This is a genomic window from Bradyrhizobium sp. JR4.1 (genome assembly GCF_040548605.1).
GTDB classification, from domain to species: domain Bacteria; phylum Pseudomonadota; class Alphaproteobacteria; order Rhizobiales; family Xanthobacteraceae; genus Bradyrhizobium; species Bradyrhizobium canariense.
Genome location: NZ_JBEPRY010000018.1, coordinates 57672 through 113767 on the forward strand (window position 1 = coordinate 57672; position 56096 = coordinate 113767).

The 56096-nt window shown below is 63.9% G+C and carries 55 protein-coding genes and 1 pseudogene (2 of these 56 cut by a window edge); 36 read left to right on the forward strand and 20 right to left on the reverse strand.

Going from position 1 to position 56096, the window contains the following annotated elements; all coding sequences use genetic code 11:
- The 3 genes in view from ABIB90_RS28795 to ABIB90_RS28805 are tightly spaced (at most 23 nt apart) and all read left to right on the forward strand, a layout consistent with a single transcriptional unit that may run on beyond the window.
- Positions 1 to 764: the final stretch of an amylo-alpha-1,6-glucosidase gene (locus tag ABIB90_RS28795; RefSeq protein ID WP_007594034.1), read on the forward strand. It extends 1441 nt beyond the left edge of the window; 764 of the gene's 2205 nt are visible here — the last part of the coding sequence; its start codon lies off the left edge, out of view; it ends in the stop codon at positions 762 to 764.
- Between the two features lie 22 nt (positions 765 to 786).
- Complete coding sequence (locus tag ABIB90_RS28800; protein ID WP_219682761.1) at positions 787 to 1308, forward strand: PRC-barrel domain-containing protein; 522 nt, start codon at positions 787 to 789, stop codon at positions 1306 to 1308.
- A 23-nt stretch (positions 1309 to 1331) separates the two neighbouring features.
- The gene (locus tag ABIB90_RS28805) at positions 1332 to 2645 is read left to right on the forward strand and encodes an MFS transporter (RefSeq protein WP_219682760.1); all 1314 of its coding nucleotides are present in this window, start codon (positions 1332 to 1334) and stop codon (positions 2643 to 2645) included.
- Positions 2646 to 2684: 39 nt separating this feature from the next.
- Here ABIB90_RS28805 and ABIB90_RS28810 read toward each other — a convergent pair whose 3' ends face one another.
- From ABIB90_RS28810 to fixL, 4 genes are all read right to left on the reverse strand, one after another.
- Positions 2685 to 3383: a helix-turn-helix domain-containing protein gene (locus ABIB90_RS28810; RefSeq protein ID WP_063996604.1), complete on the reverse strand. Its 699-nt coding sequence runs from the start codon at positions 3381 to 3383 to the stop codon at positions 2685 to 2687.
- Between the two features lie 103 nt (positions 3384 to 3486).
- A complete protein-coding gene (locus ABIB90_RS28815) occupies positions 3487 to 3909 on the reverse strand; it encodes a response regulator (protein WP_035993149.1) in 423 nt (140 codons plus the stop codon).
- Between the two features lie 58 nt (positions 3910 to 3967).
- Positions 3968 to 4585: a response regulator FixJ gene (fixJ, locus tag ABIB90_RS28820; RefSeq protein WP_007594024.1), complete on the reverse strand. Its 618-nt coding sequence runs from the start codon at positions 4583 to 4585 to the stop codon at positions 3968 to 3970.
- A 3-nt stretch (positions 4586 to 4588) separates the two neighbouring features.
- A complete protein-coding gene (fixL, locus tag ABIB90_RS28825) occupies positions 4589 to 6106 on the reverse strand; it encodes a sensor protein FixL (RefSeq protein WP_354201792.1) in 1518 nt (505 codons plus the stop codon).
- Positions 6107 to 6311: 205 nt separating this feature from the next.
- Here fixL and ABIB90_RS28830 point away from each other — a divergent pair.
- From ABIB90_RS28830 to ccoS, 10 genes and pseudogenes are all read left to right on the forward strand, one after another.
- Positions 6312 to 7141, forward strand: a pseudogene (locus ABIB90_RS28830) (universal stress protein).
- Between the two features lie 38 nt (positions 7142 to 7179).
- A complete protein-coding gene (locus tag ABIB90_RS28835; protein ID WP_007594019.1) occupies positions 7180 to 7605 on the forward strand; it encodes a CBS domain-containing protein in 426 nt (141 codons plus the stop codon).
- A 344-nt stretch (positions 7606 to 7949) separates the two neighbouring features.
- On the forward strand, positions 7950 to 9599 hold the full coding sequence (gene ccoN, locus ABIB90_RS28840) for a cytochrome-c oxidase, cbb3-type subunit I (RefSeq protein WP_354201793.1): 1650 nt from the start codon (positions 7950 to 7952) through the stop codon (positions 9597 to 9599).
- Positions 9600 to 9609: 10 nt separating this feature from the next.
- A complete protein-coding gene (gene ccoO / locus ABIB90_RS28845) occupies positions 9610 to 10344 on the forward strand; it encodes a cytochrome-c oxidase, cbb3-type subunit II (protein ID WP_354201794.1) in 735 nt (244 codons plus the stop codon).
- 13 nt (positions 10345 to 10357) lie between these two features.
- Positions 10358 to 10522, forward strand: coding sequence for a CcoQ/FixQ family Cbb3-type cytochrome c oxidase assembly chaperone (locus tag ABIB90_RS28850; RefSeq protein WP_007594016.1), 165 nt, complete (start codon positions 10358 to 10360; stop codon positions 10520 to 10522).
- Between the two features lie 6 nt (positions 10523 to 10528).
- On the forward strand, positions 10529 to 11404 hold the full coding sequence (gene ccoP / locus ABIB90_RS28855) for a cytochrome-c oxidase, cbb3-type subunit III (RefSeq protein ID WP_354201795.1): 876 nt from the start codon (positions 10529 to 10531) through the stop codon (positions 11402 to 11404).
- A gap of 111 nt (positions 11405 to 11515) precedes the next feature.
- Complete coding sequence (gene ccoG, locus ABIB90_RS28860) at positions 11516 to 12982, forward strand: cytochrome c oxidase accessory protein CcoG (protein ID WP_354163220.1); 1467 nt, start codon at positions 11516 to 11518, stop codon at positions 12980 to 12982.
- Positions 12983 to 12997: 15 nt separating this feature from the next.
- Positions 12998 to 13483: a FixH family protein gene (locus ABIB90_RS28865; protein WP_354127773.1), complete on the forward strand. Its 486-nt coding sequence runs from the start codon at positions 12998 to 13000 to the stop codon at positions 13481 to 13483.
- 11 nt (positions 13484 to 13494) lie between these two features.
- Entirely contained in the window at positions 13495 to 15687 is a 2193-nt protein-coding gene (locus tag ABIB90_RS28870) for a cation-translocating P-type ATPase (RefSeq protein WP_354201796.1), read from the forward strand.
- On the forward strand, positions 15687 to 15854 hold the full coding sequence (ccoS, locus tag ABIB90_RS28875) for a cbb3-type cytochrome oxidase assembly protein CcoS (protein WP_007594007.1): 168 nt from the start codon (positions 15687 to 15689) through the stop codon (positions 15852 to 15854). The genes ABIB90_RS28870 and ccoS overlap by 1 nt, the downstream gene beginning before the upstream one ends.
- Here ccoS and ABIB90_RS28880 read toward each other — a convergent pair.
- Together ABIB90_RS28880 and ABIB90_RS28885 are read right to left on the reverse strand one after the other, a co-directional pair.
- Positions 15851 to 17053 carry an MFS transporter gene (locus tag ABIB90_RS28880; protein WP_354201797.1) on the reverse strand — a complete coding sequence of 401 codons (1203 nt, stop codon included), beginning with the start codon at positions 17051 to 17053 and terminating at the stop codon, positions 15851 to 15853. The genes ccoS and ABIB90_RS28880 overlap by 4 nt on opposite strands.
- Before the next feature lie 100 nt (positions 17054 to 17153).
- Positions 17154 to 17636 carry a cupin domain-containing protein gene (locus ABIB90_RS28885; protein WP_007594004.1) on the reverse strand — a complete coding sequence of 161 codons (483 nt, stop codon included), beginning with the start codon at positions 17634 to 17636 and terminating at the stop codon, positions 17154 to 17156.
- A gap of 242 nt (positions 17637 to 17878) precedes the next feature.
- Between ABIB90_RS28885 and ABIB90_RS28890 the strand changes: the two genes are divergently transcribed.
- Together ABIB90_RS28890 and ABIB90_RS28895 are read left to right on the forward strand one after the other, a co-directional pair.
- Positions 17879 to 18163, forward strand: coding sequence for a hypothetical protein (locus ABIB90_RS28890; protein ID WP_007594003.1), 285 nt, complete (start codon positions 17879 to 17881; stop codon positions 18161 to 18163).
- 80 nt (positions 18164 to 18243) lie between these two features.
- The gene (locus tag ABIB90_RS28895; protein WP_354163206.1) at positions 18244 to 18960 is read left to right on the forward strand and encodes a peroxiredoxin-like family protein; all 717 of its coding nucleotides are present in this window, start codon (positions 18244 to 18246) and stop codon (positions 18958 to 18960) included.
- A 24-nt stretch (positions 18961 to 18984) separates the two neighbouring features.
- Here the strand turns inward: ABIB90_RS28895 and ABIB90_RS28900 are convergent, their stop codons facing one another.
- Positions 18985 to 19872 (reverse strand): LysR family transcriptional regulator, encoded by an 888-nt coding sequence (locus ABIB90_RS28900; protein WP_354163203.1) that lies wholly within the window; start codon positions 19870 to 19872, stop codon positions 18985 to 18987.
- Positions 19873 to 20044: 172 nt separating this feature from the next.
- On the opposite strand from ABIB90_RS28900, the gene ABIB90_RS28905 reads away from it, so the two are divergent.
- The 3 genes from ABIB90_RS28905 (at position 20045) to ABIB90_RS28915 (ending at position 23120) form a co-directional block, all read left to right on the forward strand.
- Positions 20045 to 20860, forward strand: a complete 816-nt coding sequence (locus ABIB90_RS28905; protein WP_354163356.1) for a 3-hydroxybutyrate dehydrogenase — start codon at positions 20045 to 20047, stop codon at positions 20858 to 20860.
- A 69-nt stretch (positions 20861 to 20929) separates the two neighbouring features.
- Entirely contained in the window at positions 20930 to 22075 is a 1146-nt protein-coding gene (locus tag ABIB90_RS28910) for a patatin-like phospholipase family protein (RefSeq protein ID WP_219682750.1), read from the forward strand.
- 94 nt (positions 22076 to 22169) lie between these two features.
- Positions 22170 to 23120 (forward strand): oxygenase MpaB family protein, encoded by a 951-nt coding sequence (locus ABIB90_RS28915; protein WP_354163200.1) that lies wholly within the window; start codon positions 22170 to 22172, stop codon positions 23118 to 23120.
- Between the two features lie 143 nt (positions 23121 to 23263).
- On the opposite strand, the gene glgA is transcribed toward ABIB90_RS28915, so the two are convergent.
- Entirely contained in the window at positions 23264 to 24679 is a 1416-nt protein-coding gene (glgA, locus tag ABIB90_RS28920) for a glycogen synthase GlgA (protein ID WP_219682748.1), read from the reverse strand.
- 195 nt (positions 24680 to 24874) lie between these two features.
- Here glgA and ABIB90_RS28925 point away from each other — a divergent pair, with 195 nt between their 5' ends.
- The 3 genes from ABIB90_RS28925 to ABIB90_RS28935 all read left to right on the forward strand — a co-directional run bounded on the left by ABIB90_RS28925 (position 24875) and on the right by ABIB90_RS28935 (position 28520).
- Positions 24875 to 26071: a CaiB/BaiF CoA transferase family protein gene (locus tag ABIB90_RS28925; RefSeq protein ID WP_354163197.1), complete on the forward strand. Its 1197-nt coding sequence runs from the start codon at positions 24875 to 24877 to the stop codon at positions 26069 to 26071.
- 171 nt (positions 26072 to 26242) lie between these two features.
- Entirely contained in the window at positions 26243 to 27310 is a 1068-nt protein-coding gene (locus ABIB90_RS28930) for an alcohol dehydrogenase (protein ID WP_018457117.1), read from the forward strand.
- A 130-nt stretch (positions 27311 to 27440) separates the two neighbouring features.
- Complete coding sequence (locus tag ABIB90_RS28935) at positions 27441 to 28520, forward strand: isocitrate/isopropylmalate dehydrogenase family protein (protein WP_354201798.1); 1080 nt, start codon at positions 27441 to 27443, stop codon at positions 28518 to 28520.
- A 28-nt stretch (positions 28521 to 28548) separates the two neighbouring features.
- On the opposite strand, the gene ABIB90_RS28940 is transcribed toward ABIB90_RS28935, so the two are convergent.
- The 5 genes from ABIB90_RS28940 to ABIB90_RS28960 form a co-directional block, all read right to left on the reverse strand.
- Positions 28549 to 28830: a hypothetical protein gene (locus ABIB90_RS28940; RefSeq protein ID WP_007593987.1), complete on the reverse strand. Its 282-nt coding sequence runs from the start codon at positions 28828 to 28830 to the stop codon at positions 28549 to 28551.
- A gap of 188 nt (positions 28831 to 29018) precedes the next feature.
- Positions 29019 to 29840, reverse strand: a complete 822-nt coding sequence (locus tag ABIB90_RS28945; RefSeq protein ID WP_354201799.1) for an enoyl-CoA hydratase — start codon at positions 29838 to 29840, stop codon at positions 29019 to 29021.
- Positions 29841 to 29951: 111 nt separating this feature from the next.
- On the reverse strand, positions 29952 to 31301 hold the full coding sequence (locus ABIB90_RS28950; protein WP_354201800.1) for a L,D-transpeptidase family protein: 1350 nt from the start codon (positions 31299 to 31301) through the stop codon (positions 29952 to 29954).
- Between the two features lie 374 nt (positions 31302 to 31675).
- Positions 31676 to 32047 (reverse strand): helix-turn-helix domain-containing protein, encoded by a 372-nt coding sequence (locus ABIB90_RS28955; RefSeq protein WP_026233304.1) that lies wholly within the window; start codon positions 32045 to 32047, stop codon positions 31676 to 31678.
- Positions 32048 to 32076: 29 nt separating this feature from the next.
- Positions 32077 to 33123, reverse strand: a complete 1047-nt coding sequence (locus tag ABIB90_RS28960; protein ID WP_007593980.1) for a LysR family transcriptional regulator — start codon at positions 33121 to 33123, stop codon at positions 32077 to 32079.
- A 490-nt stretch (positions 33124 to 33613) separates the two neighbouring features.
- Between ABIB90_RS28960 and ABIB90_RS28965 the strand changes: the two genes are divergently transcribed.
- Together ABIB90_RS28965 and ABIB90_RS28970 are read left to right on the forward strand one after the other, a co-directional pair.
- Positions 33614 to 33880, forward strand: a complete 267-nt coding sequence (locus ABIB90_RS28965; protein ID WP_007593979.1) for a hypothetical protein — start codon at positions 33614 to 33616, stop codon at positions 33878 to 33880.
- Positions 33881 to 34086: 206 nt separating this feature from the next.
- The gene (locus ABIB90_RS28970) at positions 34087 to 34818 is read left to right on the forward strand and encodes a cytochrome c biogenesis CcdA family protein (protein ID WP_007593977.1); all 732 of its coding nucleotides are present in this window, start codon (positions 34087 to 34089) and stop codon (positions 34816 to 34818) included.
- Here ABIB90_RS28970 and ABIB90_RS28975 read toward each other — a convergent pair.
- The 3 genes from ABIB90_RS28975 to ABIB90_RS28985 form a co-directional block, all read right to left on the reverse strand.
- Positions 34815 to 35951: a mandelate racemase/muconate lactonizing enzyme family protein gene (locus ABIB90_RS28975; protein ID WP_354201801.1), complete on the reverse strand. Its 1137-nt coding sequence runs from the start codon at positions 35949 to 35951 to the stop codon at positions 34815 to 34817. The genes ABIB90_RS28970 and ABIB90_RS28975 overlap by 4 nt on opposite strands.
- A gap of 13 nt (positions 35952 to 35964) precedes the next feature.
- The gene (locus tag ABIB90_RS28980) at positions 35965 to 37422 is read right to left on the reverse strand and encodes a sensor histidine kinase (RefSeq protein ID WP_354201837.1); all 1458 of its coding nucleotides are present in this window, start codon (positions 37420 to 37422) and stop codon (positions 35965 to 35967) included.
- 342 nt (positions 37423 to 37764) lie between these two features.
- Positions 37765 to 38109 carry a DUF1236 domain-containing protein gene (locus ABIB90_RS28985; protein ID WP_007593970.1) on the reverse strand — a complete coding sequence of 115 codons (345 nt, stop codon included), beginning with the start codon at positions 38107 to 38109 and terminating at the stop codon, positions 37765 to 37767.
- Between the two features lie 138 nt (positions 38110 to 38247).
- Here ABIB90_RS28985 and ABIB90_RS28990 point away from each other — a divergent pair, with 138 nt between their 5' ends.
- The 4 genes from ABIB90_RS28990 (at position 38248) to ABIB90_RS29005 (ending at position 41754) form a co-directional block, all read left to right on the forward strand.
- On the forward strand, positions 38248 to 38481 hold the full coding sequence (locus tag ABIB90_RS28990; protein WP_219682739.1) for a hypothetical protein: 234 nt from the start codon (positions 38248 to 38250) through the stop codon (positions 38479 to 38481).
- 359 nt (positions 38482 to 38840) lie between these two features.
- Positions 38841 to 39839, forward strand: a complete 999-nt coding sequence (locus ABIB90_RS28995) for a TRAP transporter substrate-binding protein (RefSeq protein WP_354201802.1) — start codon at positions 38841 to 38843, stop codon at positions 39837 to 39839.
- Between the two features lie 83 nt (positions 39840 to 39922).
- Positions 39923 to 40438, forward strand: a complete 516-nt coding sequence (locus ABIB90_RS29000; protein WP_354163172.1) for a TRAP transporter small permease — start codon at positions 39923 to 39925, stop codon at positions 40436 to 40438.
- Positions 40435 to 41754, forward strand: coding sequence for a TRAP transporter large permease (locus ABIB90_RS29005; protein WP_354201803.1), 1320 nt, complete (start codon positions 40435 to 40437; stop codon positions 41752 to 41754). The genes ABIB90_RS29000 and ABIB90_RS29005 overlap by 4 nt, the downstream gene beginning before the upstream one ends.
- 48 nt (positions 41755 to 41802) lie before the next feature.
- Here ABIB90_RS29005 and ABIB90_RS29010 read toward each other — a convergent pair whose 3' ends face one another.
- Positions 41803 to 43077: a serine hydrolase domain-containing protein gene (locus ABIB90_RS29010; RefSeq protein WP_354201804.1), complete on the reverse strand. Its 1275-nt coding sequence runs from the start codon at positions 43075 to 43077 to the stop codon at positions 41803 to 41805.
- Positions 43078 to 43248: 171 nt separating this feature from the next.
- Between ABIB90_RS29010 and ABIB90_RS29015 the strand changes: the two genes are divergently transcribed.
- Positions 43249 to 44166 carry an intradiol ring-cleavage dioxygenase gene (locus ABIB90_RS29015; RefSeq protein WP_354201805.1) on the forward strand — a complete coding sequence of 306 codons (918 nt, stop codon included), beginning with the start codon at positions 43249 to 43251 and terminating at the stop codon, positions 44164 to 44166.
- Positions 44167 to 44197: 31 nt separating this feature from the next.
- Here ABIB90_RS29015 and ABIB90_RS29020 read toward each other — a convergent pair whose 3' ends face one another.
- Positions 44198 to 45091, reverse strand: a complete 894-nt coding sequence (locus tag ABIB90_RS29020) for a LysR family transcriptional regulator (RefSeq protein ID WP_354201838.1) — start codon at positions 45089 to 45091, stop codon at positions 44198 to 44200.
- 103 nt (positions 45092 to 45194) lie between these two features.
- Between ABIB90_RS29020 and ABIB90_RS29025 the strand changes: the two genes are divergently transcribed.
- Together ABIB90_RS29025 and ABIB90_RS29030 are read left to right on the forward strand one after the other, a co-directional pair.
- Positions 45195 to 46064, forward strand: coding sequence for an SDR family oxidoreductase (locus ABIB90_RS29025; RefSeq protein ID WP_354201806.1), 870 nt, complete (start codon positions 45195 to 45197; stop codon positions 46062 to 46064).
- Positions 46065 to 46106: 42 nt separating this feature from the next.
- Positions 46107 to 46781 carry an NAD(P)-dependent oxidoreductase gene (locus ABIB90_RS29030; RefSeq protein WP_354201808.1) on the forward strand — a complete coding sequence of 225 codons (675 nt, stop codon included), beginning with the start codon at positions 46107 to 46109 and terminating at the stop codon, positions 46779 to 46781.
- A 24-nt stretch (positions 46782 to 46805) separates the two neighbouring features.
- Here the strand turns inward: ABIB90_RS29030 and ABIB90_RS29035 are convergent, their stop codons facing one another.
- Entirely contained in the window at positions 46806 to 48542 is a 1737-nt protein-coding gene (locus ABIB90_RS29035) for a bifunctional protein-serine/threonine kinase/phosphatase (RefSeq protein WP_354201839.1), read from the reverse strand.
- 61 nt (positions 48543 to 48603) lie between these two features.
- Positions 48604 to 49443, reverse strand: coding sequence for a formate/nitrite transporter family protein (locus tag ABIB90_RS29040; protein WP_354163151.1), 840 nt, complete (start codon positions 49441 to 49443; stop codon positions 48604 to 48606).
- Positions 49444 to 50113: 670 nt separating this feature from the next.
- On the opposite strand from ABIB90_RS29040, the gene ABIB90_RS29045 reads away from it, so the two are divergent.
- The 6 genes from ABIB90_RS29045 to ABIB90_RS29070 form a co-directional block, all read left to right on the forward strand.
- Positions 50114 to 51433, forward strand: coding sequence for a CmpA/NrtA family ABC transporter substrate-binding protein (locus tag ABIB90_RS29045; protein WP_354201810.1), 1320 nt, complete (start codon positions 50114 to 50116; stop codon positions 51431 to 51433).
- Between the two features lie 60 nt (positions 51434 to 51493).
- Positions 51494 to 52390 carry a nitrate ABC transporter permease gene (gene ntrB, locus ABIB90_RS29050; RefSeq protein WP_007593954.1) on the forward strand — a complete coding sequence of 299 codons (897 nt, stop codon included), beginning with the start codon at positions 51494 to 51496 and terminating at the stop codon, positions 52388 to 52390.
- Between the two features lie 11 nt (positions 52391 to 52401).
- Positions 52402 to 53196 carry an ABC transporter ATP-binding protein gene (locus ABIB90_RS29055; RefSeq protein ID WP_007593952.1) on the forward strand — a complete coding sequence of 265 codons (795 nt, stop codon included), beginning with the start codon at positions 52402 to 52404 and terminating at the stop codon, positions 53194 to 53196.
- Between the two features lie 338 nt (positions 53197 to 53534).
- On the forward strand, positions 53535 to 54926 hold the full coding sequence (locus tag ABIB90_RS29060) for an MFS transporter (RefSeq protein ID WP_354163145.1): 1392 nt from the start codon (positions 53535 to 53537) through the stop codon (positions 54924 to 54926).
- Between the two features lie 119 nt (positions 54927 to 55045).
- The gene (locus ABIB90_RS29065) at positions 55046 to 55474 is read left to right on the forward strand and encodes a globin family protein (RefSeq protein ID WP_354201811.1); all 429 of its coding nucleotides are present in this window, start codon (positions 55046 to 55048) and stop codon (positions 55472 to 55474) included.
- Positions 55475 to 55484: 10 nt separating this feature from the next.
- A protein-coding gene (locus tag ABIB90_RS29070; RefSeq protein WP_354201812.1) for an NAD(P)/FAD-dependent oxidoreductase crosses the window boundary here: on the forward strand, positions 55485 to 56096 show its 5' portion. It continues 606 nt past the right edge of the window; only the first 612 of its 1218 coding nucleotides appear in the window; it begins with the start codon at positions 55485 to 55487; its stop codon lies beyond the right edge, outside the window.

The window sequence follows — 56096 nt, forward strand, 5'->3', positions numbered from 1 at the left end:
GCGCGCTCCGGCTCGGCAAGCCTGATCTCGCCAGGAAGCTCGAGGCCGAAGCCAAGGCGCTGGCCGAGCGCTTCGAGACCGCGTTCTGGTGCGAGGAGCTCGGCACCTATGCGCTTGCGCTCGACGGCAAGAAGCGGCCCTGCAAGGTGCGGACCTCGAACGCCGGCCAGATCCTGTTCAGCGGCATGATCCGCGAGGACCGCGCGCGGCTCGTCGCCGCCGATTTGATGCGGCCGCATTTCTTCTCGGGCTGGGGCATCCGCACCGTCGCTGTCGGCGAGGTGCGATACAACCCGATGTCCTATCATGACGGGTCGATCTGGCCGCACGACAATGCGCTGATCGCGCTCGGGCTCGCGCGCTACGGGCTCAAGCATTCGGTCGCGCATGTCTTCAAGGGACTGTTCGACGCCGCGACCTACATGGACCTGCGCCGCTTGCCCGAATTGTTCTGCGGCTTCCGGCGCGAAAAGCGGCGCGGCCCTACGCTCTATCCGGTCGCCTGCGCGCCGCAGGCCTGGGCCAGCGCAACGGCGTTCACGCTATTGGAGGCGGCGCTGGGCATCGAGTTCGACGTTGCGCGCGGCGAGATCCGGCTGCGCAATCCGCATCTGCCGGCGTTTCTGCACGAGGTGATCTTGCGCGATCTGCGCCTGGGCGAATCCAGCGTGGACCTGCGCGTCAGCCGCCATGGCGACGACGTGGCGCTGGAAGTGTTGCGCACGCGTGGCCAGATCCAGGTCTCGATCGTGCTGGCGCGCTAGCGGCGCGCCGGGAGGAGGGTGCATGCGTACCGCCGGATGGTTGGCCCTGGGCGTCGTGATCGTCTGCGGGATGACGCTCGCCGTGTCACGTGCCGCGGAGGAGTCGCCCGCACCCGCGACTGAAGCGAATGCACCGCCGACGGCGCAGCCGCCGGCGTCATCGGTCCCCGTCACGCCCAAGAATGCCGCGCCACCACCGTCGGTCACGATCATCGGCGCGAGCGATGCGCACGGTGTGCTTGGCCGTGACGTGCTCAGCGCGGCAAACGAGGACATGGGCCGCATCGTCGACGTCATCGTCGATCGGAGCGGGCACGTGCGCGCCGCCGTGATCGATTTCGGCGGCTTCCTCGGCGTCGGCAGCCGCAAGATCGTGGTGGACTGGAACGCGATGCGGTTCGGCAAGATCGTCAACAAGAAGGACAGCATCACGCTGGAATTGACCAAGGCACAGGTCGCAGCCGCGCCGGAATACAAGGAGGACACGCCGATGGTGGTGCTCGGCGCGTCCGGCAGCCTGCAGCCGCTGCAAGCTGTTCAGTGAGGCGCGGGGAGGGATGGCCGCCGGTGCTGTTGTCGAGGAAGCCGAATCATGCGGATCGCGAGGGCCGCGTTGAGCAGGACAACGTTTCCACGCCGTCGCCTGCCGGCATTCCGGCGCCGTCGCGCCAGAGCCTGCGCGGCCTCGACTGGTTCATCTTCTTCCTCGCCGACGTGCAGACCGGATTCGGGCCGTTCATCGCGGTCTATTTGACGACCCAGAAATGGACCCAGGTCGAGATCGGCCTCGTGCTGTCGATCGGCGGCATCGTTGCCCTGATCGGCCAGATGCCGGGCGGCGCCATCATCGATGCCGCGAAATCCGAGCGGCTGGTCGCAGGCCTCGCCATCGCTACCATCGGCTGCTGCGCGCTCGCCTATGCGGCGATGCCGATCTTCCCCGTGGTGGTGGCTGCGGCCACCTTGCACGCCGCCGCGAGCTGCGTGCTCGGACCGGCGATCGCGGCGATCAGTCTCGGTCTGGTCGGCCCGCTCGCGATCGGCGAGCGTCTCGGCCGCAACGCGCGCTTTGCCTCGCTTGGCAACGGCGTTGCGGCCGCGGTGATGGGAACGGCCGGCTATCTGCTGTCGAGCCGCTCGGTGTTCCTGGTCACCTTCCTGCTCGCAATCCCCACCTTGATCGCCCTCTCTCGCATCCGCGAGCACGAGGTCGACATCGCACGCTGTCACGGCGAGATGCCGCGCGAGGCGGAGGATCGCGGCGACACCAATATCTGGCACTTGATCCGGCAGCGGCCGCTCATTGTCTTCGCGCTCAGCGTGCTCTTGTTGCAGCTCGCGAACGCCTCGATGATGCCGCTGATGGCAAGCGCGGTGACGGCGCGATCGAGCGAGTGGGCGACGGTGCTCGTCGCGTTTTGCATCGTCGTGCCGCAGGCGATCGTGGCGCTGCTGTCGCCGAGCGTAGGGCGCAAGGCGCAAGCATGGGGCCGCAGGCCGCTGCTGCTGATCGGATTCGCGGCGCTGACGATTCGCGGTCTGCTGTTCGCGACCGTGCGCGATCCGTATCTGCTGGTGCTGGTGCAGGTGTTCGACGGCCTCACCGCGGCGGTGTTCGCGGTGATGATCCCGTTGATCGTGGCCGACGTCGCCTTCGGCAGCGGCCATTTCAACCTCGCGCAGGGCATCGTCGGCACGGCGATGGGCATCGGCGCGTCGATGAGCACCGCGCTTGGCGGCTATGTCAGCGATAAATTCGGCAATGCCATGGCGTTCACCGGATTGTCCGGCGTCGCGGCGACGGGACTTCTGCTTATTCTGCTTGTGATGCCGGAGACGCGGCGCAAGGGCATGATCGCAGCAAAAGAAATGGCCGGCTGAACCAATTCAGCCGGCCATGAGCGGGTGGGAGAGGGGAGATCAGGCGTCGAGATTGTGCAGGCGTGCGCGGTTGCGCAACACGATCTGGCGGGCGCCGGAGAAGCCGAGAATGCCTTGGGCGTGAAGCTGTGACAGCGCGCGCGAGACGGTCTCGAGCGTGAGACCGAGATAGTCGCCGATGTCGCGGCGGCACATCGGCAGCGCCATCATGCCGGCAACCGCGAGGCGGCGGTCCATTTCGAGCAGGAAGGTTGCGACGCGCTCCATCGCGGTCTTGCGGCCCAGCAGCAGCATGTGGTCTTCGGCGTGGCGAAGCTCGCCAGCGGTCATGGCCCAGAGCTTGCGGGCGACCTGGACGTCGGTGGCTGCGGCCTTCTCGAGGCTCGCGCGCTTCACGAGGCGCACCGTGGTGTCGATGATAGCTTCAGCAGCAAGGCGGTGGGTGGTGCCGGATTCGAGGCCGAATACGTCGCCGGGAAGGTGGAAGGAGCCGATCTGGCGGCGGCCATCGGAGAGAAGCTTGTAGCTGCGGACGGCACCGGTGACGACCTGATAGACATACTCGGCCGGCTCGTCCTCACCATAGATCTCCTCTTCCTTGCGGTAGGAGAACTCGGTGGCAACGAGCCCAACATGGCCGGCAATCGCGCCGAACTGGTCTGAGACGGGATGGGCGGGTGCGATCTTGCCACCGATCGGGGTGTTGATCGCCGGGGTGTTGAAGGTCTGGGTCAGCATCTGCGCCATCTCCGTTGTGATGACGCTTTGGTACGCGGTATCGGGTGCCTCGAAAATTTCGCGAGATATCTTAAGGGGGTCGCCTTACGTAGAATCCCGTAGGTCAGCTATGGACCCGGTTCTGGATGGCGTGGCGAATGCGTTTGACCAGGTTTTCGTCCAGAAGCGGCTTCAGAATTACCTCGTTCACGCCTGCGGCCGCCGCCCGGGCCGAGATATTCGGGTCGGGATAGCCGGTGATCAGGATCACCGGGGTACCGCCCTCGGAGAGGCGCAGCCGCCCGGCCAGCTCGATGCCGTTGATGTCGGGCATTTTGTAGTCGATCACGTAACAGTCTGCACCGGACGGGCTCGCCGCATTGAGCAGCGCCGTGGCGTTTCGAAAGGTCCGCACGGCAAAGCCGTCGGTTTCCAACAGGAAGCGCAGGGAGCCCAGCACGGCAGCGTCGTCGTCCACCACATAGACGGTTGGTTTCGCGGGTGACGACATCGGGAGCCGCTCAGGATGGGAGCTGATCGCAATCATTCCGATCTGGTAGCACAGGGCGAGCGACCGGTTTTGACTTGCCTCAATCCTGGTGACTTCAATCGTTGAGCATTCCGGCGCGCATCGCCAGCCGGACCAGCTCCGACAGGCTGTTGGCCTGCATCTTGGTCATCACGTTGGCCCGGTAGACCTCGATGGTGCGCGGGCTGATGTCGTACTCGCGGGCGATCAGCTTGTTGGAGAGGCCCGCGATCAGCCCCTCCATGACCTGGCGCTCCCTGGGGCTCAGGGAAGCGACGCGAGCGGCGAGGTCCTGGGCCACGGCCTCGTTCCTGGCCGCCGGCTCGCCCTCGCGGATCGCGGATTCGATCATGGCGACGAGGCGGTCATCTTCGAACGGCTTTTCCAGGAAATCCATGGCACCGAGTTTCATCGCCTCGACCGCCAGCGGCACGTCGCCATGGCCGGTCATGATCAGGATTGGAAACCGGCTGCGCTGCGCCTTCAGGCGCTTGAGAAGCTCGATCCCGTCGATACCGGGCATCCGCACGTCGGAGACGACGCAGCCGAAGGCGAGGCCGGGCAGGGCGTCGAGAAAACTCTGCGCGTTGTCGAACAGTGTGACGCCGAAGCCAGCTGAATCCAGCAGGAAATTCAGCGAATCCCGCATCGCCTCGTCGTCGTCAATGACGTAGATGATTCCCTTGGTCGTCATGGATCAGTTCTCGTCGGCTGCCGGTAACGTGAAGCGGAATGTCGCCCCACCCGATGCGTTGCTCTCGGCCCACATCCGGCCGCCGTGAGCCTCGATGATCGAGCGGCTGATGGACAGTCCTACGCCCATGCCGGTGTCCTTGGTGGTGAAGAAAGTCTGAAACAGGTTTGGCATGACGTCGTCCTGGAAGCCGGAGCCGGTGTCGGAGACCTCGATCTCGATCATGTCGTCGGCGGCGCGGGTGTTGGTGACGACGAGCTCGCGCCGTGGCGACTGCGCCATCGCTTCCAGCGCGTTGCGGAACAGGTTGACCAGCACCTGCTGGATTTGCACCCGGTCGGCGAGCACGAGATCGGCATTTGGATTGAGGCCGAAACGGAGCTGCACATCCTGCTCGCGCGCGCCTGCCAGCCCGAGGGCGCCGGCCTCTTCGATCAGTCTGGACAGACTCTCGACCCGTTTCTCCGATTCGCCGCGGGAGACGAAGTCGCGCAAGCGCCGGATGATCTGGCCGGCGCGCAGCGCCTGTTCGGCGGCGCGGTCCAGCGCGCTCTCGATCTTCGGCGCATTCGGATCCTGGCTTCCGGCGAGCAACCGCCGCGACCCCTTCATGTAGTTGCTGATCGCTGCCAGCGGCTGGTTCAGCTCGTGGGCGAGCGCGGACGCCATTTCGCCCATCGCGCTCAATCGCGAGACATGGACGAGCTCGGATTGCAATTCCTGGAGCCGCGTCTGGGTTTTCTGATGCTCGGTCAGATCGCGGACGAAGCCGGTAAAATAGGGCTCGCCGCCCGACTGCATCTCGCCGATCGACAGGTGCATCGGAAAGGTCGTGCCGTCGCGGCGCTTGCCGGTCACGATGCGACCGATGCCGATGATGTGTGGGTCGCTGGTGGTCCGGTAGCGCGCGATGTAGCCGTCGTGACGTGAGCTGTCGGGCTCCGGCATCAGGATGCGGACGTTCTGCCCGATCGCCTCTGACTCGACCCAGCCGAACAGGCGCTCGGCCGCCGCGCTGAAGAGCTGGATGATGCCATGGCCGTCGATGACGATCATCGCATCGGGAATCGTCTGGAGGATCGAGCGGAGGTGACTCTCGCGGGTGCGCAGGGTTTCCTCGACCTGCTTCTCCTCATCGACGTCAAGAAAGATGCCGCTGAGATGTCGAGCGGCGCCGGCGTCGTCCCGGATCAGCCCCGCGCGGGCGCGGATCCACTGCGCTCTGCCCGACGCCCCCGTGACCCTGAACGACACGTCGAAGCTGCCGCCCCGTTCGGAGACGCGCCGGATCGCGATCTCGATCCGCTCGCGGTCGTTCGGCTCCAGCCGGGACAGGAACAGCGCGTAACTCACCGATTGGCCAGATTCGATTCCGAACAGGCTTCTGGCCGTCTCCGACCACTCCAATTCCAGTGTCGTGAGATCGAGATCCCAGGTCCCGACGCCAAATCCTTCGATTCGAACGCGGAAATGTTCGCCCCGGCCGTCATCTTGCGGATGAATCACACGGGTCGGCGCCAAACGATCACTCCCATTCTGATGCGGGGAACCGCACAGCGTTACCGTCGGCAATGTACCCAAGGAGGGGCCAGAGGCAAGTTCCGATGTCTTATACCATTGGCAGATTTCCGGCCGGCGCGGTGATCCAAGGTTTTGATCTATCTCATCCTGCCAGGCAGCGGCCGGCTTACGATCGGATCAAAGCCCATTGCTTCGGAGAATCTCGATGACATACGCGACCGTGATGGTCAGCCTGGCGCTCGATCAGCCCAACGAGGCGCGGCTTCAGGTCGCGGGCGAGCTTGCCGAACGATTTGAGGCGTCGATCATCGGCGTTGCTTCGGCGCAGTTCGCCCCGCCGCTCTATTTCAGCGATGGCACTGCAGCGCAGGCACTGATCAATGAGGGGGAAGCCTCGGTCAAGCGACGCCTGGGCGAGCTCGAGGCGCAATTCCGCGCCGCGATCCGGAATCGCGGCGGACATGTGGAATGGCGCAGCGCCATGGATTTCCCGGCGCGCTTTACGTTCACTCAGGCGCGTTGCGCCGACATCGTCGTCACCGGCGGCCAGAGCCTGGCCTTCTCCGACGCCTTCGCGCTCGCGAGCCCCAAGGATCTGGTGATGCAGGCCGGCCGATCCTGGTCGTGCCTGACGGGGTCAACTGGCTCGATCTGCGCAGCGTCCTGGTCGCGTGGAAGGATACGCCGGAAGCGCGGCGGGCGCTCGCCGATGCGCTGCCGATACTACGCAAGGCCAGGGATGTCACCGTCCTCGCAATTCCCGAAGGCGACGACGACCGCCCTGCCGCGGTCGCTGGCGTGACCGACGTGACGGCGTGGCTTGCCCGCCACGGCGTGACCGCGATCGCGCGCGTTTCCGAAGCGGCCCGGAACGAAACCGTCGCCGGGGAACTGGAGAAAATTGCCGGCGATGTCGGCGCCAGTCTGATTGTCGCCGGTGCCTACGGTCATTCGCGCTTCCGCGAACTGATCCTCGGCGGCGTCACCCAATATCTGGTCACTCAATCTGCCCGCTGCGTGCTGCTGTCGCACTGACGCGGGAGCGATGCAAGACGAATCAAAGAGGACGCGCCGTGTACAGATTCCTTGAACAGACCGTCGACGGCTACATGACGCACGACGTCAGGACGGTGAGGCGCGACCTCGACCTGCTCGCGCTCAGCGAGATGTTCGAACGCGATGATTTCAATTCCTATCCCGTCGAGGACGACGGGCAGGTCGTCGGCATCGTCACCAAGTTCGACATCCTGAAGTGCTTCGCCTTCACGCCGAGCCAGATGCTGCCGCGCTACCACGACCTGATGAGCCGCAAAATCGGCGACGTCATGACGCCCGACTTTATCTATGTCAGCCCCGACACGCGGCTGACGCGCGTGCTCCAGATCATGGTCGAGCACCGCATCAGGAGCATCATCGTGCTCGACGGCGCGCAGAAGCTGGTCGGTATCGTCGCGCGCGAGGACGTCATCACGGCACTCAAGGCGACGGCGCGGGAGTGAGAATTGTCGGCTCCATAATTACGGGAGAGTCTTTTTCTTCCCTTCTCCCCTTGTGGGAGAAGGTGGCATAGGCGGCCTTCGGCCGCCGTTCTTAAGAACGCCGAAGCGAAGCTTCGGCTATGGCGCCGGATGAGGGGTTTTCTCCACCGAAAGAGTCTTCGTGCGGGACCAACCCCTCACCCAAGTGAGTGCGCGGCATGGTCCTCGCTGCCCTCTCCCACAAGGGGAGAGGGCACTTTAACAACCGCCTCACATTAACAGAAATCCACATAGCTTGATTTCAATCAATTCCCCGCGAGGGCGAATGTGGTTTCTGGCCCTGTGTTCTTTCAGAGAGAATCCGCATGAGCCAGCCCTCCGTCTCCAAGTCCATGACGTCAGGTGAAAGCGGCCTGGCTGTCGTGTTCGCGGTCACCGCCTTCCTCTGCGTGATTGCCTCGGCCAAGGCGCTCGATGCGCCCTTCGCCTTCCATGCCGCGCTGAGCGCGGCGGCGAGCCTGGCCGCCGTCTTCTGCATCATCAACCGTTACCTCGATCGGCCGGCGGCGCTGCCGCCTGCGGAGATCAACGGCCGGCCCAATTACAACATGGGCCCCATCAAGTTCTCCTCCGTCATGGCGATGTTCTGGGGCATTGCCGGCTTTCTCGTCGGCCTCATCATCGCCTCGCAACTGGCGTGGCCGGCGCTGAACTTCGATCTGCCCTGGACCAGCTTCGGCCGCCTGCGTCCGCTGCACACGTCCGCAGTGATCTTTGCCTTCGGCGGCAACGTCCTGATCGCGACCTCCTTCTACGTCGTCCAGAAGAGCTGCCGCGTTCGGCTTGCAGGCGATCTCGCGCCATGGTTCGTCGTCGTAGGCTACAATTTCTTCATCCTAATCGCCGGCACCGGCTATCTGCTCGGTGTCACCCAGTCGAAGGAATATGCCGAGCCGGAATGGTACGCCGATCTGTGGCTGACCATCGTCTGGGTCACCTATCTGCTGGTCTTCCTTGCCACGATCATCAAGCGCAAGGAACCGCACATCTTCGTCGCGAACTGGTTCTATCTCGCTTTCATCGTGACGATCGCGGTCTTGCATCTCGGTAACAACCCGGCTCTGCCAGTTTCGGTGTTCGGCTCGAAATCCTACATCGCCTGGGGCGGCATCCAGGATGCCATGTTCCAGTGGTGGTACGGCCACAACGCGGTCGGCTTCTTCCTGACCGCCGGCTTCCTTGCCATCATGTACTACTTCATCCCCAAGCGCGCCGAGCGGCCGATCTATTCGTACCGCCTCTCGATCATCCACTTCTGGGCGCTGATCTTCCTCTACATCTGGGCCGGCCCGCACCATCTGCATTACACGGCGTTGCCGGACTGGACCCAGACGCTCGGCATGACCTTCTCCATCATGCTGTGGATGCCGTCCTGGGGCGGCATGATCAACGGCCTGATGACGCTGTCGGGCGCCTGGGACAAGCTGCGCACCGATCCCGTGCTGCGCATGCTCGTGGTCTCCGTCGCCTTCTACGGCATGTCGACCTTCGAAGGACCGATGATGTCGATCAAGGTGGTCAACTCGCTCAGCCACTACACCGACTGGACCATCGGCCACGTGCATTCCGGCGCCCTCGGCTGGGTCGGTTTCGTCTCCTTCGGCGCGCTCTACTGCCTGGTGCCCTGGATCTGGAATCGCAAGGGCCTCTACAGTCTCAAGCTCGTCAACTGGCACTTCTGGATCGCGACGCTTGGCATCGTCCTCTACATCTCGGCGATGTGGGTGTCCGGCATCCTTCAGGGCCTGATGTGGCGCGCCTACACCTCGCTCGGCTTCCTCGAATATTCCTTCATCGAGACCGTCGAGGCGATGCATCCCTTCTACATCATCCGCGCTGCTGGTGGCGGGCTGTTCCTGATCGGCGCGTTGATCATGGCCTACAACCTCTGGATGACCGTTCGCGTCGGCGAACAGGAAGTCCAGATGCCCGTCGCTCTTCAGCCGGCGGAATGAGGAGTTTTCCATGTCGTTCTGGACACGCCACCAAATCTTCGAAAAGAACTCGATCATCCTGATCGTCGGCATCCTGCTGGTGATCGCGATCGGCGGTCTCGTCGAGATCACCCCGCTGTTCTACCTCAAGAGCACGATCGAGGCGGTCGACGGGATCAGGCCGTATACGCCGCTGGAGCTCGCCGGGCGCAACGTCTACATCCGCGAAGGCTGCTATCTCTGCCATTCGCAGATGATCCGGCCCTTGCGCGACGAGGTCGAGCGCTACGGCCATTTCTCGCTGGCCGCCGAGAGCATGTACGACCATCCGTTCCAGTGGGGCTCGAAGCGCACCGGTCCCGATCTTGCCCGCGTCGGCGCCAAATATTCCGACGACTGGCACGTCACCCATCTGACCAACCCGCGCGCAATCGTGCCGCAATCGGTGATGCCCGGCTACCCGTTCCTGAGCCAGACCGAGGTCGATCCGGACACGATCGCCGACCACATGCGCACGCTGCGGACCGTCGGCACGCCCTACACCGACGACCAGATCGCCAATGCGGGCGCCGACATGAAGGCCCAGGCCGATCCTGACAATGCCGGCTCCGACGCTTTCGCCAAGCGCTACGCCAAGGCCGTGGTGCGCAACTTCGACGGCAAGGCCGGCACGCCGACCGAGATGGACGCGCTGATCGCCTATCTCCAAATGCTCGGCACGCTGGTCGACTTCAAGATCTACAACGAGAAAGCCAATCTTCGCTGAGAAGGCACCAACGATGAAAGCCATCCTGACCCTCGACAATCTCGCGTCCGGTCTCGTGACCACGATCTGGACGCCGGTGTTCGTCGCGATCTTTGTCGCGATCATCGCCTACGCATTCTGGCCCCGTAACAAGGCAGCTTTCGACGAAGCGGCACACCTGCCGTTGCGGGAGGAGTAAGAGATCATGACCGATCATCATAGCGACATCGATCCCGTCTCCGGCAGGTCCACGACCGGACATGAGTGGGACGGCATCAAGGAGCTCAACACGCCGCTGCCGCGCTGGTGGGTAATCACCTTCTACCTCACCATCGTCTGGGCGGTCGGCTACTGGATCGTGTATCCGGCCTGGCCGCTGATCTCGAGCAATACCACGGGCCTGTTCGGCTACTCGACACGCGCCGACGTCGCGGTCGAGCTCGCCAACCTCGAGAAGATCCGCGGAGCCAAGATGGTTGCCTTGGGCGCGGCCTCGCTCGTCGAGATCGAGAAGGACCCGGCGCTGCTCGCGCTCGCCCGCGCCAAGGGCAAGACCGTGTTCGGCGACAATTGCGCGCCGTGTCACGGCTCAGGCGGCGCGGGTGCCAAGGGCTATCCGAACCTGAACGACGACGACTGGCTGTGGGGCGGATCGCTCGACCAGATCATGCAGACCATCCAGTTTGGCGCACGTTCCGGCCACGCCAAGACGCATGAAGGCCAGATGCTCGCATTCGGCAAGGACGGCGTGCTGAAGCCGGAGGAGATCGTCACGGCCGCCAACTATGTCCGGGCACTGTCGGGCCTTCCGACCCGCAAGGGCTATGACGCGGCCAAGGGCGAGAAGATCTTCGCGGAGAATTGCGTCGCCTGCCATGGCGACGGCGGCAAGGGCAACCCGGAGATGGGCGCCCCCAATTTGACCGACAAGATCTGGCTCTATGGTTCGGACGAGGCGACGCTGATCGAGACCATCAGCCAGGGCCGCGCGGGCGTGATGCCGGCCTGGGAAGGGCGGCTCGATCCCGCCACCATCAAGGCGATGGCAGTTTACGTCCACTCGCTGGGCGGCGGAAAATAGCCAATTGGGAACAAGCGGGGGCGAACAAAAAACGCTCCCGCTTGCGCTGGATCAACTGACGCGGCGGCGTCGGGTCTAGGTTTTATCGCACCTCCCGAAAAGCTGCAGGCGATGAACAGGACCGTGAACCCAAAAGAGCTCCCATTAGACGATGACAACGGGCCGCTCTATGTGGCCCAGAAGAAAGTCTATCCCCAGAGCATCTCCGGCACCTTCCGCCGGATCAAATGGGGCCTGATGGCGTTCTGCCTCGGCGTCTACTACTTCCTGCCGTTCGTGCGCTGGAACCGCGGCCTCGGTGCTCCGAGCCAAGCGGTGCTGATCGATCTTCCCAACAGCCGCTTCTATTTCTTCTTCATCGAGCTGTGGCCGCAGGAGGTCTACTACTTCACCGGCCTGCTGATCGTCGCCGCGGTGGCGCTATTCCTGATGAACTCGGTCGGCGGCCGCATCTGGTGCGGCTATCTCTGTCCGCAGACGGTGTGGACCGACCTGTTCTATGCGGTCGAGCGTCTGATCGAGGGCGACCGGCGCGAGCGGATGAAGAAGGACAAATCGTCCGACCCGATGAAGCTGGAGCGCATCTCCGAGATCGTGCTCAAGCATTCGATCTGGCTCTTGATCGGGTGGTGGACCGGCGGCGCCTGGGTGCTCTATTTCAACGACGCACCGACGCTGGTCAGGGAACTCGTCACCTTCCAGGCGCCGATGATCGCCTATATCTGGATCGGCATCCTGACCGCGACGACCTACGTGCTCGCCGGCTTCATGCGCGAGCAGGTCTGCACCTATATGTGCCCGTGGCCGCGGATCCAGGCCGCGCTCACCGACGAATGGGCGCTCAACGTGACCTATCGTTACGATCGCGGCGAGAAGCGTACGTCAGTGAAGAAGGCGGCCGAGCTGCGCGCGCTCGGCGAGCAAGTCGGCGACTGCGTCGACTGTTATCAATGCGTCGCCGTGTGTCCGACCGGCATCGACATCCGCAATGGACCGCAGCTCGAATGCATCCAGTGCGGGCTCTGCATCGACGCCTGCGACAACGTGATGACCAAGATCGGCCGGCCGAAGCGGCTGATCGGCTACGACAACGACGTCAACATCCAGCGCCGCCAGGAAGGCAAGGCGCCGGTCTACCGCATTGTCCGGGCTCGCACCGTCGCCTACAGCGCGATCATCGCGGCGGTCGGTGGCATCATGATCTATACGCTGGCGACCCGCAGCCTGCTCGACGTCAACGTGCTGCACGACCGCAACCCGGTCGCGGTCAGGCTCAGCGACGGCTCGATCCGCAACGCCTACACGGTGCGGTTGCTCAACAAGAGCGGCTACGACCGCGTCATTGCGATCGACGCGAGCGGTCCGGTTAATGCGACGATCCATGTCATCGGGATCGATTCCGTGACGCAGGACCGGCCGATGATCGTGGTTCCGCGCGACTCCACCAGCGAGCTGCGGGTGCTCGTGACCGCGCCGGTCGAGGGCAATCCGGAAAAGTCGATCCCGGTTCGCTTTCACGTCACCGATATCGGTCTCGGCGAAGTCGCCAGCGCCACCGACAATTTCGTCGCGCCCTAGGATCAGGAGTTCGCCATGGCAACCAAGCCGCTGACCGGAACCAAGGTGTTTCTGATGCTGGTCGCCTTCTTCGGCGTCGTGATCGGCGTCAACGTGACCATGATGAAGCTCGCGATCGCGACGCTGCCAGGCACGGACGTCGACAGTCCCTATGCCGCGGGGCTCGCCTATGATCGCGAAATTTCGGCGGCGCAGGACCAGGCCGCGCGCAAATGGAAGGTCAATGCCCATGTCGAGCGCCGCGCCGATGGTGGCGCCGTGCTTCAGGTCGAGGCGCGCGACGCGAGCGGCCAGCCGATCGCCGGACTGAAATTCGGCGGCCGCCTGGAGCGGCCGACCGACAAGCGCGCCGATCTCGCAATCGAGCTCTCGGAGGCCGGCATCGGGCTCTATCGCGGCAATGCCGCATCGGTCGCACCGGGCCAGTGGGACCTGGTGATCGAGGGCGAGACGCGGGGAGCGCGCGTGTTCATGTCGCGCAATCGCGTGATCCTGAACTGAAGGATTTTGCCATGCACGTCTCGCGCGACTTTTCGCATTACGTCCGGACTGCGGGCGAGGGCGTCCAGCACATCGATCTCGCGGTCGAGGGCGTTCACTGCGCCGGCTGCATGGCCAAGATCGAGCGCGGGCTGTCCGCGATTCCCGACGTCACGCTGGCGCGCGTGAACCTCACCGACCGGCGCGTTGCGCTGGAATGGAAGGCGGGCACGCTCGATCCGGCACGCTTCATCGATCGCCTCGAAGAGCTTGGCTACAAGGCCTATCCTTACGAGACCGAGAGCGCGGAGGCGACCGAGGTCGCCGAATCGCGCTTCCTGCTGCGCTGCCTCGGCGTCGCCGCGTTCGCCACCATGAACGTGATGATGCTGTCGATCCCGGTGTGGTCCGGCAACGTCTCGGACATGCTGCCGGAGCAGCGCGATTTCTTCCACTGGCTGTCGGCGCTGATCGCGCTGCCGGCGGCGGCCTATGCCGGCCAGCCGTTCTTCCGCTCGGCCTGGCGCGCGCTGTCGGCCAAGACCACCAATATGGACGTCCCGATCTCGATCGGCGTGACGCTGGCGCTCGGCATGTCCGTGGTCGAAACCATCCATCACGCCGAGCATGCCTATTTCGACGCGGCGATCATGCTGCTCACTTTCCTCCTGGTCGGCCGCTTCCTCGACCAGAACATGCGGCGGCGGACCCGCGCGGTCGCGGGCAATCTCGCCGCGCTCAAGGCGGAGACCGCGGCCAAGTTCGTCGGGCCTGGCGAGATATCTCAAGTGCCGGTGGCCGCGATCTATCCCGGCGACATCGTGCTGCTGCGACCCGGCGAGCGCTGCGCGGTCGACGGCACCGTGATCGAGGGCCGTTCCGAAATCGACCAGAGCCTGATCACCGGCGAGACGCTCTACGTCACGGCAGGCCAGGGCACGCCGGTCTATGCGGGATCGATGAACATCTCGGGCAGCTTGCGGGTACGGGTCTCCGCGGCCTCCGAGGCGACGCTGCTGGCCGAGATCACGCGGCTGCTCGACAATGCGCTGCAAGCGCGCTCGCGCTACATGCGGCTCGCCGACCGCGCCTCGCGGCTTTACGCGCCGGTGGTGCATGCCACCGCGCTCGTCACCATCCTCGGCTGGGTCATCGCGGGCGCCGGCTGGCATGATGCGATCGTGACCGGCGTCGCGGTGCTGATCATCACCTGTCCCTGCGCGCTCGGGCTCGCCATTCCGACGGTGCAGACGATCGCCTCGGGCGCAATGTTCAGATCGGGCGTACTGCTCAATTCGGGCGATGCCATCGAGCGTCTCGCAGAAGCCGATCACGTCATCTTCGACAAGACCGGGACGCTGACGCTGCCCGATCTCGACGTGATGAATGCCGCCGATATCCCCGCTGATGTCTTCGAGCTTGCCGGACGGCTCGCGCTGTCGAGCCATCATCCGGTCGCCGCCGCCGTCGCGCAGGCCTCCGACGCCAGATCGCCGATCGTCAGCGCGGTAGAGGAAGCCGGCCAGGGCGTGCGCGCTGTGGTCGATGGCATCGAGATTCGCCTTGGCCGTCCGTCCTTCTGCGGCGCCGAGACGCTGGTTTCCGACGTGACAAATCTCGATCCCGAAGCCTCCGTCGTGGCTTTCAGCAAGGGGAGCGAAAAATTCATCCTCTTTGTGCGCCAGGGCCTCCGTCCCGATGCGCAGGCTGTGATCGCAGCGCTGAAGGCGCGCAATATCGGCATCGAGATTCTCTCCGGCGACCGCGAACCGGCGGTGATCGCGGCGGCCCACGCGCTGGGCATTTCCGAATGGCGCGCCGGGGTGACCCCAGCCGACAAGATCGCGCGGATCGAGGTCTTGAAGCAGAGGGGCATGAAGGTCCTGATGGTCGGCGACGGCATGAACGATGCGCCGTCGCTGGCGGCAGCGCACGTCTCGATGTCGCCGATCTCGGCCGCGCATTTGAGCCAGGCGACCGCCGATCTCATCTTTCTCGGCCGACCGCTGGCCCCGGTCGCCGCCGCCATCGACGCTTCACGTAAGGCGCTGCGTTTGATGCGGCAAAATCTCTGGCTTGCGATCGGCTACAATGTCCTCGCGGTGCCGGTCGCGATCAGCGGCGTCGTGACGCCCCTGATCGCGGCCGCCGCCATGAGCGGATCATCGATCCTGGTGATGGTGAATTCGCTGCGCGCGCGCGGCGCCTCGCGGGAGATCGCGTGATGGAAATCCTGGTCATCCTGGTGCCGCTAGCGCTGATGCTCGGTCTCGCCGGTCTCGCCGCCTTCCTCTGGTCGCTCCGGAGCGGCCAGTACGACGATCTCGACGGCGCCGCCTGGCGCGCCATCGCCGACGATGAGCCGCCGCAGGAAGCGCCGGCCAAGCGCTAGCGCTTCAAGGCGAGCGTCAGCAGGGCCGCGACCGCGAGCGCCAGGCCCACCCCGGCCACGCAGGCATGCCAGCCATACGCGTCGAACAGCCGGCCGAGGACGGCGGTGCCGATGAGCCCGCCGCAGAAATAGCAGGCGAGATAGGTGCCGCTGGCGATGCCGCGGTTTTCAGCCGCAGCCTGTCCGACGAATCCTGTCGCAGCCGCTTGCGCGGAAAAGGTGCCGATTCCGACCAGAACCATCCCGGCGAGGACCGCGCCCAGGTGTGGGGCCAGCATCAGCGGCAAGCCGATCCCTGCAATGGCGAGCGACCCCCAGATCGTCGGACGCGTTCCGAGGCGCGACGCCACTTTGCCGGCCAGCAACGTCGTGACCACCGACGGCAGGAAGACGAAGTAAACGAATCCGAGGTCCATCATGCCCAGCGACAGCGGTGGCCGAACCAGAACGAAATTGACGAATGTGAAAGTGCCGATGAATGCGAACAGGATGCAGAAGCCGATGCCGTAGGCGGCACGCAGCCGTGAATCCCGCCACTGCGCGATCGTCGCGGCAAACGCCGATGCTGTCGACGTCGTTGCACGCGTCGGCTGTACGCGCGCAATGGTGAAATAGACCAGTGCCGCGCCAGCGAGATTGAGGACTGCGAAGAAATAGAAATTCCATGCCAGGCCAAGGCTATCGGCGATCGCGGCCGAGACCAGCCGGCCAACGAAATTGCTGGCGACGTTTCCCGTGATGTAGGCGGCAAAGGCGCCGCCGGAATCCATTGCGCTGCATTGCTCGCCGAGATGAGCCAATGTCAATGCGAAGGCGGATGCCATGCAGAGGCCCTGCGCGACCCGCAGGCCGGTGAAGACGGCAAGATTGGGCGCAGTCGCCAGCAGGCTCGTCGGAATCGCGAGCAGGGTCAGGCTGAGCAGGATGCCGATCCGCCTGTCGATGTGCGGGCTGAGAAAGCCGACGACGAGGCCTGCGACGGCCATGCCGAACGTGCTTGCGTTGACCGCCAGGCTCATCGCCGCCGGCGTGACGCCGTAGTGACGTGTCAGCGAGGGCAGGATTGCCTGTGTCGCGAACAGGTCGACGACGGTGAGGAAGGCAGTGAGGCCGATCACGAGGGAGCGAAGCGCGAGACCTGGTGAATGCGCGTCCATCGTCATCGCGGTCGGTTTGATCGGCGCGGAAAGATCGGTCATGGCAGGGCTTCCTTGTGATGAATGTGGCGCCCGCATGCGGGGCAGCATGGGGATCCCGGGCGCCACATTCCGTCAGGCGTGCGCTGGGGTCGCGCACCCGTTACATGTTGTGGTCGTGCGGGTCCTTGCGGACGTCGCCGACATAGAGGATGACCGTTTCCTTGCCGAGGTTCTTCCACCAGTGCGAGGTGCCGGACACCTCGGGGCGGATGTCGCCGGCCTTGTGCACGATCGGATCGACGCAGTTGGAAGCGTGTTCGACGATCTCGCCTTGCTGCACGAAGATCAGGGCAGGGCGGTCGTCATGGCTGTGCCAGGGCACGATGCCGCCGGGCTCGATGGTCAGCTTGCGGAAGCGCAGCTCGCGGCCTTCGATATGCGCCGGCTGTTTGCCGAGGTCGATGGCGCCGAGCGTGACGTCGGTGACGCCGACCGGCTTGTAGTCGACCATCTGCTGCGCGTTCGGCTTGATCTTGTCGGCCGGGCATTCGCCGGCGGAGACTGGCTGCGCCGAGAGTGTCAATACGCCGAGGATCGCAAGGCCGGGCCAGACCGCGCGCGACAAGGTGTGATGCTTGAACATCGGGACGTCTCCTGTGTTGGCCGCAACCGCAATGGTCGCCGGCTATGTCGGGACTTTCGTCGAAAGAGTGCTCGTTCTGAAATGCTCTTTCGCTCTCGCTGCGATAGACCGGCGCTATCGGGCCCGATACGCGCTCGCTATCGAACCGATTGGGGATCGGCATTTCCGCTTTCCCAGCGATTGGCGTTCGATGGCAGGGCGCCCGATTGGCGGGCGTTCACGTCAATCCGGAGAAGCATCTCATGACGACATTGTCCAAGACCTTGATTGCCACGGCTGCGTTCGCGGTCATCGCCACATCGGCCTTCTCGGAGGCCACATGGGACTTCAAGGCCGGCATGGCCTACATGTATGGCGGTCCCGGCAAGATGTCGGCGATGGCCATGGCCCCGGCGGAGAAGAACCACGAGGCCATGATGAAGAGCGCCAAGAAGGTCCCTGACAACACCGTCTTCTTCATGGACAACGGATCGCTGTATTCCACCTCGGGGCGGCTGGATCCGACCGGCAATTTCTACGTGAACTGATCGCGTGCGCATGACGGCCGCCCCTTGCGGGCGGCCGGATCGGGCACCTAATATTCGTCCCCTGAACGCTGGAGCGCAAGATGACCTCTCTCTCGCCGGCCGATGCCGAGCGGCTCAAACTCGCCTTCCAGCGCTGCCGTGACATGGATGGCACGCTGAACGAGCAGCTCCGCGCCTATGCCGACGCCAGCCGTGACGTGTTCCCGGCCTATGGCGAGGCAGTCGATCATCTGGTGACCAGGTTGAATGGAAACGGCGGCGGCGACACCGCGCCGCGTCCGGGCGAGGCGATGCCGCCGTTCATGTTGCCGGACGAGAGCGGGCGTCTCGTCGCGTTGTCCTCGCTGCTGGAGAGCGGCCCGGTCGCCGTGATGTTCTTCCGCGGCCATTGGTGCCCCTATTGCCGGCTCAATGTTCGCGCGGTGGTCCAGGCGCTTGATCGCATCGAGTCCATGGGGGCGCGAATCATCGCGGTCATGCCGGAGACGCAGGAATATACCCAGCAGCTCAAAGCGGAAGCTGGTGCGCCATTTCCGATCCTGACCGACCTCGACAACGGCTATGCGCTGTCGCTCAATCTCGCGATCTGGCTCGGTGCCGAGATCCAGAGCCTGTTGTCCTATCAGGATATGGCGAAATTCCACGGCAATGATGGCTGGATGCTGCCAATCCCGGCCGTGTTCGTCGTCGGTCGCGACGGCCTCGTGAAAGCCCGCTTCGTCGATCCGGATTTCCGCAAGCGGATGGAGATTGATGATCTGCTTGAAGCGTTGGAAGGCGCGAGCAGGGAAGCCTAAAAGGGTCAGCAGCGAGCGTCGCTGCTAACCCGCAATCTCCCGCCAATCCGCACCGCGCAGCATGCGCATCACGGCATTGGCCACCGCCGTACGCTGCCGGCCGGCCACCCCGTAGAGGCTGACGGTGCGACGGGCGTCCAGCCCGGCGACCGCAGCGCGCGTCAGCGTCTCCGGAACGGGCGAGGTGTGCGGCACCATGGCGACGCCGATGTCGGCCTCGACCAGCTCGATCAGGTCGCGCTCGTTCGAGATTTCGTGACCCTGTTCGACCGCGATGCCGTGCTCGCGCAGGCTCGCCGAGATACGGACGGAATGCTCGCAAAACGTCCGGCTCAGCAGCTGCTCCGCGCGCAAATCGTCCAGTTCGATGCTGCTGCGGCCTGCGAGCCGGTGTCCGTCGCTGACCACGAGCTCGAAGCTCTCGGTGAACAGCGGCCAGACATCGAGCCGCTCCCAGGCCTCGTCGATGTCGGCGGCAATCCCGAGCTCGGCCTCGCCCTTCTTCAGCAAGTCGGCCACTTCACGACTCGAGCCGCGCAGGAAGCGGAATTCGAGCCGGTTGAACTGCCGTTTGATCTGGTTGAGATGCGGGATGAGGAGCGAAAGATCGATCGAATGCGTCAGCGCGACGCGAAGCGCGCCGATCTCGCCGCTGCGGAAAGAGGAGGCCAGCGAGCGTGCGCCGGTGGCCGCATCAAAACACTGCTTCAGCAGCGGATGCATGCGCTGGCCGAGCTCGGTCAATTGTGCCGCAGGCCGTTCGCGGCGAAACAGATCGCCGCCGAGTTCGGCCTCGAGCTGCTTGATCGCGCGCGTCAGCGAAGGCTGCGTCACGTTGCAGTCCTCGGCGGCACGCGTGAAGTTCAAGAGCTGCGCCACCGCGAGGAAATAGCGGACCTGGTGCATTTCCATGGATCGGCTCTCCAGCAAGACTAGGCGGAGGCTAGCCGATCGGGGCGGGGAATGACATCCCGGCCGCAATAGCGCCCGGGCATGGTTTCGGAAGCTAACGGGCATTTCCGTCAAACCGGGCGATGCTTCACAGTCGGCTCAACACCAGTCGTCGGAGGATTTGCCAGTGAATATGTCCGTCAAGCCGCAGACGTCCGCCGCCCGGGCGCTCGCGGGCAAGGTTGCGCTGGTCACGGGGTCAACCAGTGGCATCGGCCTCGGTATCGCGCGGGCACTTGCCGCGGCCGGCGCCGACATCGTGCTGAACGGCCTTGGTGTGGCGGCCGAGCTCGACCGGACGCGCGAGCAGATCGCGGCCGAGTTCGGCGTCAAGGCAAGTTTTTCGCCGGCCGACATGACCAGGCCGAATTCGATCGCCGAGATGATCGCGGCGACGGTCGCGCAGGCCGGCCGGCTGGATATCCTGATCAACAATGCCGGCATCCAGCACGTTGCGCCGCTGGAGCAGTTTCCGGTCGAGAAATGGGACCAGATCCTCGCGATCAATCTGTCGTCGGCCTTCCACACCACGCGGCTCGCGCTGCCCGCAATGCGACAGAACGGGTTCGGGCGGATCATCAACATCGCCTCCGCGCACGGCCTGGTCGGCTCACCGTTCAAGGCGGCCTATGTCGCGGCCAAGCACGGCATCGTCGGGCTCACCAAGGTGACTGCGCTGGAGACGGCAGAAGAGGGCATCACCTGCAACGCGATCTGTCCCGGGTATGTCTATACGCCGCTGGTCGAGGCGCAGATCGACGGACAGGCCAAGGCGCACGGGATCTCGCGCGACCAGGTGATCCGCGACGTGCTGCTGGCGCAACAGCCGAACAAGCGCTTCTCGACCGTCGAGGAGCTCGGTGCGCTCAGCGTATTCCTGTCGACCGACGCGGCGGCCACGATCACCGGGATTGCGTTGCCCGTCGACGGAGGCTGGACCGCGCATTGAAGGCGAGCGCGTAACAAAACATCGCGAGGAACGAACATGGCAAGGATACGGGCTCTCAGGGAGCAGGATATGAACGGCGTAAAGCGCGATACCAGCGTGTCGAAGGATCTGCCCGGCCAGGTGGTGCTGGTGCTTCAGGGCGGCGGTGCGCTCGGGTCCTATCAGGCCGGGGTGTACCAGGCGCTGCACGAGGCCGGCATCGAGCCGGACTGGATCATCGGCACCTCGATCGGCGCCATCAATGCCTGCCTCATTGCGGGCAACGCGCCCGACCAGCGGCTGCAGCGCCTGAAGGAGTTCTGGAAACGAATGGAGCAGAATCCGGTCTGGAATCTGCGCACCGCGTTTCCCGACTTCAACGAAAAGCTCGCCTATTGGTCGACCGTGACCCACGGCATTCCCGGCTTCTTCCGTCCCAATCCATTGGCGCATGCGGGCGATTCCTATCCCCTCGGAGCCGATCACGCCGGCTTCTATTCGACGGCCCCGCTGGAGCGGACGCTGCTCGAGCTCGTCGATTTCGGCCGGATCAATCGCTGCGCGCCACGATTGACGGTCGGCGCCGCTCACGTCCGCAGCAGCCAGATGCGCTATTTCGACAGCCGCGACGGCGAGCTGACGGTGAAGCATGTCATGGCGTCAGGCGCGCTGCCGCCGGCGTTTCCGGCCGTGCGGATCGATGGCGAGCTCTATTGGGACGGCGGTATTCTGTCGAACACGCCGACCGAGGCGGTCTTTGATGATAATCCGCGTAAAAATTCGCTGATCTTCGCCGTGCATTTGTGGAATCCCGTCGGCGCCGAGCCAACCACGATGGCGGAGGTCTTGAACCGGCACAAGGACGTGCAGTATTCTAGCCGGATCGCGAGCCAGATCACGCGCCAGCAGCAAGCCCATCGCCTGCGCCATGTCATCAACCAGCTCGCCGCGCGACTGCCCGAGAGCGAGCGCAGCGATCCGGCGGTTCGTGAATTGGCGAGCTATGGTTGCCCGACACGCATGCATGTCGTGCGCCTGCTTGCGCCGCAGCTCGATCGCGAGAACCACACCAAGGATATCGACTTCAGTCCGTCCGGCATCATGCGGCGCTGGGATGCCGGCTATTCGCACACAAAGTCCGTGCTGGAGCGAAGGCCCTGGGTTGGCGAGTTCGACCCGCTTGCGGGCGTGGTGCTGCACGAACATGTGGACGTCATGCCGATTGCGGCGGAGTGAGGGCTTGGTCCGTCATTGTTTCTCGCAGTGACGATTTCACGGGAAGGCCGTCCGGGTTATTGTCGCCCGCTGTCTTCGTCGCGAGGCCTTGCAATTGGTCGCTGAGAGAGATCTGGAATCTGCCCTCGATCAGGTTCGTGCTGATATGGCGGGACCGGTTGCTGGTGTGTTCGGCCCTGACACGATGACTTGGCAGATCGACCGCGAGGCCGTGATCTTTCTCGGCGCCGGTCGTGCGCTGTTGCTGCAGCTGGCGCATCCCTGGGTCGCCGCCGCCATCGCCGAGCACTCGCGGACCTTGGCCGATCCGATCGGACGATTTCATCGCACCTTCGACATCGTCTTTGCCATGGTGTTCGGCTCGCTTGACCGCGCGCTGTTGTCGTCGCGGCAACTGCACCGGCGCCACAGCATGATCGTCGGCGAGATGCCGGAGACCGTCGGTCCGTTCGCGGCAGGCTCGCGCTACTGTGCCAACGACGTCCCATCGCTGCGCTGGGTTCATGCCACGCTGGTCGAGACCGCGCTGATGGCGCATGACCTCGTTCTGCCGCCGCTCTCGGCGGACGAGCGCGAGCGCTACTGGGCCGAGAGTCGGTTGTTCGGTGCCCTGTTCGGGTTGACGGCGCACGATCTGCCCACGGACTGGTCGGGCTTTGCGGCCTACACCGCGGCAATGACGCAATCGGATACGCTGACTGTCAGTCCGGCGGCGCGCGAGATCGCCGCGCAAATCTTTGGTGGCGCGCGCCCGTGGTTGCGTCCGCCGCGCTGGTATCGCGCGCTCACGGCAAGCCTGCTGCCGGAACGCCTGCGTGTGGGGTTTGGGTTCGAGCTTGATGAGCGCGATAAGAGGGCGGCCGAAAATGCGCTCCGATGGATCCGACGCGTCTACCCGAAGTTGCCGGATCGCTTGCGCTATGTCGGTCCCTACCAGGAAGCGCAGGCGAGGCTGCGCGGCGAGCCGCAGCCGGACTGGATGACGCGGTGCCTTAACCGTGCCTGGATCGGACGGTCGCAGATGGATCAGCGCGGGAAGGGGTGAAGTCCTCCGCCGTTGCCACAAACCACCGTCATTGCGAGGAGCCCTTGCGACGAAGCAATCCAGGCTGCTGCCACGGAAACAGTCTGGATTGCTTCGCTACGCTCGCAAGGACGGAGCGCGAAGGACACGCCGTCGCCGCGCGCTCACACCGCCGCCAGCTTCCGGTACAGCGCGTTGTAGCTGCCGGCCGGGATGCTCCAGGAGAACGACCGTCCCATCGCACTGCGACGCATGGTGTCGAGCTGGTCCTGTGCCACGAAGGCGGAGAACGCCCGGCGCACGCCGCCGAGGAAGGACTCGTGCGAGGGTTTTGAGAACAGGAAGCCGGTTTCGCCGTCGGTAATGGTCTCGGCGAGGCCGCCGGTCTGGTGTCCGATCGGCAGCGAGCCGAAGCGCTGGGCGTACATCTGGCTGAGCCCGCAGGGCTCGAAGCGTGACGGCATCAATGTGAAATCGCTGCCGGCGAAGATGCGGCGCGCCTGAGCCTCGTTGAAGCCGATCACGACCCCGATCGCGTCAGGCCGCCGGCGATGCGCGTCGATCAGCGCCTGCTCGAGCGCCGGCTCGCCGGAGCCGGTGACCACGATCTGCCCGCCGGCATCGACGATCTCGTCGGCCGCCGCCAGCACGAGGTCGATGCCCTTCTGGTGCACCAGCCGGGCGACGATGCCGAACATCGGGCCGCGCGACACCGCAAGCCCGAACTGCTTGCGCACATAGTCCGCATTGGCCTTCTTGCCGATCCAGTCGCCGGCGCCGAACTGCTGAGCAAGCTGGGCGCAGGAACGCGGGTCCCAGCTCTCGTCGATGCCGTTGAGGATGCCGGTGAGCTCGGCCGCGTCGGAGCGGACTCGAAGCAGGCCTTCGAGACCGCAGCCGAATTCATCCGTGGTGATCTCCCGCGCATAGGTGCCGCTGACTGTCGTGAGATGCGAGGCGTAGACCAGCCCGGCCTTGAGGAAGGAGAGCTGGTCGTAGAATTCGACGCCGTCGATATGGAAGGAGCTCTCCGGTGCGCCGATCCGCCGCAGCGAGTCCTTCGGGAAGAGGCCCTGATAGGCGAGGTTATGAATGGTCAGGATCGACGGCAGCTTGGAGCCGCGCCAAGCGAGGTAGGCCGGCACGAGCGAAGCCTGCCAGTCATTGGCATGGATCAGGTCTGCTGCCCAATCCTTGTCCAGCGTGCCCATCGCGAGCTCAGCGGCGGCCGAGGCAAAGCGAGCGAAACGGATGTCGTTGTCGGGCCAGTCGCGCCCGGACTCGTCGCCATAGGGGTTGCCGGGCCGGTCGTAGAGTTGCGAACACAACAACACATAGACCGGCAGACCGTCCTTGGTCGCGGCGCGGCCGAGCGAGCAGGCCGGCATCTCCGCGAACGCCGGACAGCGGCCAACGATCTGAATATGCGTGAGTTGTTCGATGATGTCGCGATAGCCAGGCAACATGACCCGGATGTCGGCGAAAGGACGGAGGGCTCGGGGGAGTGCAGCGGAAACGGCTCCAAGTCCGCCGACGCGGACAAAGTCGTCCATTTCTGTCGTAACGAACAAGACCCTCAAGAACTGCTGCCCTCTGCCGGAGCCCGATTGCTGCTATGCAAGAACGGGTCCAGTTGCCCCGGAATTCCCAAAGCCGCCCGCGAGACGTGTCTGTTCGGTAAAGACTTTCCTACTCAGCCGCCGCCCTCTAGGGTCGGCGCACCAACAACAGAGAACTTCGATAAGTTCCTAAGTGACTCAAGGACGCAAGCAGGCATGCAGCTATCAGATAAGCATGAGGGGACCACGACAAAGGCCTTCGCCGGCCTCCGTGTCCTGGATTTTTCGACCACCATCGCCGGTCCCCATTGTGCGCGGATGCTCGCCGACATGGGCGCCGAGGTCATCAAGATCGAGACCGACGGCGGCGAGACGATGCGGACCCGGCCGCCGCTGCGCAAGGGCTGCAGCACCGTGTTCGGCCAGCTCAACGTCGGCAAGAAGAGCGTCGTGCTCGACCTCAAGTCCGAGGACGGCAAGGAGGCGGTCCGCCGGCTGGCCGCGACTGCTGACATCCTGGTCGAGAACTTTCGCCCCGGCGTGATGCATCGGCTGCGGCTCGACTATGACAGAATACGCACCGTCAATCCGAAGCTGATCTACTGCTCGATCTCCGGCTACGGCCAGAGCGGCCCGTCGGCCGAGCTGCCGGCCTATGCGCCGGTGATCCATGCAGCCTCCGGTTACGACATGGCGCATCTCGCCTACCAGCCCGGCCGCAGCCGCCCGGATTATTGCGGCATCTACCATGCCGACGTCGTCACCGGCACCTACGGGTTTGGCGCGATCGCGTCGGCGCTCTACCAGCGCACCTTGACTGGGCTCGGCCAGCACATCGACGTTTCCATGCTGGAATCGATGCTGACGCTGACGCTGACGGAGTTGCAGAGTTCGCAATTCGCGGTGAAGCCGCCGCCGCGCCCGATGTTCGGGCCGACCGAGACGGCCAATGGCTATGTCATGATCACGGTCGCGAGCGAGAAGACGTTTCAGGGACTGATGGGCGTGATCGGCCGCCCCGACTGGATTTCCGATCCGCGCTTCGCCGCCTACGCGGCGCGCCGCGATCATTGGGCTGACTTGATGGACGGTGTCGAGGCCTGGTCGCGGCAGCTCTCGACCGATGTCTGTCTTGTCGCGCTAGGTGCGGCCGGCGTGCCGGCCTCGGCCTACCGCACTGTGTCCGAAGCACTGGCCGATCCGCAGCTCGCGCACCGTGAGGCGCTCTCGTCTGTTGAGGATGAAGGCGGTTCGTTCCAGGTCCTCAATCTGCCGTTCCGGATGACCGGTGCCGATACGACACCGGGCAAGACGATGGCCGTTCTTGGCGAGCACACGGACGGACTGCGCGCGGAGATCGGGCTCACCGACAATGCGCCAATTCCGTCGGGCAAAACAGCCGTGCAAGGCTGACGATAAGGCTGACGGCAGTCTGACAGGCAGCATCCTGCAGCAAGCAATCCGGCTTTGCGCGTGGCCGGCTTGCCATCATCCGTCAGCCTCAACTAGACAGGTCCGAGTTTGTCTCGCCCTGTCGCCCATGCCATGGTGGCGACGACAAGAAAAGTATCCGGGAGGACGCCAATGAAAAGTTTCAAGGTCGCCGACTTCAAGGCGCCGCTGCAGGAGTTCGACGAGGCGACGCCGCAGCCGTCCGGCACGCAGGTGCTGATCAAGGTAAAGGCCGCCGGCGTCTGCCATAGCGACCTTCACATCTGGGAAGGCGGCTACGATCTCGGCCACGGCCGCAAGCCGCTCTCGCTGAAGGACCGCGGCATCAATTTGCCGCTGACCATGGGGCACGAGACGGTCGGCGAGGTCCTCGCCTTCGGCCCGGACGTGAAGTCGTCGGACCAGGGCGACGTGAAGATCGGCGATGTCGGGCTGGTCTATCCCTGGATCGGTTGCGGCAAATGCGCGACCTGTCTCGCCGGCGATGAGAACATGTGCCTGACGCCGCGCTCGCTCGGCGTCTATTGCGACGGCGGCTATTCCGATCACATGCTGGTGCCACATCCCCGCTATTTGCTCAATCTCAAGGGCCTCGATCCTGCGTCGGCCGCACCCTACGCCTGCTCGGGCGTCACGACCTACAGCGCGCTGAAGAAGCTCGAGCAGCACTTCGACACGCCGATCGTGATGTTCGGTGCCGGCGGACTTGGCCTGATGGCACTGTCGCTGCTGAAGGCGATGGGCGGCAAGGGCGCGATCATGGTCGACATCGACGCGAAGAAACGCGAAGCCGCGGAGCAGGCCGGCGCGCTCGCGACCGTCGATCCCAAGGCGCCCGACGCGCTGGAGCAGCTTGCCAAGAAAGCCGGTGGTCCCATCCGCGCCGTGCTCGATCTCGTCGGCAACGCCGCCACCACCCAACTCGGCTTCGACTGCCTGACGAAGGGCGGCAAGCTCGTGCTCGTCGGCCTGTTCGGCGGCGGCGCGACCTGGGCGCTGCCGCTGATTCCGATCAAGGCGGTGACGATCCAGGGCAGCTATGTCGGCAATTTGCGCGAGACGCAGGAGTTGCTCGACCTCGTGCGCGCGAAGAACATAGCGCCGATCCCCGTGACGCGGCAGCCGCTCGCCAAGGCCAACGACGCGCTGGTGCAGTTGCAGCAGGGCGCGGTGGTCGGCCGCACGGTGCTGACGCCGTAGCCTCGGTCTATCCTCCGTCATTGCGAGCGCAGCGAAGCAATCCAGAATCCCTCCGCGGAACAGTCTGGATTGCTTCGTCGCAAGAGCTCCTCGCAATGACGAGTCTCTCTCTCCTTCATTCGGAAGCCCCATGTCCGCAAATAACGCCTTCCACATTGCCGTGCTCGCCGGTGACGGCATCGGTCCCGAAGTCATGGCGCCGGCCATCGAAGTCCTGCGCAAGATCGAGACGAAATCCGGCCTGAGCTTCCGCTTCACCGAGGCGCCGGCGGGCGCCAATCATTATCTCGCCACCGGCAAGTCGATGCCCGATACCACCATCAAGCTGTGCGAGGAGGCGGACGCGATCCTGCTCGGCGCCTGCGGTCTGCCGTCGGTGCGCTACCCTGACAACACCGAGATCGCGCCGCAGATCGAGCTGCGCTTCATCTTCGATCTCTATGCCGGTGTGCGCCCGGCGCGGCTCATTCCGGGCGTACCGAGCCCGATCGTCGGCGCCGACCAGCGCGGCATCGATCTCGTCGTGATCAGGGAGTCCACCGAAGGCCTGTTCGCCTCGATGGGCAAGGGCGTCGTCACCCATGAGGAGGCGCGCGAGACCATGGTGATCACGCGCAAGACATCCGAGCGCCTGTTCGAGTTCTCGTTTCGCCTCGCCGAACGGCGCAAGGCGCGCGGCAAGCCCGGCGCGCTCGCCTGCGTCGACAAGGCGAACGTGTTCAAGGCCTTTGCGTTCTTCCGCGGTATCTTCGACGAGATCGCCAAGCGTCATCCGGAGGTGAAGACCGACTGGCTCTATGTCGATGCCTGCTCGGCGATGCTGGTGAAGCGTCCCTGGGATTTCGACGTGATGGTGATGGAGAACATGTTCGGCGACATCGTCTCCGACATCACCGCGAGCCTGATCGGCGGCCTCGGCATGGCGCCGTCGGCAGACATCGGCGACAAATACGCCGTGTTCCAGCCGTGCCACGGCACCGCGCCCGACATCATGGGGCAGGGCAAGGCCAATCCCACCGGGATGATCCTGTCGGCCGCGATGATGCTGGACTGGCTCGCCGACAAGCACGGCGTCGAGGGCGCGGCTGAGGCCGGCGAACAAATTGAGCGCGCCGTGGACAAGGTCTATGCCGGCGGCCTCAAGCCGATGGAATTCGGCGGCAGCAACGGCACCGCCGACATCACGAAGGCGGTGCTCGCGACTTTGTAGGAAGAGAGGCCTCGCGGCCCCTTGCAGTTCACCAGCGACGCCAGTGGCGATGGCCCCAGCCCCACGGACGGCCGCCGTAGAAGCGTCGCGGGCCGCCGTAAAAGCCGTAGGCGCCATAATAGTTCGGACGCCAGAAGCAGCGACCCCAGGGGTTGCAGACCCAGCGCACCTGATCGACGTCGGCTGCCGGGCCGCTCGCGATACGGTCGGCCTGCGGAATGCCGTTCGGCATCGCTGCGAGCGCCTGTCCTGATGCGAGCGTTGCGCCGCCCAGGGCAGCCAGACCAACAACAGCAAATTTGAGTTTCATCGCAATCTCCCTCGTTTGATGGCGAGAGAACTTCCAGCAAATCAGCTGGTTGCTATGGTGTTGCAGCGGCGTGGGAATTTAATCTTCGTGAATGCATGTTCACGTTGGCGGCCGTCATCGCGAAGAGCCAAGCGACGAAGAGGCAGAGGCACTCTGGATTGTTTTCATTTTGCTCGCTGACGACGGAATCACCGTCCCTGGAACTGCGGCTTGCGCTTCTCCATGAAGGCCTGCCGGCCCTCGCGAAAATCCGCGCTGTCCATGCAGGCCGTGCCGGCCGCCTTGATCGCGTCCATGTCGCGCCCGCTTTCGTCCTTCAACACTTGCGCGATGGTGAGCTTGGCAGCCTTGATCGCGAGCGGCGCATTTTGCGAGATCGTCTCGGCGATGGCCATGGTCTCGCCCCAGAGCTGATCCTCCGGAACCACGCGCTCGACCAACCCGATGCGCAGCGCTTCCGACGCATCGATGCGCATGCCCGTATACATCAGGAGCCGGGCCCAGGACGGGCCAACCAGCGACACCAGGTGCTTCAAGCCGTCATAGCCATAGGCGATGCCGAGCTTCGCCGCGGGAATGCCGAACTGGCTGCCATGGGAGGCAATGCGGATGTCCGCGAGCATCGCCACTTGCATGCCGCCGCCGAGACAAAAGCCCTGGATGCAGGCAATGGTCGGCTTGGGATAATCGGCGAGCAGCGCGCGCTGGGCGGCGCTGCGTTTGCCATATTCCTCGGAAGCGGCGGCGTTATGGCGTGTCTTCTCGAACTGGCTGATGTCGGCGCCCGACACGAACGCCTTGCCGCCGCCGCCGCGCAGGATCACGACGCGCACGGCAGCGTCATCGCGTAAGGCTGTCAGCGCCTCGCCAAATCCCTCCCACATCTCCAGCGACATCGCATTGCGCTTGTCGGGATTGTTGAAGGTGATCACGCCGACGCCACCGGCTATGTGCTTGAGGATCTTGCCGTCGGCGTAAGGAATTTCGGTTGTGCTGGACATGTCGGACATCGCGCTCGCTTTCGTTGGCGAGGCGCAATGTTCGGCCGGGGCGAGGCCAGGGTCAACCGCGGCAACGGACGTGGCTGTGCAGCCGCCTGTGCCGCGATTGCATGGCGCGATCTATCTCGTCATATGCGCGGTCAGCGGATGGCTGCCGGCATTGCTGAAGAAGGCCGCCTCTTCGGCGGTCGCCTCCAGCAGCTGCTCGTCCTGGTTATAGACGTCGTTGCGGAACTGGACGGTCTGGTCCTTGGTCATCCACGCCGTGAGATAGATCCAGGCCACCGGCACTTTCTTCACCATGGCGACGTCGAGATGCTGGCCGCTGGCGATTTCCGCGTCGATCGCGGCGCGGCTCCATTTCGGCTGGTCCTTCAGCAGCCATGCGGCGAGATCGCGCACATTGTCGACGCGCGAGCAGCCATGGGAATCGAAGCGGTAATCGTCGCTGAACAGATTGCGCTGGTTGGTGTCGTGCATGTAGACCGAATAGGAATTCGGCATGTCGATCTTGACCGCGCCGAGCGCGTTGAACGTGCCGTTGTGCTGGCGCACGGTGAAATTCGGCGTATGCGTGCCCGACCAGTCAACCGAATTCGGATCGATCGGATTGTCGTGGGCGTCGAGCACCTCCATGTGCATGCGCGACAGATAGGTAGGATCCTTGCGCATATGCGCGGAGATCTCGGTTTTGGCGATCGAGGAGGGCACCGTCCAGGTCGGATTGAGGACGACGCTGCTGATCTGGGCCGTCAGCGTCGGCGAGGGCTTTTCGGTCTTGCCGACGATCACGCGATAACGCCTTACCACGACGTCGTTCTCGACCGCTTCGGCGAAGGCGCCGGGGATGTTGACCACGACATAGCGCTGGCCGAAGCCGAAATTCATGTTCTCGAGCCGCTGCAGCGAAGCCTCCAGCTGCCGGATGCGCGTCTGCACCGGCACGTTCATCGCCGCGATCGTGCGTGGCGTCATCGTTCCGGTCGGTGCGAGGCCGTGGCGGGCCTGGAAGCGTTTCACGGCGTCGGCGAGATCCTGGTCGAAGGCGCCGCTCGCCCTGTCGGCGGCAAGATCGCCGGAGACGATCAGCCGCTTGCGCAGGAGATCGTCGTTGGCGCCCTGGGCGCCGGGCGCGAATTTGGCGTCTGCCGGGATGGCCGGCCAGCCGCCGCGCACGGCCAGATCGGAATAGCTCAGTGCCGCATCCTTGATGCGCTGGGCGGATCCTTCGTCATAGGTCGGCTCATGCGTCAGCGCGAGCGCCGCGGCCGAGCGGCTTTCTGCCGTCGAAGCGGATGCCGGCGCGGCGGTTTTCGGGGCGGCTGCGTGGGCCGGATTGGCGGCGGCCGGCACGGTGCCAGCCGTAGTCGCCGGCTTAGGCCCGGCCTGCCCAATGGTCTCGGTCTGCGCAAGCGCGGAGGCGCTCGCAAGCAGGCCGACGGCAATGATCATCGCATGGCGTTTCGACATGTGTCCCATATTCCCCATGAGAGCGAGGCCCGGACGGGCGATCGCGTCGGAAATTCCGGTGGTCGTGCTGATTCGAGAAATCGGCGAGAGGCTAGCGCCTCCCGGTTGCGGCTCCCTTAAGCACGGCGCATCACGAGCCCCGCACGTCGGACGGCGGTCTCTGGATTGGGTCGCGACAGGGCCGGAATCGGTTCGCGAAAACCGCGGGCGACGGCGGGAAAAATGGTCAACAAAAAGGGGCGGTGATGCCGCCCCGAGAAGTCTGCGCGAGCGCGCGGGCCGGATAGATCTCGTCCGGGTCTCGTCCAATCCAGCCGCGTCCCCGTGACGCGGCGGATTGAACATCGGGCGGAAAGGCGCGAACGCCGATCGGCTCAGGCTTCGTTCGCCGCGATCGATTCCATCAGAGAGACGAGCTGACGCTGCACCGTCTGGTCCTTGATCTTGCTGTAGGCGCGCAGCAGGCGGAGGCTGAAGGCCGAGTCCAGGAAGAGCAGGCTCTCGACTTCGCGCGCCTTGTTGTCGCCGTCATAGAAGAAGGTCACCGGCACATCGAGGGCGGTGGCGATCTGCTGGAGCCGGGCCGCGCCGACGCGATTGACGCCCTTCTCGTACTTCTGGACCTGCTGGAAACTGACGCCGAGCTTCTCGCCGAGCTCCGCCTGCGAGACCTTCATCTCGACGCGCCGCAGACGGATTCGCTTGCCCAACTCAATGTCCGGCTTGCCGGCACTGCGCTGCTTCATTCTCTTCGCCGCTGTCTTCATCTTTTTTCTCATCGGTCTTCGGTTGAAAACCCCCCGAAGAGGTGGGTCAGGGGTTCGCCCATATACTCGTCCTTGAATTCATGCGGGTGCACGAACTCTTCCTTAAACCACGGGAAACGCGCCGGATTGAAGGCTTCGATCAGCCAGTCAATCATGTGCCGCACTCGCGGAATCCGGCCGCTACCAGGGTGGTAGGACAACCAGATATCCAGCGATCTGTTCAGCTCGACCTCCAGTGGAATCAACTTCCCGCCAAGCGCAACGGCGTAGCTCGGGAATACGCCAATTCCGGCACCATTCGCGACCGCCCAGTAATTGGCGCTTGAGACGTTGGTCTTCATGACCAGAAGGTCACGCTCCGGAACGCCGGGGAAGAAGCTCTCGAAAGTTTGCTTGGCGTCGAGCTGGTCGGCGAACTGCAGCACCAGGCGGTGCTTGATCAACTCCATCGCCGAACGCGGCGCGCCATGTTTTGAAATGTACTTCTCGGAGGCCCAGAACATCAGATGCATGCGGCCGAGGCGCACCAGCTTGACGTCGAGTGCGGAGGGCCGCGACAGGTGAATGGCGACATCGGCCTCATGGCGAGAGACGTCGGCCGAGCGCATCGCGCAGTGCAGGTCGACCAGGATCTTCGGAAAGGCCTGCTGGAATTCGACCAGTCGCGGGGCGAGCCAGAATGTGCCCAGTCCCTCGGTGACGGCGACGCGGACCTCGCCGGACAGGGCGTTCGCCGTCGAATCGCTGGTGCGCAGCACGTCGAACGCGGCCGCCTCCATTTGCTCGACGGCGGAGACCACCAGCGCGCCTTCGTCGGTCAGATGAGTGCCGTGGACGTCGCGGGTGAACAGGGTGGTGCCGGTCTGGCGTTCGAAATCATCGATCCGCCGGCGGACGGCATTGATCGACAGCGACAGGCGCTCGGCCGCCGAACGGAAACTTCCGCATCGGACGACTTCCAGGAAAATGCGCGCCGCATCCCAGTCCGACAGGCCGCTGATGTTTGTCTTTGGGCGTTCCTGCAGTGGAACGCCCCTTTCCGCCAAGGAGTGCATACAAGTCCCTTCGGGTCGCTAAACTGGCAGAATCTGGCGCAAACCACAACCACTGCGGGTTGAGGAACGACGAGTTTTGAACGTCATCCTTACTACGCCGCAGGTGGTATTCGGGTGCTGCCAGGGCTGGGAACAAGGGCTGGGAATCGGGCAAACCATCGCCCGTATGAGGGGTGTGGCGTGAGTTCCGTTGTGAGCCGTGACATGGCTGCGGGATCGTCGGCGCTGTCCGCGATGAACGTCCATGGGCGAGAGCCGGCGCCGCGTTCCGCGATGGATCAATTGCAGCACGCCAGGCGTTTTACGACTGAGCGTTTCGACGACGGTCGGCGGGGCGACGCGATACGCGCGGGAACCGCGGTTTCAAGGCAGAAACACACTGAAATCCTGTTCGGGGGCGCAGCGGCCTCGTGTTATCCTCAACGCTCCATGGGGGCCAAAAGGGTCGTCACAACCACGTCTCACAGGCCGAATTAGCGGAAAGAACGCCGTGTCGCATTCAGACGAACAGTTGCAGTCGGTGCTGGAAACGCTCGAAGAGTGCCGCAGGGTGCTCAACGAGAGCAACAGCCGCGAGTCGGCCGAGCTGCTGTCCATTGTCATCCTGGACGTGCGGATGAAACTCAAAGGAATTGACAGTGCCGATCTCAAGGCACTGTGCGACGAAATGCTGCGGACGGCCACGAACGAACCGCAGCCCCCCTCCAAGCAGACGCAGGACCAGCCCCGGCGTCCGCTGCTCCGCGTGGTGAAGTAGCCGCGCCGCCGAGTTTCGCTTTTTGGCGAGATTTGTGCGTGTCCCGATGCCGCATCTGTGATCACAGACGGCATCGGGAGGAGCCCTGGTTTTGTGCGCCTCTGTTGCGCATTCGCTGGCATCGGCTACACCAGAGCCGGTTCGGCTCCGGGCCGCGCGCATTCCCCGCGCGCCGCACCGGGGCCTGAGATGGCTCCGACTGCATCATGCAAAATGTTTCGATCCCGGCGGCGCTGATTGCCGGCCTCGTCAGCTTCCTCTCCCCTTGCGTCCTGCCGCTGGTTCCGCCCTACCTGATCTATCTGACGGGCGCGACGATCGAGCATGTCGAAAGCAACGAGCCCGCTTCGACCTCCAAGCGCGCCATCATGATGTCGGCGCTCCTGTTCGTGCTCGGCTTCTCCACGGTGTTCGTGGCGCTCGGCGCCAGCGCCTCTCTGATCGGCGGACTGATCCGCGCCTGGTCGGCCGAACTCTCGATCCTCGCCGGCATCGTCATCATCGTCATGGGCCTGCACTTCCTCGGCCTGACGCGCATCGGCCTGTTGATGCGCGAGGGACGCTTGACCGCGCCCAAGCCCGTTGGCCTCTGGGGCGCTTATGTGATGGGGCTGGCCTTTGCCTTTGGCTGGACGCCCTGCATCGGCCCGATCCTCGCCGCGATCCTCTCGGTCGCCGCGGCCGAAGCCACGGTGACGAAGGGTGCCGGCCTGCTCGCGGTCTATTCGGCCGGCCTCGGCATTCCCTTCCTGATCGCTGCCCTGATGATCGAGCAATTTTCCACCCTGTTCGCGCGCATGAAGGGCCATCTCGTCAATGTCGAGCGCGCCATGGGCGTCCTGATGGTGATTACCGGCATTGGATTCCTCACCGGCGCGGTCTCGAATGTGAGCATCTGGCTGCTGGAGACGTTTCCGGCGTTGCAGACGATCGGTTAGGCCTCCGCAGCAAAGCGCGCCAGCGCCTCGCGGTCGATCTCGATGCCGAGGCCTGGCCCCTCGGGCACCCGCACGACGCCTCTCGCATGCTCGATCGGTTCCTTCAAAATCGCCTGCCGGATCGGATGTTCGGTGCGGTCGAATTCAAGCATCGGCTCGAGCGACGACAGCGAAGTCGGCGTGTGCGACGGCAGCACGGCGAGGAGCTGAAGCGAGGCCGCGATCGCGATGCCGGTGCCCCAGACATGCGGATTGTAGCGGATGCCGAACGCCTCGCTCATGTCGGCGATCTTCTTGCATTCACTCAAACCACCTGCCGCGCAGGTGTCGGGCTGGGCGATGTCAAGTGCGTGCGAGACGAACAGCTCGCGAAAGCCGAAGCGCGTGAATTCGCACTCGCCGCCGGCGACCGGAATCGTGAGCGCGGATTTCACCGCGCGATAGCCCGCGACATCCTCCGGCGGCACCGGCTCCTCGAACCATCCGATGTCATGGCGCTCGATCAGGCGGCCGAGCCGGATCGCCGCGACCGCGTCATAGGCGTGGTTCGCATCGACCATCAGCGCGACATCGGCGCCGATCGCCTCGCGCACCGCGCGGGTGACTGCGGCATCCTCGGCGATGCCGAAACCGACCTTCAGCTTCACGGCGCGGAATCCTTCGGCGGCATAACCGGCCGCTTCCTCCGGCAGATAGGTCAGCGGATCGCCTGACTTGCGCCGGTAGAGACCGGTCGCATAGGCCACAACCTGCTTGCGCGCGGCACCGCCGAGAAGCTGATGCACGGGTACGCCAAAATGCTTGCCCTTGATGTCCCATAGCGCGATGTCGATGCCGCTCATCCCCTGGATCACGACGCCCTTCTGGCCATGATCGCGCAAGCGCGCATAGACCATCTGCCACAGCACGTCGGTGCGCAACGGATCTTCGCCGATCAGCCATGGCTCGATGCTGCGAACCACCGCCGCCGTCATTCGTGCCGGGCCGTAGCATTCACCCCAGCCGACAAGGCCGTCGTCAGTCTCGATTTCGACCAGCATCGCGGTGCGCGTGTCGTACCAGGCGCGCGAATAGGCGAAGGGCTGCGACAGCTTTGCTTCGAGGATGTGCGTGCGAACGCTTGTGATCTTCATTGCCGGCCTCCGTTCATCGCGCCTCATCCAGCGCGCAAATCACCGTGCAGACCACGCCGCGCGGCAGGAAGTCGACCGTTGCCTCGCCGCCGAGCTGGTCGCGCGCGCTGCGTTCGATCAGGCGTGAGCCGAAGCCGCGTTGCACCGGCGCCGTCACCGGCGGTCCGCCGATCTCGGTCCAGATCAGGCGGAGCCGCGGCTTCGGCGCCTCGGCAACGACCTCCCACTCCAGCGTCACCCGGCCGGTCTCATTGGACAGCGCGCCGTACTTTGCAGCGTTGGTGGCGATCTCGTGCACGATCATCGACAGCACCACGGCGAGCCGCGGCGACAGCGGCACTGCGGGTCCGGCCATGCGGATGCGCTCTGGATTGTTCAGCAGGAACGGCTGGAGCGCGCGGGTGATCACGTCCCGCAGCTCGGAGCCCGCCCATTTTTCCTGGCTCAACAAATTGTGCGCTTCGGCCAGCGCGCCGAGCCGCCCCTCGAACTTCGTCCGCTCGTCCCGGCTGGCGCTGCGGAAGGTCTGCACCGCGATCGCCTGCATCAAGGCGAGCGTGTTCTTGACGCGATGGTTGAGCTCGTCGATCAGGAGATCGTGCAGCATCTCGCCGCGCGCGATCGTGGTCGCCATCCTGACCGCGAAGGTCAGGCCGGTCAGCAGCAGGATGCCGCCGATAAAACTGGTGATCGCGATGTTGCGCCAGAGCGGAGCGATCAGCGAGCTCTCGGCGACGCCGGCCACGATGGTCCAGCCAGTGAGCCGCGACCTCGTATAGACGGTGGACAACGCAACACCGTCGAGCGAAACGGTCGAGAGTGCGGCCTCCGGTGTGCGCAATATACTCTCATACAGCGTGCCGGTAGCCTGTTTGCCGAACGTCTCCGTAGGGTTCGGCGTGCGCGCGAACACGAAAGCCTTGGTGTCGAGCAAGGAAACCGTCCAGTTCTGGTCGGGCCGTTGCTTCTCGACCAGGTCCTGAAAGGTGCTGACCGGCGGACTGAAGCAGAGGTCGTAGATCACTTCGCCATCGCGGAGCACCGGAACCTCGACCGTAAGCACCTGTCGGCCGTTGATCGCGCCGGTGAACAGGTCGGAATATTGCGGCGACCTGGTCGCAAACACCTTCTCGATGATCTCGAGATGACCGCGCGGCGGCAGGCTTGCGGTGTCCTCGGTCGCGGAGGAAAACAACAGCCGGCCTTTGCGATCGGAGATCAGCACCAGGCCGCCCTTGCCATATTGGTCGACGAAGCCGAGGGCCATGCGGCGGAAGCTCTGGAAGTCGTCATTGCGCAGCGAATTGGTCAGCGCAAGCACTTGCAGGCCGCCGGTCATCCGCTGCACCTCGGAGTCCAGCACGAGGCGCATGCTGCGCACGTTCTCCAGCACGCGGCGGGTCGCGTCGTTGCGGTCCTGCTTGTAATTGTAGACGGCAATACCGACCGCGAAGACGATCAGCGGCAACATCGTTCCCGTGACCAGAAGAGCGAGCCGGACCGGCAAAGTGAGCTTTGACAAACGCGGGCGTCCCGGTTCCAGCGCAAGGGAGCGCCGGATTTATGATTTTGGGAGACCATAGGGGCGGGATTTGCGCCGCGCCATAATTTTCGCGTCCGGACGAGCCGCCCAGAAGATTTTGCATCGCAGTCGGCGGCTGTGCCTCAGCTCATGCTGATTGCGGTTAGTAGCAGGCACATGGCGTACACGGCCGCCAGGCTGAGCCCGGCGATCCGGGCCTCTCGATGCGATCTCATAACGTCAACTCCCAGAGAGGGAGGCCGCCTTCAAGGCGGCCCCCTTACACCTGGATCAATCAATTTCCTGAACGACCGTACGCGAGCCGGGATCGACGAGCATCACGCGATCGCCGGAGTAGACGTAGCGATACTTCGTGAGGGACGGGCCCCAGTCGGCCGGAACGGCCTCGAGCTCGACGTCGCTCGGCACCTTCGCGCCGACGATAATCTTCTCCTTCGTCGTGACCGGGCGAATGCGATGCTCGGTGACGTAGGATTTGATCCTGGTCCGGTATTGCGGCTCGATCTGAACGGCCGCCGCGTGACCGGTTCCAGTCGTCGTTACGACGGTCGATTGCGCGAAAGCACCGGTCGAAATCAGGACCGCGGCGGCGGAAAGCAGGAACAACTTCTTCATCTCGTTCTCCTTATTCGAATATGCGCCGCAACAACCCCTCATCGCCGACAGCGTTCCCGGCTCTGGGAACCAATTGCCATTTTTTCCCGTTTGTAGATGACCGGGCTGAACGGCTCGGGTTCTGGAGGAGGACGACCAATGAAGTTGAAGATAGTAACTGCAGCACTGATGCTTGCCGCGTTTTCCCTGCCGGCGTTCGCTGCCGACGAGTTCTATGTCGTGCAGGACGTCAAGACCAAGAAGTGCACGATCGTCGACAAGAAGCCGACGGACACGTCCATGACCGTCGTCAGCCCGTCGGGCACGATCTACAAGTCGCGCACCGAGGCTGAAAGCGGCATGAAGACCGTCAAGGTCTGCACGTCGAACTGAGGAGGATGACAAATGCCAGTTCTGATTCTCTGGGCCGTTCCTGCCGTGCTGGTGATCGGCGGCGGCATCTATCTGATCGGCCATTTGCATTAAAGCACAGTGGAAGGCGAGCGGATCTGTGCGTGCAGCGCACAGGTCCGCAAGCCTGTCTCCCCTCAGCCTGCCACGCGTCGCCAGGAGCGCAAGTTGCAGTGCAACAGTTCGCGCGAAGAGTGGTCCTGCGACGAAGAGGACCTCCCGCGCGCGCGAAATGACTTCCGTCCCGCCGACGTTTTCCATACGCTTCCCACTCGCAAGCCGCATACCGGCTGCGCTCACGGCCCGGCGACGGGGCCGGAGCATCAAAGGGAGGGGAGACGATGAAGCGAAGATCATTTCTCGCTGGGCTCGGTGCGACCACTGCGGCGGCCGCGATTGGCATGCCGTCAATCGTCAGGGCACAGTCGCCGATCACGCTGAACGGCGCGGTCCAGTTCAACGACGACCACGCCTTCAACCGGGCACTGCTCCGGTTCGAAGAGCTGGTGAAGAAGTATTACGGCAAGCCAGTCAACTTCACGCTGCACAGGAATTCCTCGCTTGGCCTCGAAAAGCAGTATTTCGAGTACATGTCGCAGGGCAAAGCCGTCGATTACGGCATCGTCTCGCCGGCTCACATGTCGACCTTCGCCAAGGCGGCTCCGTTCATCGACGCGCCCTTCGTGTTCAAGGGCATCGAACACATGAACAAGGTCGTCGAAGCCAATATCCTGGCGCCGATCGCTGACGAAGTCGCGGCCAAGGCCGAGGTCGTTCTGATCGGCTATTCCGGCGGTGGCATCCGCAATATCTTCGCCAACAAGCCTCTCAAGACTCTTGCCGATCTCAAGGGCCTCAAGGTGCGCGTACAGGGCGCGCCGATCTGGTCGAAGACCTTTGCGGCCGTGGGCATGAGCCCGACGGTGATCGCCTATAACGAAATCTACAACGCGATCCAGAACGGCGTGATATCGGCCGGCGAGAACGAGGCGGCCGGCGTCGAGGCCATGAAGTTCTACGAAGTGGCTCCGCATCTCAACCTGACCCAGCACGCCGTGTCGATCCGGCCGATCTGCTTCTCGGTGAAGACGCTGAAGACCTTGCCGAAGGATTTGCAGGACGCGATCATGAAGGCCGGCAAGGAGGCCGGCGACTATGGTCGTCAGCTGGAGTCGAGCGAAGAGGTTGTCAAGCTCGATACGCTGGAGAAGGCCGGCAAGCTCAAGCGCGTTCCCTTCGAAGAGCGGGACGCCATGAAGAAGCTCGCCGATCCCGTGATGGCCACCTACGCCAAGGAAATCGGCGCGGAAGGCATTTTCGAGAAGATCAACGTCGTCTGAGAATTGTCGCTGCCCACGCGACAGGACGTCGGGGCAAGCCGGACGGCTTGCCCCATTGCGTGATTGTGATCCCCGGAGTTGTAATGACCGAAATATCGATGCCACCGAACCCGTCGCTATGGCGCCGAGCAACGGCGGCCTATGCAAAACTGCTTGAAATCCTGCTCGCGGCCTCTGTCGGCCTTCTGGTCATTCCCGTCACGTTGCAAATCATCTCGCGCTACACGCCTTTGATTCCGTCCTACATCTGGACCGAGGAGATGGCGCGGTTCATGTTCATCTGGACGATCATGATCGGCGCGATGGTCGGCATCAGAGAGTCGCAGCATTTTGAAGTCGACGTCTGGCCCGACCTGTCACGCCGAAGCGAAGCCTTGGTGCGGATTCTCGCGCAGCTCGGCGTGCTGGCGCTGGCGCTGGTGTTCGTCTCCGCCGGCATCGAGTTCACCCGCTTTGCCTGGAACAGAACTTCGGAGCTGGCCGATCTGCCGCTTTGGCTGATCCACGTCGCCTGGCCGGTTGCCGGCGTGACCTGGATCGTGTTCGCCGGTGAACAGATTGTCGACGAGATCCGGATTCTGGTTGGGGCAAATCAATGAGCGGCAATGTTCTTTCTGCCGGGCACGCCGCGATGGTCCTGTTCGGTACTTTCGTTGGCCTGCTCATCATACGCGTGCCGGTCGCCTTCGCGCTTGGTCTGGCCTGCGTGCCGATCCTGCTGATCGAACCGCATCTGTCGCTGATGACGCTCGCGCAGGAAACCTTCAACGCCTACAATTCGTTCATCCTGCTGGCGGTGCCGTTCTTCCTGCTCACCGCCAATTTGATGAGCATTGGCGGCATCACCGATCGCTTGGTGGCGTTGTCGCGCTCGATGGTCGGGCACTGGCCGGGGTCGCTGGCGCAGATCAACGTCGTGCTGTCGGTGTTCTTTGCCGGCATCTCCGGCTCCTCCACCGCGGACGCGGCGAGCCAGTCCAAGATATTCATCGATGCCCAGACCAAAGAGGGTTACGACCTCTCGTTCTCCATCGCCATTACAGCGGTGTCGGCCGTGCTCGCCGTCATCATCCCGCCCTCGATCCTGATGATCGTGTGGGGCGGACTGATCTCGACTTCGATCGCCGCGATGTATCTCGCGGGCATCGTGCCGGGCTTGCTGATCGCCGGCGCGCAGATGGCAACAGTGCATGTCTATGCCGTGCGGCGTGGTTATCCGACCTATCCGAAGGACACCTGGAGGGAGATGTGCTGCGCCATCTGGCGCTCGATACCGGCGCTGCTGACGCCGTTCATCATCGTCGGCGGCATCCTGCTGGGGTGGTTCACCGCGACCGAATCCGCCTGCGTCGCGGTGCTTTATTCCGTGGCGCTATCGACATTCTTTTACCGTGAAACCGGCGCGCGCGAACTCTACAAGGCTTTGCTCGACACCGGCCGTCTCGCGGGTGTCGCGCTGTTCTGCGTGGGCACCGCCAGCGCGTTCGGCTGGCTGCTGGCCTACTACAGGATTCCGCAGGAATTGCTGGCCAACGTCTCGACCTGGGGCATGGGTGCGATCGGGGCCGGCTTCTTCATCGCGTTCTGCTTTCTGGTGGTGGGCTGCTTCCTCGACGCCATTCCGGCGATCATCATCGTCGGCACCGTTCTCGAACCGCTGGCGAAATCGGTGGACCTTCATCCGGTGCAGTTTGCGATCATCTCGATCGTCTCGCTGGCCTTCGGATTGGTGACGCCGCCTTATGGCCTGTGCTTGATGATCGCCTGCTCGATCGCCGGGGTACGGCTGCGCTATGCGCTGAAGGACACGGTGATCATGCTGATCCCCATGCTGCTCGTGCTGGCGGCGCTCATCATTTGGCCCAGCGTTTCCCTGTTCCTGCCGCGCCTGATCGTGCCGGAGATGCTGAAATGAGGGGGGCTTGATCCCGCGGTTCTGATGCCGCGGGATCGGTGATTTTGTCTAGAGATTGCTCTCGGTGATCGCGGCGTAGACCATGCTGCGCAGCTCGCGCCGGAGCGGGTAGGCGCTGGATGGCAGCACCTGCGTCATGAAGATGGTGATCAGCTCCTCGGCCGGGTCGATCCAGAACGAGGTCGTGGCCGCGCCGCCCCAATTGTATTCACCGGGGCTGCCGGCGACCAGTGTCTCGGCCGGGCGCATGGTCACGGCGAAGCCGAGGCCAAAGCCGATGCCGTTATAGGTCGCTTCGGAGAACAGCGAGCGCGACACCTCGGGGAGGAAGCGGCCGCCCGGAATGTGGTTGGTCGTCATCAGCGCCAGCGTCTTCGGCCCGATCAGCCTGACGCCGCCGAGCTCACCGCCATTGAGCAGCGCACGGCAGAAGGTGAGATAGTCGGCCGTCGTCGAGCACAGCCCGCCGCCACCCGAGATCAAGGACGGCGGTGACAGGAACGAACTCGTCGCCGGATCGTCCTGCAATGTCAGGCCCTCGCGCCGTTGGCCGGCATGGAAGGTCATGCCGCCACCCGGGTCGGCCGAGTAACAGGCGGCGAACCGGTGGGCCTTGGAAGCCGGCACGTGAAAATCAGTGTCGGTCATGCCGAGTGGATCGAGGATGCGTTGTTTCAGGAACTGCTCGAAGGGCATGCCGGAGATCTTGCCGACGAGATAGCCGAGCACGTCGGTCGAAACCGAGTAGTTCCAGGCCTCGCCCGGCGAGAACTCCAGCGGGATTTTCGCGAGGCTCTCGATCATGGTCTGCAGCGTGCCTGATTTCTCGACCTCGCCGATCTTTTCAGCGCGGTAGGCGGCATCGACATTCGAGCGCTGCTGGAAGCCATAGGTGAGGCCGGAGGTGTGGCGCAGGAGGTCCACGATCAGCATCGGCCGCGACGGCGGCCGGGTCAGGAAGGACGGCGCGGTGCCGGCGACGAACACGCCGAGATCCTTCCATTCCGGAATGTACTTGGCGACCGGCTCATCGATCGCGACGAGGCCTTGCTCGACCAGCATCATGAAGGCGACGCTGGTGAGCGGCTTGGTCATGGAATAGATGCGGTAGATGGTGTCGTCCCTGACCGGCAGCTTGCGCTCGACGTCGGCAAAACCCTGCACCGAGCTGTGGGCGATCTTGCCACGGCGATAGACCAGGAGATGCGTGCCCGGGAAGCGGCCGGCATCGATGTACCGGCTCTTCAGATGCGCATCGACACGGTCGAGCGCGGCTTTGGACATGCCCACGGATTCGGGCGAGGCGGGGGTGGGCGCGAGCATCAGTTCCTCCGGGCAGTTTTGTCCGCCGTTGATAGCCGAAAAGGCGGTCTCATTCCAAGCCGGTCGCGCTTAACGCCGGCCGGCTGTTTGGTGTAGGCTTCACTTCGGAACGCCTCCAAGCAGCCCAAAAGATCCCCAACGGGCCAATGAGAAAACGCAGGCAAACGCACCATGACCCAGTTCAACGAAACCGAACTCACCGACGCCGTCGTCCAGAGCTTTGACCAGACACCCGACTCGCGCGCGAAATTCCTGCTCCAGGAGTTGGTGAAGTCGTTGCACGATTACGTGAGCAAGACCGGCCTCACCTTCGAGGAATGGGAATACGCCGTCGATTTCCTGACCCGCACCGGCCAGAAATGCACGGACACCCGGCAGGAATTCATCCTCCTGTCCGACGTGCTCGGCGTCTCCATGTTGGTCGACGCGGTCAACCATCGCGAGCGCGAGGGCGCTACCCAGACCACCGTGCTCGGGCCGTTCTATGTCGGCGAGCACAAGGTGACGGCGCACGGCACCGACATCTCTCCGAACAATCAGACCGGCGAACGGATGTTCGTGCAGAGCCGTGTCACCGATCTCAAGGGCAAGCCGCTCGCGAATGTCCCCGTTGACGTCTGGCACGCCGACGATGACGGCTTCTACGACTCGCAGAAGCCGAACTATGACGAGGTCGGCGCCTCGGCGCGGGCGCGCTTCATCACCGATAGCGATGGCCGCTTCTTCTTCCGCACCATCTTGCCGTGCAGCTACCCGATTCCGACCGACGGTCCGGTCGGCGAGATGATCGTGCAGACCAACCGCCACCCGATGCGCCCGGCGCATGTGCACTTCCTGGTCAATGCCAAGGGCTACGAGCCGCTGATCACCCACGTCTTCATGGACGGCGACAAATATCTGGATTCCGACGTGGTGTTCGGCGTGAAGGACGACCTCGTCGCCAAGGTCGAGCCGCGCAACGATGCGGCGATGCCCGACGGCAGCAAGGCGAACGGGCAGTGGCATCTGATGAGCTACGAATTTCACCTCAAGCCCGGCGGCGGTATGGCGCCAAAGCCGCTGGGGACGAAGGCGGAGGAGCACGCCTGACCGTCGGGCGCGAGCAGCGCGCACCGCCCTCTCATCTCCCGATAAAGACCGCCAGCTCGTCAGGCGTCCCCATCGGAAAGGCTTCTTTCATGAAGTCGAGAAAGGCGGATACGCGCGCGCTCAGGAGCCGGCGCGATGGATAGAGCGTCCACAACGCGATCTCCGGTCCCTCGATATCGCCCCAAAGCACCAGCGTGCCGGCAGCGAGGTCGTGACTGACCAGTGACACCGGAAGGCGTGCGGCGCCGACGCCGGCCCGGACAGCGTCGCGGACCATGATGAGCGATGCCAGGCGAAGGACCGGGTCAATCGCGATGCGCGATTGTCCGCCTGGCACCGTCACGTCCCAGCTTGTTTTCCGGTCGCCCGCTCCGCGCATGACAGCCGGCACAGCGATACCCTCCCTCGGTCGTTCGAGGTCAGGGCTCGCCACCACCACCAGCCGATCGCGCAAGAAGATTCGTCCGACCAGGTTTTCATCCGGATCGGGATTGACCCGGATCACCAGATCATACCCTTCCTCCACCATGTCGACGGAGCGATCTTCCGTCGTGACCTCAAGACGGATCTCCGGATATCTGAGCGCGAACCCGGCCGCGAGATTTCCCATTGCAGTCTGCGAGAACAGCATAGGCGCGCTGATCCGCAAGCGCCCGCGCGGCCTGTCTCCACCCGAGGCGATCGCTGTCGCCGTCTCGTCGAGCTCGGTGAGCAAGGCCCCCGTCCGCTCGTAAAGGGCGCGTCCTTCCTGCGTGAGTTTCAGGGTGCGCGCTCCCCGTTCGAACAGGCGCAGGTCGAGCGCGGCTTCCAGCTCCGCGACCCGCCGGGACAGGGTGGCTTTCGGGCGTCCGGCGGCGCGTGCGGCCCGGCCGAACCCGCCGTGCCGGGCAACCAGATTGAAATCGGCGAGTGCGAGTAGATCCATCGTTCCACCAGTGAGACAGTCTGTCCAGATATAGCGGCTATCGGTTCGTTTGTGGATCACTAATTTCCCGGATGTCTTCTGACCCAACCCCGGAGTGATCCCCATGACCATCCTCGTTACCGGCGCAACCGGCACCGTCGGCCGCCACGTCCTCGAGCAGCTCGTCAAGCGCGGTGCCGATGTCCGTGCTCTCGCCCGCGATCCTGCCAAGGCAAACCTCCCGGCAGGCGTCACCGTCGTGCAGGGCGACCTGCTCGACGTCGACGCGCTCCGCAGCGCGTTCAAGGGCGTCTCGACCCTGTTCCTGCTCAACGCAGTGGTGCCGGATGAATTCACCCAGGCGCTGATCGCGCTCAACCTGGCCCGCGAGGCTGGCGTCGAGCGGGTCGTCTACCTCTCGGTGATCCACGGCGATCGCTACGTGAACGTCCCGCACTTTGCCGGCAAGTTCGGCGTCGAGCGGATGATCGAGCAGATGGGCTTCAACGCCACCATCCTGCGCCCGGCGTACTTCATGAACAACGACGTCACGATCAAGGACGTGGTGACCGGATACGGCATCTATCCGATGCCGATCGGGAGCAGGGGGCTCGCCATGATCGATGTACGCGACATCGGCGAGATCGCGGCCCTTGAGCTCATCCGTCGTGAGCGCGCCGCAACACCGCTTCCGCTCACGCGCATCAATCTCGTCGGTCCTGATACGCTGACCGGCGCGAAAGCCGCCGCCGTCTGGTCGGAGGTGCTGGGCCGCACGATCGCCTATCCCGGTGACGATACCGCCGGCTTCGAGAAGAACCTCAGGCAGTTCATGCCGAGCTGGATGGCTTATGACATGCGGCTGATGAGCGAGCGTTTCCTCACCGAGGGAATGGTCCCCGAGGCCGGCGACGTCGAGCGTCTGACCGCGCTGTTGGGCCGTCCCCTGCGCTCCTATCGCGACTTCGTCTCCGAGATCACGGCCACTGCCTGACGGCAGGGGCACGTCCCCATCACGACAACGAGGACTCCTATCATGACCTCTTCAATCGCCACTGTTCCGGTGAATCCGGAAGGCGCAACGAAGATATTGGTGCTTGGAGCGACCGGTGCCACCGGTCGCCTGATCGTCAACCAGGCGGCGGCGCGGGGCTACGACGTCACCGTGCTGGTGCGCTCCGCCGGCAAGGCAAGTGACATCACGGGGGCGAAGCTCATCGTCGGAGATGCCCGCGATGAAACAGCCCTGCGCGAAGCCCTCAAAGGCCGTGAGGCCGTAGTCAGCGCGCTGGGTACACCGGTAAGCCCGTTCCGCGAGGTGACGCTGCTCTCGACCGCGACGCGCGCGCTCGTGAGCGCGATGAAGGCCGAGCAGGTCTCGCGGCTGGTTTGCATCACGGGAATGGGCGCCGGCGACAGTGCCGGGCACGGCGGCTTTGTCGCCGACAACGTGATCTTTCCGCTTCTCCTGAAGAAGGTGTACGCCGACAAGAACCGGCAGGAGGCGATCGTCAGAGACAGCGGGCTGGACTGGGTCCTGGTTCGCCCCTCGATCCTCAATAACAAGCCCGGCCGCGGCTCGGTCCGGGCGCTGACGGATCTTTCGGGCTTCCATGGTGGCAGCATCGCGCGCGAGGACGTTGCTACATTCGTGCTGGATCAAGTGCGCGCCGATACCTGGCTGCATCGGTCTCCGCTGATCACGTGGTGACGCTTTGCGTGGCTAAACCCCTGATCAGCGCGCGTGCAACATCGCAAGCAGGACCACGACGACGCAGGCGAGCGCCGCCGTGGTCAATTTCCAGAACATCAGCGGGCTGCGCTCTAGAAGCGGCGTGATCCGCGTGTCGAGATAGGCCGGATTGGGCGTGCGAAGCTCGAAGACGAATTCGGACAGATCCTCGTGCCGCTTGTAGGGATCCGGATGGAGCGCACGTCTGAGCGCGCCGTCGACCCAGGCAGGCACGTTGCTGTCGTCGTCGGCCGGGCGATATTTGAGCCTCCGCACGTCCGCCTTGCGCCGGATCCTGGCGATTTGCGTGCCGTAGGGAAGCTTTCCCGTCAGCATCTGGTAGCAGATCACGGCCAGCGAAAACATGTCGGAGCGCGGCGAACCGACTTGCCCAAGAAAATATTCCGGCGCCGTGTACTGGACCGTTCCCAAAATTTCGTCGGCCTCGTCCTGTGGCGCTGCCTCCGCGACGCCTGCCACCTTCACCGATCCGAAGTCGATGATCTTCGCGGTGCCGGTCTTGTCGATCAGGATGTTGTCGGGCCGGAGGTCCTGATGCAGCATCTCCATGCGGTGGAAGGCGCGCAGGCCCGCGGCGATCTGCTCGACCAGTCCGCGGACGGTTTCGAGATCGGGGCGCGGATTGTCTGTCATCCATTGCCGCAAGGTCTGACCTTCGACGAATTCGGTCGCGACATAGAGATAGCCGCGCCGTTTCGACTGCGACAGCGGCTTCAGCACGTGCGGGCTGTCGATCCGGCGCGCGATCCACTCCTCCATCAGGAAGCGCTTCAGATAGGCCGCATTGTCGCGCAGATCGATCGACGGAAGCTTGAGCGCGACCGGTTCCTCGGTCACCGCGTCGACGGCAAGGTAGATGTGACTGCGGCTGCTGGCGTGGATTTCGCGGACGATCCTGTAGCCGTCGAAGATGGCGCGCGGCTCCGGCAGCGGGGGAAGCGGCAGCTGGGAGGTCTGGTTGAAGATGCCGGCCGGCTCGCGCTGCGGCACTGCATCGATGCGGAGGATCTGGACCGTGATGTTGTCGTCGCTGCCGCGCCGGTAGGCTTCCTCGACGATCGCCTTCGCCGCTCCGTCGAGCTCGGCTGCATGCTCGCTGAGCGCGTTCGTGATGAAACGCGCGTCGACGAATTCATAGGCGCCGTCGGTCGCCAGCAGGAAGGTGTCGCCAGTCTCGATCTCGAAACTCTGGTAGTCGATTTCGAGTTGCGGATTGATGCCGAGCGCACGGCCGAGATAGGTCTGCTCCGAGGACACAATGATCCGGTGATCGTCGGTCAGCTGCTCGAGCGCCTTGCCCGCCACGCGGTAGACGCGACAGTCGCCGACGTGGAAGATGTGCGCGGTGGTCGCCTTGATGACCATGGCGCTCAGCGTGCAGACATAACCCTTGTCGCGGTCATAGGCATATTGGCTCTTGCGCGTCTGCGCGTGCAGCCAGGAATTCGTCGCATCCAGCACGCGGCGGGCGGAGGTCTTCACCGTCCAGGATTCCGACGTGCAGTAATAGTCCATCAGGAAGCTCTTGACCGCCGACTCGCTGGCGATCTGGCTCACCGTGCTGCTGGAGATGCCGTCGGCGAGGACGGCCGCAATGCCCTTCAGGCTGAGCATCGGCTCGTCCGGGACGAGGACGCCGTGAAAATCCTGGTTGATGGGCTTGCGACCCTTGTCGGAATGCTGGCCGACCGAGATCTGAAGTCCGCGGGTCATCGTCATCACCGGCAAAGGGGAGCCTCACCCTGATCGGGCGAGGCTCTCCTGTCGAGACGTTGTTTGCTCAGGCCGCGACGCGGGGCGACGAGGCCTTGCCCGCCTGGCGCTTCGGCTGGGTCAAGACGTGCGTGGCGTAGAGGGTCATGCCGGTGAAGGCGAGGCCGCCGACGAGATTGCCGAGCACGGTCGGGATCTCGTTCCAGATCAGATAGTCCATGATCGAGAATTTCGCGTGCAGCATCAGGCCGGAGGGGAACAGGAACATGTTCACGACGGAATGTTCGAACACCATGTAGAAGAACACCAGGATCGGCATCCACATCGCGATGACTTTGCCGGGGACCGAGGTGGAGATCATGGCGCCGACGACGCCGGTCGAGACCATCCAGTTGCAGAGCATTCCGCGGATGAACAGCGTCGCCATGCCGGCCGCGCCGTGCGCGGCGTAGCCGAGCGTGCGGCCTTCGCCGATATTGCCGATCGCCGTGCCGACCTTGTCCGGATCCTGCGTGAAGCCGAAAGTCGTGACGAAGGCCATCATGAAGGCCACCGTCAGGGCGCCTGCGAAATTGCCGACGAAGACGAGGCCCCAGTTCCGCAGCACGCCGCCGAAGGTGACGCCGGGGCGCTTGTCGATCAGCGCCAGCGGCGCCAGCACGAACACGCCGGTCAAAAGGTCGAACCCCAACAAATAGAGCATCGAGAATCCGACCGGGAACAGCAGCGCGCCGATCAGCGGCTGCCCCGTGTTCACGTTGATGGTGACGGCAAACCAGGCGGCGAGCGCGAGGATGGCGCCGGCCATATAGGCGCGGATGATGGTATCGCGGGTGGACATGAAGACTTTGGACTCGCCCGCATCCACCATCTTGGTGACGAATTCCGAAGGCGCGAGATACGACATCAATGGTTCCTTTTGCTTCCTGGTGAGATCGACACACTCTGCGTGAGCGCGACTGAACATCATTGGCCGTGCGGGCTGGTTGCCGCGCGTAAGCCGGAGAGATTTGGAAGCTCTGGGAATCGCGTCACGAGGATGAAGCCGGGAGGGCCGCGAAGCAGGTGAGCTTCCGTGCTGCAGCCGCCTGAGGCTGCAGCATTGCGGTCGAGCCGCAGTCTTCGTTGACGCGAACTCAAATGCAAGTTGCGTGCCGTGCGCCTGGTCTATAAGAACCCAGCGATATCAAGAAGATACGACTTTTCCTGACCCGGCTTTTGCGGGCCGAGTGGCCTGTTGCTTAAGCGGCTGCACAAGACTTGTGCGCCGCACAAATGTTGGGCAGGTCGCAAATTTCACGAGCGGAGCAGACCTGCGACAGACTGGCGCGGCGTACATAAGCTATTGATATCGATTTGTTTTCGGCTGCCTCACGCTTGGCATGAAGCTTGAATAGTTCCACGCCGACGCCATTGAAGCCGTCCCGCGAGACTTCTCATCCGAATTGCCGACGCCACCAGACGGGGGTCTCCCCGTCGCGCGTTCGCATGCGCTGCTTCAGGCGTCGCCGGACGGACGGGCTGCTCGTGTGCACTGACACAATCATTCTGCAACGACGCAAAGGACGATACCGCCTATGACCAAGCGCACCCGCCGGCCGTCGGACACTGGCCTCAGCCGCCGTCAATTGTTGAAGGCCGCCGGCTCGACCGCCGCACTCCTGGCCGCCGTGAAGCTGAATTTCCCAGCGGGCGCTTTCGCGCAGGACGCCGGTCCGGAGGTCAAGGGCGCAAAGCTTGGCTTCATCGCGCTGAGCGATGCCGGTCCCTTGTTCGTCGCCAAGGACAAGGGCCTGTTCGCCAAATACGGCATGCCCGACACCGACGTGCAGAAGCAGGCCTCCTGGGGCACCACGCGGGACAATCTCGTGCTCGGCTCGGAAGGCAACGGCATCGACGGTGCGCATATCCTGACCCCGATGCCGTATCTGATCTCGGCCGGCAAGGTGACACAGAACAACCAGCCAACGCCGATGTACATCCTGGCGCGGCTCAATCTCGACAGCCAGTGCATCTCCGTTGCCAGCGAATATGCCGACCTCAAGCTCGGTGTCGATGCGTCCAACTTCAAGGCGGCCCTGGAGAAGAAGAAGGCTTCCGGCAAGGCCGTGAAGGCTGCGATGACCTTCCCCGGCGGCACGCACGACCTCTGGCTCCGCTATTGGCTTGCCGCCGGCGGCATCGATCCGGACAAGGACATCGAGACCATCGTGGTGCCGCCGGCGCAGATGGTGGCCAACATGAAGGTCGGCACGATGGACTGCTTCTGCGTCGGCGAGCCCTGGAATTTGCAGTTGATTCACCAGAACATCGGCTACACCGCGGTCACAACCGGCGAGCTCTGGAACAAGCACCCGGAAAAATCGTTCGGCATGCGCGCCGCCTTCGTCGACAAATATCCGAAGGCCGCGAAGGCGCTGCTGATGGCGGTGATGGAAGCGCAGCAGTGGTCGGACAAGGCCGAGAACAAGGCCGAGCTTGCTGCCATCATGGGGAAGCGGCAGTGGATGAACTGCCCTGTCGAAGACGTACTCGACCGCACCGCCGGCAAGTTCGACTACGGCCTTCCCGGCAAGGTGGTCGAGAATTCGCCGCACATCATGAAGTATTGGCGCGACTTCGCCTCTTATCCGTTCCAGAGCCACGACCTCTGGTTCCTCACCGAGGACATTCGCTGGGGCAAATACGAGGCGAATTTCGACACCAAGGCGCTGATTGCCAAGGTCAACCGCGAAGACATGTGGCGCGACGCGGCCAAGACGCTCGGCATCGCAAGCGCAGAGATCCCGACCTCCACCTCGCGCGGCAAGGAGACCTTCTTCGACGGCAAGGTGTTCGATCCGGAAAATCCGGCTGCCTATCTGAAGTCGCTCGCGATCAAGCGCGTCGAAGTCTGATGGAGCCAGCGGCCGCCTCCGGGCGGCCGCATCGCCTTTTGCAGCCGGAGAAATATTGCGATGAACATGCCCGCCACCAAGATCGAGGTTGAGACCGCGAAGCCCGCGAGCGCTGCCGCGCCGGTCGTCGCGATGACACCGAAGCGGCCGCCGCGTTCGGAGACTTACGCGCGGATGGCGCGGGAGACCGCCGTGCGCGTCATCCCGCCGCTGGTCGTGATCGCGCTCTTGCTTCTGGTGTGGGAGCTGGTCTGCCGCCGCGCCGGCTCGGCACTGCCGCCGCCGTCGAAGGTGTTCAAGGACACGAAGGAGCTGATCCTCGATCCGTTCTTCGATCACGGCGGCATCGATAAGGGGCTGTTCTGGCACCTCTCCGCTAGCCTCCAACGCGTCGCCTTCGGCTATTCGCTCTCGGCGATTGCCGGCATCGCGCTCGGCGTGCTGGTCGGGCAATCGGTCTGGGCGATGCGTGGGCTCGATCCGCTGTTCCAGGTCTTGCGCACGATCCCGCCGCTGGCCTGGCTGCCGCTGTCGCTCGCCGCGTTCCGCGACGGCCAGCCCTCGGCGATCTTCGTCATCTTCATCACCTCGATCTGGCCGATCATCATCAACACCGCGGTCGGCATCCGCAACATCCCGCAGGATTATCGCAACGTCGCCGCGGTGGTGCAGCTTAACCCGCTCGAATTCTTCGCCAAGATCATGATTCCGGCGGCCGCGCCCTACATCTTCACGGGGCTTCGCATCGGCATCGGTTTGTCCTGGCTCGCGATCGTCGCCGCGGAAATGCTGATCGGCGGCGTCGGCATCGGCTTCTTCATCTGGGACGCCTGGAACTCCTCGCATATCAGCGAAATCATCCTGGCGCTGTTCTATGTCGGCATCATCGGCTTTGTGCTCGACCGCCTGATCGCGGGTGCCGGCAAGATCGTCACCCGCGGCACCGCGCTGAACTGAAGGGGAAGCACATGACCGCTTATCTGAAGCTCGACCACATCGACAAGATTTTTACCCGCGGCGCTGCCTCTACCGAGGTGCTGAAGGATATCAATCTCACCATCGAGAAGGGCGAATACGTCTCGATCATCGGCCATTCCGGTTGCGGCAAGTCGACCCTGCTCAACATCATCGCAGGCCTGACCAACGCCACCACCGGCGGCGTGCTGCTCGAGAACCGCGAGGTGAACTCGCCGGGACCGGATCGCGCGGTGGTGTTCCAGAACCACAGCCTGTTGCCGTGGCTGACCGTGTACGAGAACGTCAGGCTCGGCGTCGACAAGGTCTTCGCCAAGACCAAGAAGCGCGCCGAACGCGACGCCTGGGTCATGCACAATCTCAACCTCGTGCAGATGGCCCATGCCAAGGACAAACGGCCCTCGGAAATCTCTGGCGGCATGAAGCAGCGCGTCGGCATTGCCCGCGCGCTGGCCATGGAGCCGAAAGTGTTGCTGCTCGACGAGCCTTTCGGCGCACTCGACGCACTGACCCGCGCGCATTTGCAGGATTCGGTGATGGCGCTGCATCAGAAGCTCGGCAACACAATTTTGATGATCACCCACGACGTCGACGAGGCGGTGCTGCTGTCCGACCGCATCGTCATGATGACGAACGGGCCGAGCGCGCGCATCGGCGAGGTGCTGGAGGTGCCGCTGGCGCGCCCGCGCAAGCGGCTCGAGCTCGCGACCAACACCACTTACTTGAAGTGCCGGCAGCGCGTGCTCGAATTCCTCTATGAGCGTCATCGCTTCGTCGAGGCCGCGTAAACGCGTCACCAACAGGTGCTGACGCAACGCCTAATTTTGAATCATCAAGCTCAATCCTTGTGCGCCGCACAGGGATTGAGCGAATCGCAAAATTTGCGTGCGAAATAGTCCTGCGAAAATTCGGAGCACTTCGAACAACCTCCTGAATTTCCTGCGTTTCCGGAATGCGCGCAGTTGGCACGGAAATTGAAGCACCAACCGCGACGCCAACGACGACGTCCCTCAACATCATCAATCAGCATCGTAACTCGCCACCGGGGTGAAGCCTCGGAGCGCGCCTCCGTGGCCGGAGGCTGAGCCTGCAACGACGCAGCGGTGAGCCTGGAAGGGATTTTGCAATGACGAAGAGTCCGACTGGTAATCAGACTTGGATTTCAGACTGGCGCCCCGAAGATGAGGCGTTCTGGAATGCGACTGGCAAGACTATCGCGCGACGCAACCTGATCTGGTCGATCGTGGCCGAACATATCGGCTTCTCGGTCTGGCTGATCTGGAGCATCGTCACCACCAAACTGCCGCAGGCGGGCTTCCACTACACCACCGACCAGCTGTTCCAGCTCGTCGCTGTGCCCGGGCTGATCGGCGCGTTGATGCGCTTTCCCTACACCTTCGCGGTGACGACCTTCGGCGGCCGCAACTGGACCATCTTCAGCGCGGCGATCCTGTTCATTCCGACGCTCTCGCTGGCCTATTTCGTCGGTCAGCCCGGCACGCCGTTCTGGCTGATGCTGCTGATTGCTTCGACCGCCGGTCTCGGCGGCGGCAATTTTGCCTCCAGCATGACCAACATCTCGTTCTTCTTCCCCGACCGGATGAAGGGCTGGGCGCTGGGACTGAATGCAGCCGGCGGCAATATCGGCGTCTCCAGCGTGCAGCTGCTGACTCCGATCCTGATGACGCTCGCCGTCATCAACCTGTTCCAGGCAACGCCAGTCGATGGTGTCTTTCTTCAGAACGCCGGCCTGATGTGGGTGCTGCCGATCGCGATCGCGGTCTTCGGCGCGGTGTTCTTCATGAACAACCTGACCACGGCCAAGTCGTCGATCAAGAACCAGCTCGCCGTGGTCAAGCGCAAGCATACCTGGATTATGGCGTACCTCTATATCGGCACGTTCGGCTCCTTCATCGGCTACTCGGCTGCATTTCCGCTGTTGATCAAGACCCAGTTCCCGCAAGTCACAATTGCGATCGCGTTCCTGGGACCGCTGGTCGGTTCGTTGTCGCGGCCGCTCGGCGGCTGGCTTGCCGACAGGATCGGCGGCTCGGTGATCACGTTCTGGAATTTCATCGTGATGGCAGGCGCCACGATCGGCGTGCTCTATTTCGTCGGGCACAAGGATTTCATCGGCTTCCTGTCGATGTTCCTGGTCCTGTTCGTGACGACGGGAATCGGCAACGGTTCGACCTACCGCATGATCCCCTCGATCTTCCGCGAGCAGAATTTGTTCAGGGTGCGCGGCAAGGGCGATGCGGAGCGCGCGGTCGCCTTGAAGACGGCGAGCATCGAGAGCGGTGCCGCGGTCGGCTTCATCGGCGCGGTCGGCGCAGTCGGCGGCTATCTGATCCCGACCGGATTCGGCAAGTCGATCGCGCTGACCGGCGGGCCGCAGCTCGCGCTCGCGATCTATCTCGGCTTCTACGCCTCCTGCCTCGCGCTGACCTGGTGGTTCTATCTGCGTCGCAGCCCGCAAGGTGAGGGCGCCTCAAGCCTTGCCGGCGCGCGAGTTTAACACTTGGTACGAATCTCGCTTCTCCCCGTACGCGGGGAGAAGCATTGCCCGACAGTTTGACAATGAACCTGGTTCGCAATGGCGCGCACCAAGGCAAACCCAACAGGCAGGAGAACATCATGACGCCAGAACAGATCACCCTCGTCCAACAGAGCTTTGCCAAGGTCGCGCCGATTTCCGCGCGGGCCGCGGTGCTGTTCTACGATCGCCTGTTCGAGGTGGCGCCGTCCGTGCGCGCGATGTTTCCCGAGGACATGACCGAGCAGCGCAAGAAGCTGATGGGCATGCTCGCCGCCGTCGTCGGCGGTCTGTCGAACCTGGACTCGATTCTTCCCGCGGCCTCGGCGCTTGCGAAGCGTCACGTCGGCTACGGCGCCAAGGCCGAGCACTACCCGGTGGTCGGCGCGACCTTGCTGTGGACCCTGGAGAAGGGCCTCGGCGAAGCCTGGACGCCCGAACTGGCTACCGCCTGGACCGACGCCTACGGCGTATTGTCCGGCTACATGATTTCCGAGGCCTACGGCGCACAGCCGCAGGCCGCCGAATAGGAGATGCGTTGTGAGTGAACCGCTGGTCATCGTCGGTAACGGTATGGCGGCCGCGCGTCTGGTCGACGAGCTCGCCAAGACCTCGCTCGGCCGCTACGCGGTCGCCGTGATCGGCGAAGAGCCGCGGCTCGCTTACAACCGCGTTCTGCTCTCCTCCGTGCTGGCCGGCGAAACCGGTTCGCACGAGATCGAGCTCCGGCCCGCCGACTGGTGGCGCCATCGCGGCGTCACGGTGCGCTACGGCTATCGCGTCACCGAGATCGACACCGGCCGACGCGAGCTCAAGATCGAAGGCGAAGAGAGTATGGAATACTCCAAGCTCGTGCTCGCCGTCGGCTCGACGCCGCTGCGGCTCAACGTGCCCGGCGCCGACCTTTCCGGCGTGCACACCTTTCGCGACACCCGCGACGTCGATCTGCTGCTGACGCTCGCTGCCGCCAGGAAGCGCGTCGTCGTGGTCGGCGGCGGTCTGCTCGGACTCGAAGCGGCTTACGGCATCGCCAAGGCCGGAGCGCCCGTGACGCTGCTGCACCTGATGGACCGGCTGATGGAGCGCCAGCTCGATGCCCCCGCCGCCGACCTGCTCAAGACATTGGTCGAGCGCAAGGGCATTCGCATCCTG

Coding starts and splice junctions, on each gene's coding strand:
- ABIB90_RS29040 (WP_354163151.1), bottom strand. CDS start 49,443: ATGTCGTATCTCGCGCCTTCGGAATTCGTCACCAAGATGGTGGATGCG.
- ccoS (WP_007594007.1), top strand. CDS start 15,687: ATGGAAATCCTGGTCATCCTGGTGCCGCTAGCGCTGATGCTCGGTCTC.
- ABIB90_RS29030 (WP_354201808.1), top strand. CDS start 46,107: ATGACCTCTTCAATCGCCACTGTTCCGGTGAATCCGGAAGGCGCAACG.
- ABIB90_RS28910 (WP_219682750.1), top strand. CDS start 20,930: ATGAACGGCGTAAAGCGCGATACCAGCGTGTCGAAGGATCTGCCCGGC.
- ABIB90_RS28990 (WP_219682739.1), top strand. CDS start 38,248: ATGAAGTTGAAGATAGTAACTGCAGCACTGATGCTTGCCGCGTTTTCC.
- ABIB90_RS29060 (WP_354163145.1), top strand. CDS start 53,535: ATGACGAAGAGTCCGACTGGTAATCAGACTTGGATTTCAGACTGGCGC.
- ccoP (WP_354201795.1), top strand. CDS start 10,529: ATGACCGATCATCATAGCGACATCGATCCCGTCTCCGGCAGGTCCACG.
- ABIB90_RS28905 (WP_354163356.1), top strand. CDS start 20,045: ATGTCCGTCAAGCCGCAGACGTCCGCCGCCCGGGCGCTCGCGGGCAAG.
- ABIB90_RS29045 (WP_354201810.1), top strand. CDS start 50,114: ATGACCAAGCGCACCCGCCGGCCGTCGGACACTGGCCTCAGCCGCCGT.
- ABIB90_RS28970 (WP_007593977.1), top strand. CDS start 34,087: ATGCAAAATGTTTCGATCCCGGCGGCGCTGATTGCCGGCCTCGTCAGC.
- ccoG (WP_354163220.1), top strand. CDS start 11,516: ATGAACAGGACCGTGAACCCAAAAGAGCTCCCATTAGACGATGACAAC.
- ABIB90_RS28945 (WP_354201799.1), bottom strand. CDS start 29,840: ATGTCCGACATGTCCAGCACAACCGAAATTCCTTACGCCGACGGCAAG.
- ABIB90_RS28870 (WP_354201796.1), top strand. CDS start 13,495: ATGCACGTCTCGCGCGACTTTTCGCATTACGTCCGGACTGCGGGCGAG.
- ABIB90_RS28955 (WP_026233304.1), bottom strand. CDS start 32,047: ATGAAGCAGCGCAGTGCCGGCAAGCCGGACATTGAGTTGGGCAAGCGA.
- ABIB90_RS29015 (WP_354201805.1), top strand. CDS start 43,249: ATGACCCAGTTCAACGAAACCGAACTCACCGACGCCGTCGTCCAGAGC.
- ABIB90_RS28995 (WP_354201802.1), top strand. CDS start 38,841: ATGAAGCGAAGATCATTTCTCGCTGGGCTCGGTGCGACCACTGCGGCG.
- ABIB90_RS28880 (WP_354201797.1), bottom strand. CDS start 17,053: ATGACCGATCTTTCCGCGCCGATCAAACCGACCGCGATGACGATGGAC.
- ABIB90_RS28960 (WP_007593980.1), bottom strand. CDS start 33,123: ATGCACTCCTTGGCGGAAAGGGGCGTTCCACTGCAGGAACGCCCAAAG.
- ABIB90_RS28980 (WP_354201837.1), bottom strand. CDS start 37,422: ATGTTGCCGCTGATCGTCTTCGCGGTCGGTATTGCCGTCTACAATTAC.
- ABIB90_RS28810 (WP_063996604.1), bottom strand. CDS start 3,383: ATGCTGACCCAGACCTTCAACACCCCGGCGATCAACACCCCGATCGGT.
- ABIB90_RS29020 (WP_354201838.1), bottom strand. CDS start 45,091: ATGGATCTACTCGCACTCGCCGATTTCAATCTGGTTGCCCGGCACGGC.
- ABIB90_RS28865 (WP_354127773.1), top strand. CDS start 12,998: ATGGCAACCAAGCCGCTGACCGGAACCAAGGTGTTTCTGATGCTGGTC.
- ABIB90_RS28890 (WP_007594003.1), top strand. CDS start 17,879: ATGACGACATTGTCCAAGACCTTGATTGCCACGGCTGCGTTCGCGGTC.
- ABIB90_RS28975 (WP_354201801.1), bottom strand. CDS start 35,951: ATGAAGATCACAAGCGTTCGCACGCACATCCTCGAAGCAAAGCTGTCG.
- ntrB (WP_007593954.1), top strand. CDS start 51,494: ATGAACATGCCCGCCACCAAGATCGAGGTTGAGACCGCGAAGCCCGCG.
- ABIB90_RS28850 (WP_007594016.1), top strand. CDS start 10,358: ATGAAAGCCATCCTGACCCTCGACAATCTCGCGTCCGGTCTCGTGACC.
- ABIB90_RS28930 (WP_018457117.1), top strand. CDS start 26,243: ATGAAAAGTTTCAAGGTCGCCGACTTCAAGGCGCCGCTGCAGGAGTTC.
- ABIB90_RS29035 (WP_354201839.1), bottom strand. CDS start 48,542: ATGACGATGACCCGCGGACTTCAGATCTCGGTCGGCCAGCATTCCGAC.
- ABIB90_RS28935 (WP_354201798.1), top strand. CDS start 27,441: ATGTCCGCAAATAACGCCTTCCACATTGCCGTGCTCGCCGGTGACGGC.
- ABIB90_RS28815 (WP_035993149.1), bottom strand. CDS start 3,909: ATGATTGCGATCAGCTCCCATCCTGAGCGGCTCCCGATGTCGTCACCC.
- ABIB90_RS28885 (WP_007594004.1), bottom strand. CDS start 17,636: ATGTTCAAGCATCACACCTTGTCGCGCGCGGTCTGGCCCGGCCTTGCG.
- ABIB90_RS29010 (WP_354201804.1), bottom strand. CDS start 43,077: ATGCTCGCGCCCACCCCCGCCTCGCCCGAATCCGTGGGCATGTCCAAA.
- ABIB90_RS28940 (WP_007593987.1), bottom strand. CDS start 28,830: ATGAAACTCAAATTTGCTGTTGTTGGTCTGGCTGCCCTGGGCGGCGCA.
- ABIB90_RS29055 (WP_007593952.1), top strand. CDS start 52,402: ATGACCGCTTATCTGAAGCTCGACCACATCGACAAGATTTTTACCCGC.
- ABIB90_RS29005 (WP_354201803.1), top strand. CDS start 40,435: ATGAGCGGCAATGTTCTTTCTGCCGGGCACGCCGCGATGGTCCTGTTC.
- ccoN (WP_354201793.1), top strand. CDS start 7,950: ATGAGCCAGCCCTCCGTCTCCAAGTCCATGACGTCAGGTGAAAGCGGC.
- ABIB90_RS28985 (WP_007593970.1), bottom strand. CDS start 38,109: ATGAAGAAGTTGTTCCTGCTTTCCGCCGCCGCGGTCCTGATTTCGACC.
- ABIB90_RS28800 (WP_219682761.1), top strand. CDS start 787: ATGCGTACCGCCGGATGGTTGGCCCTGGGCGTCGTGATCGTCTGCGGG.
- ccoO (WP_354201794.1), top strand. CDS start 9,610: ATGTCGTTCTGGACACGCCACCAAATCTTCGAAAAGAACTCGATCATC.
- ABIB90_RS28950 (WP_354201800.1), bottom strand. CDS start 31,301: ATGTCGAAACGCCATGCGATGATCATTGCCGTCGGCCTGCTTGCGAGC.
- ABIB90_RS28900 (WP_354163203.1), bottom strand. CDS start 19,872: ATGGAAATGCACCAGGTCCGCTATTTCCTCGCGGTGGCGCAGCTCTTG.
- fixJ (WP_007594024.1), bottom strand. CDS start 4,585: ATGACGACCAAGGGAATCATCTACGTCATTGACGACGACGAGGCGATG.
- ABIB90_RS28925 (WP_354163197.1), top strand. CDS start 24,875: ATGCAGCTATCAGATAAGCATGAGGGGACCACGACAAAGGCCTTCGCC.
- ABIB90_RS28895 (WP_354163206.1), top strand. CDS start 18,244: ATGACCTCTCTCTCGCCGGCCGATGCCGAGCGGCTCAAACTCGCCTTC.
- ABIB90_RS29025 (WP_354201806.1), top strand. CDS start 45,195: ATGACCATCCTCGTTACCGGCGCAACCGGCACCGTCGGCCGCCACGTC.
- ABIB90_RS29065 (WP_354201811.1), top strand. CDS start 55,046: ATGACGCCAGAACAGATCACCCTCGTCCAACAGAGCTTTGCCAAGGTC.
- ABIB90_RS29000 (WP_354163172.1), top strand. CDS start 39,923: ATGACCGAAATATCGATGCCACCGAACCCGTCGCTATGGCGCCGAGCA.